The sequence below is a fragment of the Desulfosporosinus sp. FKB genome, assembly GCF_002196705.1.
Classification (GTDB): domain Bacteria; phylum Bacillota; class Desulfitobacteriia; order Desulfitobacteriales; family Desulfitobacteriaceae; genus Desulfosporosinus.
Map to the genome: position 1 here is coordinate 1 of NZ_NADJ01000034.1, position 57,671 is coordinate 57,671.

General features: G+C 39.9%; 54 protein-coding genes and 1 pseudogene (1 of these 55 running past the window's edge). 47 read left to right on the forward strand and 8 right to left on the reverse strand.

The annotated features are described in order from the left end of the window. The first annotated feature begins 134 nt into the window (after window positions 1-134). The 6 genes from B5Y67_RS12560 (at window position 135) to B5Y67_RS12585 (ending at window position 6,904) form a co-directional block, all read left to right on the forward strand. Window positions 135-1,064: an ABC transporter ATP-binding protein gene (locus B5Y67_RS12560; protein WP_088226780.1), complete on the forward strand. Its 930-nt coding sequence runs from the start codon at window positions 135-137 to the stop codon at window positions 1,062-1,064. Between the two features lie 13 nt (window positions 1,065-1,077). Then, window positions 1,078-2,199, forward strand: coding sequence for an ABC transporter permease (locus tag B5Y67_RS12565; RefSeq protein WP_088226781.1), 1,122 nt, complete (start codon window positions 1,078-1,080; stop codon window positions 2,197-2,199). Next, complete coding sequence (locus B5Y67_RS12570) at window positions 2,196-3,296, forward strand: ABC transporter permease (RefSeq protein ID WP_088226782.1); 1,101 nt, start codon at window positions 2,196-2,198, stop codon at window positions 3,294-3,296. The genes B5Y67_RS12565 and B5Y67_RS12570 overlap by 4 nt, the downstream gene beginning before the upstream one ends. A 66-nt stretch (window positions 3,297-3,362) precedes the next feature. Beyond that, window positions 3,363-5,021 (forward strand): alpha/beta fold hydrolase, encoded by a 1,659-nt coding sequence (locus B5Y67_RS12575; protein WP_088226783.1) that lies wholly within the window; start codon window positions 3,363-3,365, stop codon window positions 5,019-5,021. Between the two features lie 175 nt (window positions 5,022-5,196). Beyond that, window positions 5,197-6,300 (forward strand): sensor histidine kinase, encoded by a 1,104-nt coding sequence (locus tag B5Y67_RS12580; RefSeq protein ID WP_242975955.1) that lies wholly within the window; start codon window positions 5,197-5,199, stop codon window positions 6,298-6,300. Beyond that, window positions 6,278-6,904: a response regulator transcription factor gene (locus tag B5Y67_RS12585; RefSeq protein ID WP_088226785.1), complete on the forward strand. Its 627-nt coding sequence runs from the start codon at window positions 6,278-6,280 to the stop codon at window positions 6,902-6,904. Before B5Y67_RS12580 ends, B5Y67_RS12585 begins: the two co-directional genes overlap by 23 nt. Window positions 6,905-7,352: 448 nt before the next feature. Here B5Y67_RS12585 and B5Y67_RS12590 read toward each other — a convergent pair whose 3' ends face one another. Next, entirely contained in the window at window positions 7,353-8,777 is a 1,425-nt protein-coding gene (locus B5Y67_RS12590) for a PLP-dependent aminotransferase family protein (RefSeq protein WP_088226786.1), read from the reverse strand. A 115-nt stretch (window positions 8,778-8,892) separates the two neighbouring features. Here B5Y67_RS12590 and B5Y67_RS12595 point away from each other — a divergent pair, with 115 nt between their 5' ends. The 12 genes from B5Y67_RS12595 (at window position 8,893) to B5Y67_RS12655 (ending at window position 18,933) form a co-directional block, all read left to right on the forward strand. Further along, window positions 8,893-9,507 (forward strand): LysE family translocator, encoded by a 615-nt coding sequence (locus B5Y67_RS12595; RefSeq protein ID WP_088226787.1) that lies wholly within the window; start codon window positions 8,893-8,895, stop codon window positions 9,505-9,507. Between the two features lie 45 nt (window positions 9,508-9,552). Beyond that, window positions 9,553-9,750 carry a sigma factor-like helix-turn-helix DNA-binding protein gene (locus B5Y67_RS12600; protein ID WP_088226788.1) on the forward strand — a complete coding sequence of 66 codons (198 nt, stop codon included), beginning with the start codon at window positions 9,553-9,555 and terminating at the stop codon, window positions 9,748-9,750. Window positions 9,751-9,860: 110 nt separating this feature from the next. Continuing rightward, complete coding sequence (locus B5Y67_RS12605) at window positions 9,861-10,319, forward strand: immunoglobulin-like domain-containing protein (RefSeq protein WP_088226789.1); 459 nt, start codon at window positions 9,861-9,863, stop codon at window positions 10,317-10,319. A gap of 620 nt (window positions 10,320-10,939) precedes the next feature. Next, window positions 10,940-11,674: an ABC transporter ATP-binding protein gene (locus tag B5Y67_RS12615; protein ID WP_088226898.1), complete on the forward strand. Its 735-nt coding sequence runs from the start codon at window positions 10,940-10,942 to the stop codon at window positions 11,672-11,674. Then, window positions 11,667-12,518 (forward strand): ABC transporter permease, encoded by an 852-nt coding sequence (locus B5Y67_RS12620; protein ID WP_088226790.1) that lies wholly within the window; start codon window positions 11,667-11,669, stop codon window positions 12,516-12,518. Before B5Y67_RS12615 ends, B5Y67_RS12620 begins: the two co-directional genes overlap by 8 nt. 132 nt (window positions 12,519-12,650) lie before the next feature. Beyond that, entirely contained in the window at window positions 12,651-13,652 is a 1,002-nt protein-coding gene (locus tag B5Y67_RS12625) for an ABC transporter substrate-binding protein (RefSeq protein ID WP_088226791.1), read from the forward strand. A 244-nt stretch (window positions 13,653-13,896) separates the two neighbouring features. Beyond that, window positions 13,897-14,733: an EFR1 family ferrodoxin gene (locus B5Y67_RS12630; RefSeq protein WP_088226792.1), complete on the forward strand. Its 837-nt coding sequence runs from the start codon at window positions 13,897-13,899 to the stop codon at window positions 14,731-14,733. 51 nt (window positions 14,734-14,784) lie between these two features. Further along, window positions 14,785-14,982 carry a hypothetical protein gene (locus B5Y67_RS12635; RefSeq protein ID WP_088226793.1) on the forward strand — a complete coding sequence of 66 codons (198 nt, stop codon included), beginning with the start codon at window positions 14,785-14,787 and terminating at the stop codon, window positions 14,980-14,982. A gap of 46 nt (window positions 14,983-15,028) precedes the next feature. Next, window positions 15,029-15,283, forward strand: coding sequence for a hypothetical protein (locus tag B5Y67_RS12640; RefSeq protein ID WP_088226794.1), 255 nt, complete (start codon window positions 15,029-15,031; stop codon window positions 15,281-15,283). 319 nt (window positions 15,284-15,602) lie between these two features. Next, a complete protein-coding gene (locus B5Y67_RS12645) occupies window positions 15,603-17,228 on the forward strand; it encodes a HAMP domain-containing methyl-accepting chemotaxis protein (protein ID WP_088226795.1) in 1,626 nt (541 codons plus the stop codon). Window positions 17,229-17,648: 420 nt separating this feature from the next. After that, window positions 17,649-18,233: a helix-turn-helix domain-containing protein gene (locus tag B5Y67_RS12650; RefSeq protein WP_088226796.1), complete on the forward strand. Its 585-nt coding sequence runs from the start codon at window positions 17,649-17,651 to the stop codon at window positions 18,231-18,233. 13 nt (window positions 18,234-18,246) lie between these two features. Further along, a complete protein-coding gene (locus B5Y67_RS12655) occupies window positions 18,247-18,933 on the forward strand; it encodes a flavodoxin family protein (protein ID WP_088226797.1) in 687 nt (228 codons plus the stop codon). Between the two features lie 159 nt (window positions 18,934-19,092). Here B5Y67_RS12655 and B5Y67_RS12660 read toward each other — a convergent pair whose 3' ends face one another. Further along, on the reverse strand, window positions 19,093-19,650 hold the full coding sequence (locus B5Y67_RS12660; protein WP_088226798.1) for a DoxX family membrane protein: 558 nt from the start codon (window positions 19,648-19,650) through the stop codon (window positions 19,093-19,095). A gap of 447 nt (window positions 19,651-20,097) precedes the next feature. On the opposite strand from B5Y67_RS12660, the gene B5Y67_RS12665 reads away from it, so the two are divergent. After that, window positions 20,098-20,721, forward strand: a complete 624-nt coding sequence (locus B5Y67_RS12665; protein ID WP_088226799.1) for an HAD family hydrolase — start codon at window positions 20,098-20,100, stop codon at window positions 20,719-20,721. A gap of 364 nt (window positions 20,722-21,085) precedes the next feature. On the opposite strand, the pseudogene B5Y67_RS12670 reads toward B5Y67_RS12665, so the two are convergent. Next, window positions 21,086-21,223, reverse strand: a pseudogene (locus B5Y67_RS12670) (DUF255 domain-containing protein); the annotation flags it as partial. 201 nt (window positions 21,224-21,424) lie between these two features. Between B5Y67_RS12670 and B5Y67_RS12675 the strand changes: the two are divergent. From B5Y67_RS12675 to B5Y67_RS12705, 8 genes are all read left to right on the forward strand, one after another. Continuing rightward, window positions 21,425-22,117, forward strand: a complete 693-nt coding sequence (locus tag B5Y67_RS12675) for a GTP-binding protein (RefSeq protein WP_088226801.1) — start codon at window positions 21,425-21,427, stop codon at window positions 22,115-22,117. Further along, complete coding sequence (locus B5Y67_RS12680; protein WP_088226802.1) at window positions 22,114-23,145, forward strand: ABC transporter ATP-binding protein; 1,032 nt, start codon at window positions 22,114-22,116, stop codon at window positions 23,143-23,145. Before B5Y67_RS12675 ends, B5Y67_RS12680 begins: the two co-directional genes overlap by 4 nt. Window positions 23,146-23,200: 55 nt before the next feature. Then, window positions 23,201-23,980 carry a DUF364 domain-containing protein gene (locus B5Y67_RS12685; protein ID WP_088226803.1) on the forward strand — a complete coding sequence of 260 codons (780 nt, stop codon included), beginning with the start codon at window positions 23,201-23,203 and terminating at the stop codon, window positions 23,978-23,980. A 39-nt stretch (window positions 23,981-24,019) separates the two neighbouring features. Then, window positions 24,020-24,544 (forward strand): nucleoside-triphosphatase, encoded by a 525-nt coding sequence (locus tag B5Y67_RS12690; RefSeq protein ID WP_088226804.1) that lies wholly within the window; start codon window positions 24,020-24,022, stop codon window positions 24,542-24,544. Between the two features lie 332 nt (window positions 24,545-24,876). After that, window positions 24,877-25,008 (forward strand): hypothetical protein, encoded by a 132-nt coding sequence (locus tag B5Y67_RS26215; protein ID WP_282432775.1) that lies wholly within the window; start codon window positions 24,877-24,879, stop codon window positions 25,006-25,008. Between the two features lie 97 nt (window positions 25,009-25,105). After that, window positions 25,106-26,209 (forward strand): ABC transporter substrate-binding protein, encoded by a 1,104-nt coding sequence (locus B5Y67_RS12695; RefSeq protein ID WP_088226805.1) that lies wholly within the window; start codon window positions 25,106-25,108, stop codon window positions 26,207-26,209. A 9-nt stretch (window positions 26,210-26,218) separates the two neighbouring features. Next, the gene (locus tag B5Y67_RS12700) at window positions 26,219-27,268 is read left to right on the forward strand and encodes an iron ABC transporter permease (RefSeq protein ID WP_242975957.1); all 1,050 of its coding nucleotides are present in this window, start codon (window positions 26,219-26,221) and stop codon (window positions 27,266-27,268) included. Then, on the forward strand, window positions 27,265-28,038 hold the full coding sequence (locus tag B5Y67_RS12705) for an ABC transporter ATP-binding protein (RefSeq protein ID WP_088226807.1): 774 nt from the start codon (window positions 27,265-27,267) through the stop codon (window positions 28,036-28,038). Before B5Y67_RS12700 ends, B5Y67_RS12705 begins: the two co-directional genes overlap by 4 nt. A gap of 47 nt (window positions 28,039-28,085) precedes the next feature. Here B5Y67_RS12705 and B5Y67_RS12710 read toward each other — a convergent pair whose 3' ends face one another. After that, on the reverse strand, window positions 28,086-29,693 hold the full coding sequence (locus B5Y67_RS12710) for a gamma-glutamyltransferase family protein (protein ID WP_088226808.1): 1,608 nt from the start codon (window positions 29,691-29,693) through the stop codon (window positions 28,086-28,088). Window positions 29,694-29,842: 149 nt separating this feature from the next. Here B5Y67_RS12710 and B5Y67_RS12715 point away from each other — a divergent pair, with 149 nt between their 5' ends. From B5Y67_RS12715 to ppsA, 9 genes are all read left to right on the forward strand, one after another. Continuing rightward, window positions 29,843-30,727, forward strand: coding sequence for an AraC family transcriptional regulator (locus B5Y67_RS12715; protein WP_088226809.1), 885 nt, complete (start codon window positions 29,843-29,845; stop codon window positions 30,725-30,727). A gap of 305 nt (window positions 30,728-31,032) precedes the next feature. Beyond that, window positions 31,033-31,239, forward strand: a complete 207-nt coding sequence (locus B5Y67_RS25920) for a hypothetical protein (RefSeq protein ID WP_242975958.1) — start codon at window positions 31,033-31,035, stop codon at window positions 31,237-31,239. Beyond that, window positions 31,230-31,982 carry a hypothetical protein gene (locus B5Y67_RS12720; protein WP_242975959.1) on the forward strand — a complete coding sequence of 251 codons (753 nt, stop codon included), beginning with the start codon at window positions 31,230-31,232 and terminating at the stop codon, window positions 31,980-31,982. Before B5Y67_RS25920 ends, B5Y67_RS12720 begins: the two co-directional genes overlap by 10 nt. A gap of 497 nt (window positions 31,983-32,479) precedes the next feature. Beyond that, window positions 32,480-34,405 carry an oligopeptide transporter, OPT family gene (locus B5Y67_RS12725; RefSeq protein ID WP_088226810.1) on the forward strand — a complete coding sequence of 642 codons (1,926 nt, stop codon included), beginning with the start codon at window positions 32,480-32,482 and terminating at the stop codon, window positions 34,403-34,405. A 10-nt stretch (window positions 34,406-34,415) separates the two neighbouring features. Further along, window positions 34,416-34,781 (forward strand): PqqD family protein, encoded by a 366-nt coding sequence (locus B5Y67_RS12730; protein WP_242975960.1) that lies wholly within the window; start codon window positions 34,416-34,418, stop codon window positions 34,779-34,781. Window positions 34,782-34,783: 2 nt separating this feature from the next. Continuing rightward, window positions 34,784-36,175: a dipeptidase PepV gene (gene pepV / locus B5Y67_RS12735; protein ID WP_088226812.1), complete on the forward strand. Its 1,392-nt coding sequence runs from the start codon at window positions 34,784-34,786 to the stop codon at window positions 36,173-36,175. A gap of 366 nt (window positions 36,176-36,541) precedes the next feature. Continuing rightward, window positions 36,542-37,174: a CatB-related O-acetyltransferase gene (locus tag B5Y67_RS12740; protein WP_088226813.1), complete on the forward strand. Its 633-nt coding sequence runs from the start codon at window positions 36,542-36,544 to the stop codon at window positions 37,172-37,174. Window positions 37,175-37,411: 237 nt separating this feature from the next. Then, window positions 37,412-38,035 (forward strand): helix-turn-helix domain-containing protein, encoded by a 624-nt coding sequence (locus tag B5Y67_RS12745; RefSeq protein ID WP_088226814.1) that lies wholly within the window; start codon window positions 37,412-37,414, stop codon window positions 38,033-38,035. A gap of 68 nt (window positions 38,036-38,103) precedes the next feature. Further along, a complete protein-coding gene (ppsA, locus tag B5Y67_RS12750) occupies window positions 38,104-40,740 on the forward strand; it encodes a phosphoenolpyruvate synthase (RefSeq protein WP_088226815.1) in 2,637 nt (878 codons plus the stop codon). 180 nt (window positions 40,741-40,920) lie between these two features. Here the strand turns inward: ppsA and B5Y67_RS12755 are convergent, their stop codons facing one another. Beyond that, window positions 40,921-41,331 (reverse strand): molybdenum cofactor biosynthesis protein MoaE, encoded by a 411-nt coding sequence (locus tag B5Y67_RS12755; protein WP_088226816.1) that lies wholly within the window; start codon window positions 41,329-41,331, stop codon window positions 40,921-40,923. 178 nt (window positions 41,332-41,509) lie between these two features. Here B5Y67_RS12755 and B5Y67_RS12765 point away from each other — a divergent pair, with 178 nt between their 5' ends. Then, a complete protein-coding gene (locus B5Y67_RS12765; protein WP_207652419.1) occupies window positions 41,510-42,055 on the forward strand; it encodes a peroxiredoxin in 546 nt (181 codons plus the stop codon). A 178-nt stretch (window positions 42,056-42,233) separates the two neighbouring features. Here the strand turns inward: B5Y67_RS12765 and B5Y67_RS12770 are convergent, their stop codons facing one another. Continuing rightward, complete coding sequence (locus tag B5Y67_RS12770; protein WP_088226819.1) at window positions 42,234-42,431, reverse strand: YjfB family protein; 198 nt, start codon at window positions 42,429-42,431, stop codon at window positions 42,234-42,236. A 197-nt stretch (window positions 42,432-42,628) separates the two neighbouring features. Continuing rightward, window positions 42,629-43,603 carry a sigma 54-interacting transcriptional regulator gene (locus tag B5Y67_RS12775; RefSeq protein WP_088226820.1) on the reverse strand — a complete coding sequence of 325 codons (975 nt, stop codon included), beginning with the start codon at window positions 43,601-43,603 and terminating at the stop codon, window positions 42,629-42,631. A 429-nt stretch (window positions 43,604-44,032) separates the two neighbouring features. Between B5Y67_RS12775 and B5Y67_RS12780 the strand changes: the two genes are divergently transcribed. The 9 genes from B5Y67_RS12780 (at window position 44,033) to B5Y67_RS12820 (ending at window position 53,733) form a co-directional block, all read left to right on the forward strand. After that, on the forward strand, window positions 44,033-45,385 hold the full coding sequence (locus tag B5Y67_RS12780; RefSeq protein ID WP_242975961.1) for a glutamine synthetase family protein: 1,353 nt from the start codon (window positions 44,033-44,035) through the stop codon (window positions 45,383-45,385). 155 nt (window positions 45,386-45,540) lie between these two features. Continuing rightward, window positions 45,541-46,443 carry an acetamidase/formamidase family protein gene (locus tag B5Y67_RS12785; RefSeq protein ID WP_088226821.1) on the forward strand — a complete coding sequence of 301 codons (903 nt, stop codon included), beginning with the start codon at window positions 45,541-45,543 and terminating at the stop codon, window positions 46,441-46,443. 126 nt (window positions 46,444-46,569) lie between these two features. After that, a complete protein-coding gene (locus B5Y67_RS12790) occupies window positions 46,570-47,922 on the forward strand; it encodes an APC family permease (RefSeq protein WP_088226822.1) in 1,353 nt (450 codons plus the stop codon). A 373-nt stretch (window positions 47,923-48,295) separates the two neighbouring features. Continuing rightward, window positions 48,296-48,550, forward strand: coding sequence for a hypothetical protein (locus tag B5Y67_RS25000; RefSeq protein WP_170932688.1), 255 nt, complete (start codon window positions 48,296-48,298; stop codon window positions 48,548-48,550). Window positions 48,551-48,648: 98 nt separating this feature from the next. Beyond that, the gene (locus B5Y67_RS12800; protein ID WP_088226824.1) at window positions 48,649-49,341 is read left to right on the forward strand and encodes a class I SAM-dependent methyltransferase; all 693 of its coding nucleotides are present in this window, start codon (window positions 48,649-48,651) and stop codon (window positions 49,339-49,341) included. A gap of 92 nt (window positions 49,342-49,433) precedes the next feature. Further along, window positions 49,434-50,237, forward strand: coding sequence for a hypothetical protein (locus B5Y67_RS12805; RefSeq protein ID WP_088226825.1), 804 nt, complete (start codon window positions 49,434-49,436; stop codon window positions 50,235-50,237). Between the two features lie 12 nt (window positions 50,238-50,249). Next, the gene (locus B5Y67_RS12810) at window positions 50,250-51,368 is read left to right on the forward strand and encodes an ATP-binding protein (protein WP_088226826.1); all 1,119 of its coding nucleotides are present in this window, start codon (window positions 50,250-50,252) and stop codon (window positions 51,366-51,368) included. Between the two features lie 5 nt (window positions 51,369-51,373). Next, the gene (locus B5Y67_RS12815; RefSeq protein ID WP_088226827.1) at window positions 51,374-52,789 is read left to right on the forward strand and encodes a VWA-like domain-containing protein; all 1,416 of its coding nucleotides are present in this window, start codon (window positions 51,374-51,376) and stop codon (window positions 52,787-52,789) included. A 32-nt stretch (window positions 52,790-52,821) separates the two neighbouring features. Continuing rightward, window positions 52,822-53,733, forward strand: coding sequence for a hypothetical protein (locus B5Y67_RS12820; RefSeq protein WP_242975962.1), 912 nt, complete (start codon window positions 52,822-52,824; stop codon window positions 53,731-53,733). 408 nt (window positions 53,734-54,141) lie between these two features. On the opposite strand, the gene panB is transcribed toward B5Y67_RS12820, so the two are convergent. Then, window positions 54,142-54,978, reverse strand: a complete 837-nt coding sequence (gene panB, locus B5Y67_RS12825; protein ID WP_088226828.1) for a 3-methyl-2-oxobutanoate hydroxymethyltransferase — start codon at window positions 54,976-54,978, stop codon at window positions 54,142-54,144. A gap of 546 nt (window positions 54,979-55,524) precedes the next feature. On the opposite strand from panB, the gene B5Y67_RS12830 reads away from it, so the two are divergent. Then, window positions 55,525-57,671: the 5' portion of a pyruvate carboxylase gene (locus B5Y67_RS12830; protein WP_088226829.1), read on the forward strand. The gene runs 1,306 nt beyond the window's last position; the window shows 2,147 of its 3,453 coding nt (coding positions 1-2,147); it begins with the start codon at window positions 55,525-55,527; its stop codon lies beyond the right edge, outside the window.

A 57,671-nucleotide genomic window follows, 5' to 3' on the forward strand; every position in this document is an offset into this window, starting at 1 on the left:
TGCCATACTCAATTTCTCTGAATTAAGCATTCAATGCAAGTTCTATCCTTGATAAGTTCTTTTGGTGAATTAGCAATTCTATGAAAACAAGAGGAAAACCAAGAAAAATCAAATTTATATAGGGAGGGTTAGTAATGTTAGTTGAAGCAAAAAATCTGGTTAAACGCTACAAAGATGTGCTAGCTGTTGATAATGTCAGCTTTACCATCGAAGAGGGTGAGATCTTTGGCCTCTTAGGTCCAAACGGGGCGGGGAAAACCACTGCCATCAATGCTTTGATTGGGATAAAAAGGTTGGACAGTGGTGAAATAACAATTTTTGGCAAAAATCCCAAGGACCATGAGTTGGAAATCAAGAGAGATTTAGGTGTTGTACCTCAGGATTTGGCCATATTTGAAGACCTCACCGCCTATGAAAACCTTTGCTATTTTGGAAAGCTTTATGGCTTAAAAGGATCACTTCTAAAGGAGCGGGTGGAGGAAGCGCTGAAGTTGACCGGTCTGATGGAGAAAAAGAAAGAATATCCCAGAAAGTATTCCAATGGGATGAAAAGACGGCTAAACATAGCCTGCGCCATTGTCCATCATCCCAAGCTGATCATTATGGATGAACCGACGGTTGGAATAGACCCTCAGTCCAGAAGGCACATTCTTCAATCAGTTCAACAATTAAACAAAAAAGGTGCCACCATCATTTATATCTCTCATTATATGGAGGAGGTGGAAGAGATCTGTACGAGAGTCGTCATCATGGATCAAGGGCGGGTTATCGCTAAGGGAAGCAAAGATGAACTTAAGGCCCTGATGACAAGTGATCAAAGGGTAGTCATAGTGCTTTCCACTCTGAACTATACCTTGGTTGACAATATTAAGAAACTTGCTGGAGTGAAAGAGGTCTACGTTAATGGCAATGAGTTGACGGTTATCTCCCGGAAGAACAGCAAGAACCTTAACGGGATTATTAACTATGTAGCCGAAAGCAGTGAAATTTTAGCACTCAATGTAGAACAACCAAGCCTGGAAACAGTGTTTTTGACCTTAACAGGCAGGTCATTGAAGGATTAAGGGAGTGAATTTAGTGAGTGTTTTCCCAATCGCCTATTATACACTTCTCAGAAATATCAAGAACTGGAAATTGATCCTTTTGCTTATCGGGGTGCCCTTACTGGCCTACATAACTACTGCAAATGTCATAACGAATGTGAATTACGGCCCAAAGGTTGAAAAGACTAAGGTCGCTTATTTTGATGATGATGGTGGGGCAATCGCCGAACGGCTTAATCAGTTTCTCCATACAAAGGAGATATTGACTTCTTTTGAAGTTCAGAAGGTAACCTCTGTGGATGAAGGAACCCGGCTAATTACAACTGGGATAACAGATGATTTTATTTATTTTAAAAATGATTTTTCCCCAAGCTACAAAGAGGGCAAAAAATTCAGCATCGCGATATTGAGTAATAGAGACAATTCACCAACCCGACTGATTGTCGAAAGTTTTATCAATTCGGTTAACGCTTTTACTGCTATTCATAGCAACGGCTTGGATAGCAAAGTATGGGAAGTTTCCAGTGGCATCAAGCAAATTGCGGTTTCGCCAAGCGGGAAAATATTAAGAGATGCTGACAAATATTCGTTTCTCGGCATGCTGGAGATGCTCTCTTATGGAGCTTTATTGGGTTGCTTTTCTGTCGTCAACAGTATTAAAAAGAATACCCTGATCAGATTTGAAATCTCTCCGATCAATAGCTTGGCCTATGTCAGTGGAAAATTTATGGGGAACTTTTTAACGTTGTGCCCCACGATCGCCTTGTTCATTGTCTACTTGTATCAGCAATGGGGATTATCTATGCAAAAAAATATCTTAACAATCATTATGGCATTTTTGTTGTTTACGGTTATTATTACAGCTTTAGGTATGATTGTCGGTTATCTAACGAAAAAAACAGGCTTGGGTGTCTTGATTACCGTATGTTTAGTTGGCTTCCTTTCAGCTGCGGCCTTTGTCCAGGCGCTCGGTACAGCTCAGGGATTCTTGAAATGGATTCTCTTCCTTAGCCCGCAAAATCACATCTATACAATTTTTACGGATACGCTATTTGAAGGTTTGTCCAGGATACATGGATCCTTAATTTCTCTGGCCATACTTGCTACAGTTTTAACAACGCTGACACTTCTCTTGGGCGGGAGGAAAGCAGTATGACAATATTTTTCAGTAATCTAAGGAGGATATTCAAAAGAAAGCTCAGGGTTTTTGTTATTGTATTTTTACCTGCAATTATGTTATTGCTTTTTAGTTCGTCCGTTATTGACAAGAGTCAAACCTTAAATATTGGCATTATAGATCTGGACAAAACAGATTACACGACATTGCTCGAGAACAATCTTGCTTTACAAGTTAAAATCGCAACTATTTCTCAAGACCAAATTAATAATGAATTAATCAATTCCAAGGTTGACTACGTTGTCGTTATTGAAAAGGGCTTTACTGCGAGATTGCTTAAAGGTGAAGACATGGAGGCTACAGGCTATTATCTCAAGAACTCTATTCAATCCCTGCCTGTTCAGAATTATGTAGAAAGTTATATCAGTTCTGGAGAGAGAATCGCCAAGGCAACCGGTGGCAATGACCAAAAGTTTTATGAATTCTTGAAGAATAGCAATCATGCGAACATTCAATTGGATTACAGAGTGCTTACGGAAATTGAAAGGCATAAATCCTATGCTTTAGTCGGAATATTTGTTGAAATTATGCTGTTGACATCTGTAATGTTCATAATGGTGATCCTGACAGACAAAGAAAATAAGACCTTTTATAGAACCCTTACTGCGCCGATCTCGTTAAAAAATTACATGTACCAGAACATATTAAGTTTTTTACTTGTTTCCATTATTCAGGTGATTTTGGGATTTATTGTGCTTAAGAGCTTATTTGGAATCTATATGGGAGATTCCATCTTAAGCATGTTTTTGCTTCTCCTTACAGTATCAGTTTTAGCTGTTTCCATAGGAGTAGCAGTATGTTCGATTTCCAAAAGTGTTCTCCAAGCATCTTTTCTAGGCTTATTTAGCACCTTTTTCATGGGAATGTTAGGCGGTTGCCTATGGGAACATGACATGGCAACAAATCTATTGAGAACGATTGGTAAGTTTACACCCGTCTATTGGGTAATGGATGGGGTTAGCAAAGTACTGCAGGAACAGGGTGTATTGGCCATAAGCGGGGATATTTTGCTTACGCTCCTGTTTGCGATGGTGTTCTTTTTCTTAGGGACGTGGCGAAAAGAAGATATCAAGTAGCAACTGGTCGTTTATTTAGCAGAACTAAAAATCCATATTCCAATTACAACGATTGGAGGGTTTATTTTGGCTAAAATATCGTCAATTTACGTTAATCCAGAGAACAGGGAAAAGATATTGTCTATTTACGACAAACACCTTTCTCAGTGGCCCGTACCATACGAGTCTCTCGATGTGCCAACGAGATACGGGAGTACACATTTCATTGTAAGCGGTCCTAAAGATGCTCCTCCGATTGTGTTGATGCACGGTAGGGGTGGCACTGCCACAATGTGGCTGCCGAATGTTTTTGCCCTAAGCCGTGATTATAGGGTTTATGCAATTGACACGATAGGTGATTTTGGCAAGAGCGAATTAGATGATATAGATAATTATCCGAAAAATGGTCAGGCCTGCAGCGATTGGCTTGTAGATGTATTCAATGAACTTGGTCTTAACCAGGCTTTTGTTATCGGGGAATCAATGGGAGGTTGGATAACAATGAACCTCTCTATATATGCTCCAGAAAGAGTAAAGGGAATCGCCCTTTTAGCTCCCGTTGGAATTTCTTCCGCTGTCCTAGGTATGGTATTTCGAATACTTTTAGTATCATTTCATCCAACAGAGTCAAACAGGAAAAAATTTTTCCGCTCATATGTGGGAAACAGCCCTTTAGTCTCGGATACAATGGTCGAATTAATGACGGCAAACTGGGATTGCCGTACTAAATCTGCTTGGCCTTCAAAGTTTTCAAATGACAAACTTAAACAGATCAAGGTCCCAACATTGTTATTTATCGGGGGAAAAGACCCTACATTTAACAAGCAAAGAGACATCGACCGGGCTGTTAAAATGATTCCGAATATCCAATTAGAGGTTATGACTGAGATAGGACATGCGATGAGTATAGAGAATGCCGATTTTGTAAACAACCGCATACTTGATTTTCTGAAAGGAATTGAATGGGCCAGAGGAAAATTTCAGGTGATGAAAAGCAACCAAAGTGCAGGAACTAATCTGGAAAGGAATGTGAAGTTTTCAATTATCATACCAGCCTATAACGAAGAAAAATTCATAGGGAGATGTCTGGATTCCATCGTAGCCGCGTCTCCACCTTATCCAGATCAGGTGGAGGTTATCGTAGTCTTGAACCGTTGTACAGATCGAAGCGAAGAAATAGCCAGATCCTACAATTGCGTTATCGTAAAGGAAGACAGAAAGAATATGTCCATTATCAGGAATGCCGGCGCTAAAGTTTCAAGGGGAGAGATCATCGCAACCATCGATGCGGATAGTCGGATGACAGATAACATGCTTACTGAGATCGAAGAAAAACTACTGACAGGGATGTATATTGGCGGTGGAGTTAAAATGAAATTCGAGAGGTTGCCGTTGGGAGTGCTTTTACAAGGACTAATCCTTATTCCTTCGATAATTAAGTATAAAGGTGTAACCGCAGGTATCCTATGGTGTTACAAGAAGGACTTTGATGCCATAAACGGTTTTAATGAAAACCAACGGATGCTGGAAGATGTTGATTTTGGTCTGCGTTTAAAAAATTGGGGACGAAAATGTGGTAAAAAATATGGGACGATAACAAAAGCACAGATGATAGTTTCCTTAAGGAAAGCGGATAAATGTGGAAATTGGATTTTATTTAAACATCCAAAATGGCTATTGGCCTATTTAAAAGGAAATGTAGAGAAATATGCGGACGAATCATTTTATGACTTTGATAAAAGGTAGATTAAATACTTCTCGAGATATATTGGTTACTACCGGAGCATTTCTTTTGATGCTCTGGCCTTTTTGTTAAAGATTTCGCTAATATTCTCCAATGGGAGGAATATTTGGGAAAGACGTGGAATGTAAGATGATAAGCAGTTTGGGTTTGTATTACCCTAAATTAGATGAGGTGGCAGTGAAACAGATAATCAAACTTCTTTTTCTTATCTACATAATTGTTTTATTCGCTATACATGGTGATGTGCCGGATAGGGCAGTGCTGGTTTTTACTCTCATAATAGGTATTAATGTATTTAAAGAAAGATTTTATGATACTGTCTATACCACGGTAGCTTCGTTTATCCTGATCTGTATAGCTATCTGGTTGGACAGAAATTTTACTTTCCTGCTCTGTATTCCTATATTTGATTTCGTATACCAAAAGAGATATCTTGGTGTTTTTCCGGTGGCTATTTTGGGCCTATATTTCACCCTGAAATCTAGAATTCCCTCATTGATACTGATCATGAGTCTATGTGGAATCCTGGCCTTGGTAATGGAAAAAGCAAAAGCTAAGGAATCGGATTATAAGAATAAGTATGATGAGGAAAGACGCTTAAGGTACGAGCTTGAGCTGACAAAAATTAAACTGCTTAATTCGGCAAAAGATATTGCCCATCTTACTGAAGTCAGTGAAAGAAATCGGATCGCTAGGGAAATCCATGACAATGTTGGTCATGGTATCGCCGGTATTCTTATTCAATTACAGGCAGCTGATAAGCTCTTTGACCGGAATGAGAAAAAGTCTCAAGAAATCCTGAAAAAATCCATTGAAAACCTTTCTGATGCTTTGACCCTGCTGCGAAATACAGTGCACAATATTAAACCCCAAGAAACCCTAGGGGTAGAATATATTAAAAGCGTTATTAATAACTTTGGTTTTTGCCCAATTGAGCTTAAGTTTTATGGAGATTTTGGTCTTCTTGCTTCAAGTCAATTAGAAATCTTAGGATTGATTGTTAAAGAGGCTCTAACCAACGCCGCTAAGCACTCTAAGGCAACTAAAGTAGATATCACAATTGATATCAATGAAAAATACACAAGGTTATATATTAAAGACAATGGGGTTGGCTGTGTCAAATTAGAGGAGGGGTTAGGTATAAGCGGGATGAGGGAAAGAGTCCTGAATTTAGGGGGGACTATTTCTATTAGTTCGAATGATGGCTTCTTGATAGTATGCCTTTTACCGCTGGCTAATCAGGAAGGGTGTGATGTAGTTGAAAGTTCTCATTGTAGATGATGATGCTTTAATCAGGGAAGGATTAAAGATACTCTTGGAGATTGAAGATGATTTCCAAGTCGTAGGCACAGCAAGTAACGGGCAGGAAGCATTGGAAATGTGCCGTTGGGAAAAACCTGAGCTTGTTCTAATGGACATCAGGATGCCAGTAATGGATGGGGTTTTAGGGACCAAGCTAATTAAAAGTCAATTGCGGGAAATCAAAATTGTGATTCTTACAACCTTTAAGGATGATGAATATATAAAAGAAGCCTTAAAAAGCGGAGCGGAAGGATACATCCTTAAAAATCAACCGGCAGACAGTATAATCGAAAGCCTACGGGCTGTTAGTAAAGGCAATATTGTTTTAGAGCGAGAAGTAGCCAATACTCTTTCTTCCATGCTTAAGGAAAATAAAAGGGCTACTCCCGAACGCCTTAATATTTCGCAACGTGAATTTGAGATATTAAAACTGGTGGGAGAGGGCCTATCAAATAGGGAAATTGCTGAAAGCCTTAACTTAAGTGAAGGCACAACGAGAAATTATGTCACGGGTTTGCTGGAGAAACTTGGTTTTAGGGACAGAACCCAGCTTGCAATTTTCTTTATCAGAAATTGTGAATAGTATTTTCGGTTTAAGCAGTTTATGGTATAGATTCCAGATCAGGTTAAACAATTATAGAATATTTAACTTATAAACTTATAGATAGATGGACTCCTTGTCCCAGCAGGAACAGTACTGTTCCTGAATTAGAAAGCTAAACTATAGATACCAACAATAACTAAATTAAACAACGCACCTGTTTCAGCTGGTGCGTTGTTTAATTAAAGTTCTTTACTATTATCTACGATTTTAGGGTTTCTGTTCCCGTTAGTATATACTTATACAGCCTGCTTTTTGAAGGCTAGGAAGTCGTCCTCGATTCGGGGATGAATTGTTTGTTCCAGCGGAAACAGTACTGTGGGGCAGATGCATGCTAAGACAAGATCAATCCAGGCCTATAGCGGTAAAAAAATAAAAACAAAGTAAATTATGTAGTGTGTTAAGCTGAGGTTTGGGAGCGGTTTTTAATTTAACTGGTTAAATAAGACGATAACACTGTATATAGTCGCTTTATGCCAGCATCAATTGATAAAATATTTGTATTTCCATAGCCAAAAATCAGAGAATCATTATAAGGATGTTTAAGCACCTTATTAGTTTCATCAAGCAGATAATGTTTACTGATCGGGACAATTTGAATATCACTGTCTTCAATTTTATGCATTGCTATAGTATCAAAATTTATGGTTTTAAAAGTTGCTACTAAGTGCATTCCTGCTTCTGCTCCAGAAATTGAAACTGTATCTCCGAACGTATTTTTAAGGCATTTGATTAAATGATTTCTTCTTTTTAAATAAATACTTCTCATCTTTTTGATATGCAAATCTAAAAAACCTGCTTCAATAAATTTGGCCATAGTAAGCTGTTCAAGGATGGGTGAATGTAAATCGGCTACATACTTAGTTTCTTCCATTTGAGCACACAAAGCATCAGGCAATACCAAGTATCCCATGCGCAATGACGGCATAAGTGTTTTGGAAAATGTTCCTACATAAATAACGCATGTTGGGTCAAGTGATTGCATGGACTGTATTGGACTTCCATCAAATCGAAATTCACTATCATAGTCATCCTCAACAATGTAGGAGTTATGTTTTCTTGCGTACTGGATCATTTGAATCCTGCGTTTGATTGGCAGAATTACTCCAGTTGGAAACTGATGACTTGGAGTTGTAAATATTAATACAGGTGGAATATTAGGCAGTTTTGCTGTCACCATTCCAAATTCATCAACGGGAATCGTTTGCATTTTTACCTTTTTACTTTCCAAAGTATGAAGAATGCCATAACTAAGTGGATTTTCCACCAATGCGTATCCATCGTCTGAGACAAGCTGACACAATAAGCTAAACGCTTGAGCGGCCCCATTTGTTATGAGAATGTTCTCTGGATGGGTATTTACTCCGCGTACTCGCCTTAAATAAATTGAAAGCTGACGTCTTAGCTCGTACTCACCCTTCGAGCTTTGATAATCCATGTGCAGCGGTGATACTGACAGGGTAATGGATTTATATAGCTGCCCCCATTTTTTTATAGGAATAGAAGCCAAATCGGGAATTCCTGTGCGAAAACTAATAGCATTTTTATTAGACCGGTTATCTATTGCCTTTCGATTATTTAAGGAAGAAATGGTGGCTGTTCGTTCAAAATAGATACCATCGCTTACATATGTTCCTGCCCCATTTTTAGTGTATATATAGCCTTCAGCGGTAAGCTGTTCATAGCTTTCAATAACAACATTTCTTGCCACATTAAAATACTTGGCCATTTCTCGTGTCGATGGAAGTTTCTCATATTGCTGCAGTGTTCCGTTCAAGATGGCCTCTCGTATATGATTATAGATTTGTCTAGTGAGGGAAATAGTGCTGCTTCGATCTAAATTAATGTACATCATATTTTTTCCTCAGAGTGGTTCCATAAAAAATGATATTAAGTGGTACTTTTATGAACCGCTTTTTTAGATTACAGTATATCATAAAATGGAATTAAGCTCACGGAGGAGGAAATAAATGAGCATATACACATTCATAGTAACGTCATTAATCATAATTCTGCTTCCTGGAACCGGGGTTATTTATACAATCTCCACCGGCATAACAAAAGGAAAAAAAGCAAGTTCCATTGCTGCTCTAGGATGTACAGCTGGTATACTTCCCCATCTAATTATAAGTATAGGATTTTCATCACTATTGCTAAGGATGAGTGAGCAGGCCTTCTTTGTAGTTAAGACGGCTGGTGTCTTGTATCTACTTTATCTTGGAGGCGGGATGCTCCTGTCAAAAACTAAATTAGATTTTGGTGAAACAATTAAAGAAGATAACGCAGTGACCATTGTACGTAAAGCAGTTCTAATTAACCTATTAAATCCAAAACTTACGCTGTTCTTTTTCTCGTTTTTGCCCCAATACCTTAGCAGCAACGGCCAGAGCTATATAAGAGAGAGTTTTCTGTTTGGCGTAGTATTTATGCTGTTGACCTTTATTGTTTTTGTGGGCTACGGAATTCTGGCAGGATCAATGAAAACATTTGTTGCAAAGTCTCCCAAACGACTGCAAGGTATTAATCAGCTCTTTGGAATAATTTTTATTGTCTTTGCAATTAAACTGGCAGCTAGCTCTCTATAAATCTCACGATATAGGAAGTGTTATATTTAATATTAGGAATTATCAATGCTTTCAAAAGACAAGGTTATTGAAGCCATGCCGAAATGCCTTAATGAGAAAGAAAAGGAGATTCTTTCAGAAAGATGGGGCTTAAACAATGGTATCCCTAAAAGAATAGAAGAACTGAAAGAGATTTACGGAATAACTATAGAGCAATTGAGAAATATCGAGAGAAAGATTATTTTGTACATGAAGGAAACTTGAATTTTTTTATATAGGGTCTCTAATAGAACCGTTGATTCGAATTAATAAGAATCTGTCTGTGTGTACCGCGGGTAGGCTACGATACTCACAATTATCCTTGGAGGGATGAAATGAGGAAAAGAATAATAGTAGCTCTTATTCTCAGCGTTATAGTCTTAGCTGTTGGAACTGTTGGATGTAATAATAAACCAAGTTCAAACGAAGGAACATCGGAACTTTTGAGGGTTTCCATGTTTGCCGAAAAAAGCCAGTATCCTTCTAATGTCAGTGAGATAAATGTAGTTTGGAAAAATGACACAGATGAAATCCTGACTTTTGGTAATCCTTTCACCATTCAGAAGTTGGTCGGCAATGAATGGAAGGCAATCGGAAACAAAGGAGCAGCATTTACTACTATTGGATATAGGGTAGCCCCTCATTCTGAGATGAAACACAGTTACAACATCCGACTATATAGTGATCATAAGTTGGAGAAAGGGACATATCGAATCATAACGGATTTTTTAAATGTTCTGAGTTCTGGTAATTACAATAATTATCAGTTGACCGCAAATTTTACAGTGAAATAACCCTTAACCCTATAAAGTTAATACATATCATTTCGGAGAAGTTAAAGGAAAGTGGAATCTAGTTTCATAATTGACTAATCTAGTACAAAGAGCAAAAGTTGTGTGTCTCTGGTAATTTGTTTTTGCGCCCAATACTGGTTTCAGGGTAAACCAATTAATTTTACTATTGAGTTAGAAAAAGATGTTGATAATTTACATTTACTGCTTCTGTCATACCAATCAACTCCAAATTTTCCTCAAGTGACTGGACTAGCAGTATTAAACGTCTGCCAGATAATAAATACAAATATGATATCTTTTTTCAAGGGTCTACTTTGAGTCAAAGTTCCCAAACGGTATTTAGCTACAAGTCCCCAAGGTGGGATTGGGCATACAGAAATTATATTGATCTATAAAAGCACAAGTAAACAATCCGAATGAACGGGTTGGTTGCTTGTGCTTATTTATTGAAGAGTGATGAAATCAATTGATGCCTTCCTTCTGTTATTCATTCAAAAGCAGGAGAAGGCTTATCTTTATTTTGGAATCATTCACAGCTTTCTATCTTCCCCAATACACTATTAAAGAAGTTAAGACTGGGGGGAGTGACATTGAAGGCCGTCGAGGTACATAACATCAGCATGAAATATCAATCCCTGAACGGGGAAATTACGGCTCTTAAAGACATCGGATTTTCTGTTCAGGATGGGGAATTTGTGAGCATTGTCGGCCCTAGCGGGTGTGGAAAATCTACACTTTTATCGATTATATCCGGCTTGCTTTCTCCTAGCTCAGGGACAGTGTGGCTTAGTGGAGAAAAGGTCACGGGGACCTCGGGAAAAATCGGTTATATGCTGCAAAAGGATCATCTTTTTAATTGGCGAACTATTTGGCAAAATGTCATGCTCGGACTGGAAATCCGCAAGGCTGTGACCCAGGAGGCCAAAGAGCGGGCCCGGATTCTTCTTAAAACCTACGGGCTCTATGAATTCAAAAATAGATACCCGGATCAGCTTTCCGGTGGGATGAGGCAGCGGGCGGCGCTGATCAGAACTCTAGTAACGGATCCGCAGATTCTGTTATTGGATGAAGCGTTTTCCGCCCTGGATTATCAGACTCGGCTCGCCGTCAATGATGATATTTATTCAATTATCAAAAAGGAAAATAGAACCGCTATTTTGGTTACCCATGATATTTCTGAAAGTATCAGCATGGCCGATCGGATTATTGTTCTCTCAAAAAGACCTGGAATGGTTAAGAATATCCATGAGATTAAGTTAAGCTGCAGCAACAGAACTCCATTAAATTGCCGGGAAGCCCCTGAATTTCGGCACTATTTTCAGGAGATATGGAAGGAGCTGGATGTTCATGTTTGAAGATGAAGAAGAAAACATTCCTGCCATTTCCCAAGCCCTGAACATTTCTTTGGAACGTCAGGAATACTTACGTAGGGAGAGGTTTGGTAAAATCTCTGTTCGCATGACTCAGATTCTCCTTTTAGTTTTAGCTCTTGTCCTATGGGAAATTATGGCGGATGCTAAAATTATTGATCCTTTTATCACCAGCCAACCTTCAAGGATTGTAAAAACAATTGTCCAGTTATATAAGGAGGGGGTGCTTTTTTATCATATCGGAATTACCTGTCTGGAAACTATAGTCGGTTTTACTTTAGGCACACTCCTGGGAACATTTCTAGCTGTCATTTTGTGGTGGTCAAAATTTATATCCAAAGTAGCTGAACCGTATCTGGTTATCCTTAACAGTTTACCTAAGATTGCTCTTGGTCCGGTATTCCTCGTCTGGATCGGAGCGGGCCCGGCTTCCATTATTGTCATGACTCTGGCGATTTCCCTTATTGTAACAATTTTAGAGGTTCTAAACGGTTTTTGGGGGATTGATCAGGAAAAGATCAAACTGGTTCAAACCTTTGGCGGGAACAAATTTCAAGTCCTGACAAAAGTAGTGCTCCCTGCTTCCTTCCCCACCATAATTAATGCTTTAAAGATTAACGTCGGGTTGTCATGGGTCGGGGTGATAGTGGGAGAATTCCTGGTTTCCAAAGCTGGATTAGGTTACCTTATCATTTACGGCGGACAGGTTTTTAAGTTAGACCTGGTAATGACCAGTGTAATAATTCTGGGAGTAGCAGCAGCTATCATGTATCAGGGGGTGGTTTATCTTGAAAGACTGCTTGTAAAAAATAATGATCTCAAATATTAGTCCCTGTTGGGATCTAATTCTATGTTTACCTCTGACAGGAATGTCATCATTTTAACCAAGCTTAAATAACAAGTTCTACTATGAGAATAGATATTGGTACATAAGTTTCTTTATAAAAAGGGAGGAGCCATTATGAAACGATTAATTACAGTATTTAGTGTATTGCTTTTAGGACTTTCTTTAGTGATCTCCGGCTGTGGCACTCAAACGGGGCTTACAAAGGTCAAACTTTCTGAGGTGACCCATTCTGTTTTCTATGCTCCCCAATATGTTGCTATAACTCAGGGCTTTTTTAAGGAAGAAGGGTTGGATGTCGAACTGTCAAACGGTCAGGGAGCAGATAAGGTTATGACAGGGGTTCTATCTGGGGAAGAGGACATCGGTTTTGCCGGACCTGAGGCTAGTGTATATGTTTATAACGAAGGCAAAGAAGATAATAGTGTTGTGTTTGCTCAACTTACCAATGGAGATGGGACGTTCCTGATGGGCAGAAAGCCTGATCCCGGTTTCAAATGGAGTGATCTGAAAGGAAAAACCATTATCGGCGGACGTAAGGGCGGAATGCCAGCCATTGTTCTCCAGTATGTTTTGGGTAAAACCGGTCTTACCACAGGTCGAGATGTGACAATTGATACAACTATACAATTTGCGGCTATGCCAGGGGCCTTTCTGGGAGGTAAAGGGGATTATGTGATTATTTTTGAGCCCACAGCATCAGTAATGGAGAAAGAAGGCAAATCCTTTATTGTAGCTTCTTTAGGCAAGGAGAGTGGCGAAGTTCCGTATACAGCCTATTTTTCCAGGAAGAGTTATATTGAGAAAAATCCGAATGTCATTCAAAAATTCACAAACGCGATCTATAAGGGCCAGATCTGGGTTGAAAACCATTCTCCCGAAGAGATCGCCAAGGCAATTAAGCCCCAATTCCCGGATGAGAATGAGGAGATTTTGACCAGTTCTATTAAACGATATAAAGAACAGAACACCTATAAGACAAATCCTGTTCTTCAGGAAAAAGATTTTTACCTCCTTCAGCAGATTATTAAGGATGCGGGAGAGCTTAAGCAGATTGCCCCTTATGAAAAGGTGGTCAACACAAAATTCGCCGAGACTGCAATCAAGAATATCAAGTAAGTTTACCAGTATGTATGAATAATCTCTTGATTATAGCTATAATTAAGATTCCAATTTGTTTTGGATCTTTACATTGAAATATAAATGGTTCAGTATTAATTAGCTGAACCATTTATATTGTAGAAATGGATGCCGCCAGTTTTTAAATATCCAGCTCATTTCTCAAAGTTTTTCAAGTTAAAGACTGGTATGTCACCTATGGCATTTAGAAAATGAATGAAATATCGAAAGCGAGGTGATCTTATTGATAAAATTAGATACGAGTTGCAACGAGAATGATCAATTCACACGGACAACCATTTTTTACTTTACCGGTACCGGAAATTCCTTGTGGTTAGCGCGTACTCTTGCATGCAAGATAGGCAATACCGAGCTAATCTCCATGGTTGACTGGAATATACAAAAACAAGCCATCAATTCATCGGCAATAGGTTTGATTTTTCCAGTACATATTTGGGGTGTGCCCCGACGGGTTTTATCCTTTTTGGATAAGTTGAAGGCTATTTCACCTGACTATATTTTTGCTATTGCTAATAATGCCGGTCAAGTCTCTAATACGTTGGTACAGTTAAAAAAGGTAATGGAATCTAAGGATTTAACATTATCCAGCGGATGGTCCATCATCATGCCTTCAAATTACATACCTTGGGGAGGCCCAGGTCCCCTGGATAAACAAAATGAGCGTTTTCAAGCAGCTCAATTAAAGTTATCCTCAATTGCAGAGAAAGTTCAGAGCAGAGTCAATATGCCGGTTGAAAAAGGTCCTTTGTGGCAACGAATTGTATTTACTGGTTTATACAAATTAACCTTTCCATACGTTCATAAAATGGACGTAAAGTTCTGGGCCGACAACCGCTGTAATCAATGCTCTGTTTGCATTAATATTTGTCCAGCTCAAAACATTGATATTCGTAACGAGAAACTAACTTGGCATCATCATTGTGAGCAGTGTTTAGCATGTATACAGTGGTGTCCGAAAGAATCGCTGCAGTATGGCAAAAAGACATCTGCTTATCCGAGGTATCATAACCCTGAAGTTAAGTTGAAAGATTTAATGAATGGACGTATTTTGCAAACTTGATGAATATTCTGTGAAAAATTATTGATAGTATCGAATAAAGGAGTTTATATTTTGAGAAAATTCAAAGCGATAAAGGAAAATTATGAATTTTGGAGTATTCTTGATATTTGTAAAAACAATTGCCTTTATTTCACTTTAACCGAAATAGATCAACTTGATTACAAAAAAGAGAATCCAGTTTATAATCAGTTTTTAAAAGAACTGTCGCCAAATTTTATTAAGCAGGTTTATAACATCGATTTGGTTTGATGGTTATTCCGACCCTAGGAACCCAAAGAAGATTTCTATATTCAAATTGAACGAAAAGACAAAAGCAATTTTATCTTCTTACATAGATTGTTTGTTTTTTTTAGATAATAATGGCCGAGTGTTAGATTTACCTGAAGATATCTGTTTTTTTCGAGAGGATGATACGCTTTTCCTTGGAACAAATACACATTGCAGATTTGCTGTATTTTACCTTACTGATCAGGAAACTCAAACTATAACTTTACCAAATGGCTTTGAAGAAAAGCCCGAGATACATTTTACTGCAATTTTACCTATTTAATATTTTTTACAGTAACCGCTCAACAAGCAATTTTCCAAGAAGGGCTTGCCCTTCCTTATCGGCCTGCCACTTGCGCTTAGCTAAGGTTAAGCAGAAACAGCCGTTATAATTGATTGTTATTTGAATTAGTGCTGGGGGGCTGCCATAGATGGCGGCCCCTTGAAAATGCACCCAATTTACAAGCTATTAAATCCCTGCTTCATATTGAAATAAATGCAAGTTCGTGTTAGACTCATAATTAGTAATATTTTGTCGATTTACTAAGATTTTCTGGTTTGTGAATTATTTAATTAATTCCGATTCTATAAAAAGGTGGTAGATGAATATAGCTAGTGACGTAAAAGTTAGTCTAATGCAAAAAAAACAAGGCTTAGCGACTATTGAACGCATTGCCAAAGAAATTGAAGGTATTTTAGACCAATATGATGATTGGAAAAGTGCTGTCAAGCCGCTAAGAGAAGCGATCGATCGAAACCTTGGCGACAACGAATTTCTTAGTCTATTTGATTTAGACGGGTTGGCTCTGGTTCACTCAAATCGTTTGAGAGAGGGTATTTACTTTAACAACGAGACGGAACTTCGGGGCGCGCGATGTACAGAACCGATTACTCAGATTTATCATCGTAACACTGGCGAAGTCCTGTTTGAAGTTGCAAGTCCAATCTTTGTTAAAGGCAAACATGCCTATGCTGTTCGCTTGGACATCCCTCTCAATAAGGGACAACTCACGAAACAAGTGTATATCGGCATGATTCCCTCACTTTTTCTTGCAATTGCCTGGATAATTTACAGTTCCTTTTCACCAGTATCCATTATTTTTTCTCTAATCGCTTTAGGGATTCACGCTTTTTACAGTTTTTGGTTCAAAAACAAACTGGCAACTGCTCTTCAAGAAACATTCAAGGTAACAAAAGCGATTGCCAAAGGAAATTTGAAATCCAGAGCTAAAGCCCATTCGAATGATGAATTAGGAAACTTATCTTACGAGGTAAACAAAGTTTCTATTGGGATGACATCTATCATTACAGACCTCGCTTCTATTACCGAGAAAGCTCAGGCTATGAGTCAAACTCAAGCAACTCATGTTAACGCGCTAGTTGAAAACCAAGAAACGTTTGCTGCCACATTAGAAGAGTTTAGCGCAGGAGCTACTGAACAAATTCAGAGTATAAAGAAGTCTCAAGATGAAGTCGATGAAATTGAAGCTGCTGCCCAAAGTATCTTGGAGAGCACTCAGAAGGTTCTATCTTTAACGACCTCTGCCAAAGCTACAAGCCAACAAGGAACCTTAGCTGTTAAAGAAGCCGTTCAGGAGATGGAAGCTATTTATCAAGTCACTGAGCAAGCTAATGAATCGATCTTGAGTTTAGCTGATCAGGCGCAAAAGATCGGGGATATTATCTCAGTAATCAACGGGATCACAGCTCAGACAAATTTATTAGCTCTTAATGCTGCCATCGAAGCAGCCAGAGCTGGGGAACATGGTCGAGGTTTTGCCGTTGTCGCTGAGGAAGTCAGAAAACTCGCGGATAGTTCGGCTCAGTCTTCGCAACAGATTATGCAGCTTATTTCCAATGTTCAGGAAATGGTCAACACAACGGTGACGAATATTAATCAAGGAATGGAGGTCGTGAATCACGGCAAAACTGTGATTGAACAAGCAGGAGATGCGATCGACTCACTTGATGAAGTGATTAACTCCACCTCTATAAAGGTAGAAGAAAATCTTTCAAATGCCGATCATTTATTAAATCGAAGTCAACTGTTAGCAGAAGCCCAGAGGTTGGCTACCTCAATCGCCTCTCAATTTGCTGAGGGAGCAACTCAATCAGCGACTTCAGCTGAGCAGCAGATGATTTCAACACAAGAACTAGTTGCGATTGCTGCAGAATTGGCCAAAACCTCAGAACATTTATATCAAGTAATTCAAAGGTTTGAAATTTAGATTTTCAGAAACACTTCTGTACCTGCTTCCTTCATATAAATTTACCATTCAGGCGTCGAAATGTTCACCCAAACAAGATGGTTCTTTTACCAAATAGCCCATTAGCATAATATGGAGACAATACAGTTGATTCTGTACATTTTCAGGTCGAACTAACGAAAAAAGATGACGGCTGACCCTTATCCTTAAGGATAAGTTGGTTAGTCCGTCTTTTTTGTTACAGAAATAGGATTGCAATTAATGGCATGCATCCTTTATTTTATAATTTAAACATCTTTACAATAATTTCAGGCTTGCTTTTATATACTAGTTAAAGTATTTGATTTTTGAAGATAAATCATGATTTATTCCGAACTCTACGGAGCGTTGATTTAAATAATCACATTTATTGTTTACAATTGAGACATGGAGGTAGTCGTTATGCAAAACGTTAAGGTCGGCAGCATCATTCGTACGCTGCGAATAGAAAAAGGAATGAGCCAAAAGCAGCTTGCAGACAAAATGAATATCAGTGACAAAACAATTTCTAAATGGGAACGTGGCCTTGGTTGCCCAGATATTTCACTGCTTGCAGAACTGTCTGACCTACTTGAGGTTGACATTGGAACGTTATTAAGTGGCGATTTAGTTGCGAATAATTTCGTTGGAGGCAATATGAAAAAATCAAAGTATTACATCTGCCCTGTGTGTAACAATATTTCGCTTTGTACAGGCAATGCTGAGTTATCTTGCTGTGGCAGGAAATTGGAAGAACAAATCATGCACAAGGCTGATGAAAGCGACAAACTTTCTATCGAAGTCATTGAAGACAATTGGTTCATCACAAGTAATCACCCAATGAAAAAAGAGCATTACATTTCGTTTGTTGCCTTTGCAACAGGCGACCGTGTGCAAATTATCAAACAATATCCCGAATGGGATATGCAACTACGAGTTCCCAAACTAGGGCACGGAATGTTTATTTGGTATTGTATACAGCATGGATTATTTTATCAGTTGGTATAAAGGAGATTTGAGCATGAAAGTAGTTGTTTTTAATGGTAGCCCTGCGGCGGCAGGGAGTAATACAAATGTAATTGCCGAAGTTTTTTTAAACGGCGCAAGACGGGCAGGTGCCGATACTGAAAATATATTTTTGATAGAGAAAAATATAGGGCATTGTCAAGGTTGTTTTTCCTGCTGGTTTAAAACACCAGGAAAATGTGTCTTGCAAGATGATATGCAGGAATTGCTTGACTTATATAACTCTGCCGATCTTGTATGTTTTGCTTCACCTGTTTACACATGGAATATGACAGCTGCTCAAAAGAATTTTGTTGACCGCTTAGCGCCTTTAAAATGCCCTGTAATTGTAAGTAAACATGATAACTTTGATTTAGCTGACTCTGCCGCTAAAACTCAGCGGTTTATGGTCATCTCAAACTGCGGTTTTCCGGGCAACAATAATTTTGAAACAATGAAGGTTGTATTTGCATCGTGTAATCCTGTTTTGGAGATTTATAGAAACTGCGGAAAGCTACTGAAAAGTAAGGATGAGAAAATTAGAAGTGTAGTAGATAATTATTTAAAATTTGTCGAACAAGCCGGCTATGAAATGGTAAAGTATAATAACGTCTTAGAAGATACAAAAGCAGGACTTAAAAAAGAGCTGATGTCTATTCCGGAATATGTGAAGTATATAGGAATGTTAGGCAACCGAATATAAACGGTTGCTTTCTTTTGTTTTACCGTTGCATAATGAATATTTATAGTTTTTATAAAAATAAAACCCTGCATATAAGTGGATGATTTGAACCACTATTTATGCAGGGTTTCATTTAATGAGGAGCGCTTATGCAGTTTGAGACAGGCACTTCAGTATTGCTTATGCTTCGGCTGGGGTTTCTTTAGCTACAATTTGTTGATTATTTTGATGGTATTTAAAATATCCGCTGATACCAATTAGCTCAAAGTAATTAGATAAATTCATAACAATGATGTTTGTCCAAATATAACCGAAGTTATTAGCGGAACCTGCAGTAATAAACTGTATATTAAGGAAGAGTCCCAGTATGGCAACCCAAAAAAGTCTGAAGCCGATAATCATTCCTATACCAACGACAATTTCGCAAATAGGTACTAAGAAATCCGTTAGACCGGGCATTCCGTTAAAAATATGAACGGCAACCCATGCCCATAATTTGTTCAGATAGAGAGGGTCATAACCATGGGCTTTCGGTGGAAGCATATTAACTGCCATTCCTGCTATCAGTCCTTTAGCGTGACCTCCAGCAAAGTTAAGCCAACCTGAAGTTGCTTTTTCCCAACCAGCTTGAACCCAAGCATAACCATAAACAATTCTTGCTATGGTGAAAACAGTTACTAAAAGAGCCTTTTTCCAATCCTTTAATTCAGCTTTAACACCATTAATATAAGAATTCATTTTTCAAAACCTCCTTGTATGTTTTAGTTAGGCCTTAAAAAGCCCATGTGAAAGTGTTGTTCTATGTTATGGATATTTTAACATAATGCTATAAAATAAATAACACTAAATAGTAATGATTTTAATTAAAACGCAAGAATTTGATGTCTTCAGCTTCAAGTCTGCTGAAGTACTCATTAATAAGATCGAAGACATGGATAGTATTCAGGAAGAACAACTGAAAAAACGCAGTTGGATGCTATAGATTATATCTTATTCATGGTATCATTGATCAAGATGTTTGGGATAGCTAACTATTCCTCTTATCATGTATCATAGTAAATTCCATTTGCATAGTTGAGTAAAATGAGCAGAGCCTAAAGCTAAGTTGATTCGAATTCTTTTGATCTGACGTATCAGTAGAAGTTATGCTTTAAGATTATATTTAAAGGAGATGGGTAACAAAAAATGAGTATCGATAGTATCATTTTTGATTTGGATGGCACTCTTTGGAATGCAATAGAAGGAATTTGTGAAGCATGGAAAACAGTATTAGCAAACTACCCAAACATTACAAAGGTCATAACTCCTGAAGATATGGAGGGATGCATGGGGCTTCCAATGGATGAAATAAGCAAAAGGTTATTTCCAGATTTAGATAGGGATTTTCAAATCAAATTATTGGAAGAATTTTGTGAAACAGAACAAGCTTATTTAGGTGAACATGGTGGAATTTTATTTCCTAACTTAGAAGAAACACTTAAAAAGTTATCAAAAAAATACAAGTTATTCATAGTTAGTAATTGTCAGGATGGCTACATACAATGTTTCTTTAAGGCACATAACTTAAGTAAATATTTCGATGATTTTGAGTGTTGGGGGGTAACAGGACTATCAAAAGGAGAAAGTAATAAAATTATAATGAAAAGAAATATGCTGAAAAAACCAATTTATGTAGGAGATACTAATGGAGATGCAGAGTCAGCAAAAGTAGCAGAAATTCCATTTGTATATGCAAGATACGGCTTTGGTAATGTTGAAGAATATGATTATGCTATTGATAGTTTTGAAGAGTTATTAACTTTATTCTAATTTTACAGCATAGAAATTGGTTCCAATTAACGCGATAATTGGAATGGATTTTAATTAAACTACCGGTCTGGGTTGTGGAGACTTCGAACGGTAGTTTTGCTAAATGGATGCACGTAGCATCTGCTTTTTTTATCTTAGCACCAATTATAAAAAATCTTACGTTTGTTTAATATAAGTGTAGTGGTATAGCGGTTAATGATATACCATGACAGTCGTAGTAATGCGGCGTATATTGTTTTTACGTAAAACAGCATGAGACATTATTCTACCTATAACGGGTTCGGCCATAAAAAGCTGAATCCGTTTTCTTCAATTTGGTCTAAGTAACAGACATAACACCATGGCAAGTCGATAAACTACACTACGAATATCCAATAGATAAGAAGACCGGCTTATTCTCTGTTTTCGCCTTTGGAAAAGCCTCTTCACCCCAAGGGAACCAATCTACAGGTCTGAAATTGAATAGATTACTGATATGCCGGTTGAGGCGGAGAGTCCCCATGGACGGTGTTTTTGTTTGGATTAAAAGGGTCTATGCTTCCTATCGGCCAAGCATAAAGGAACGTAACTATAAATAAACGAATAAAAACAGATATAAATGAACTGGACACAGACTCAATTAACGTATAAATTTAATATATGTAACAAACTGACACTACAAGATCAGACATAACTAATCGATAGAAACGGGTAGGAGGTTGTTATGAAGCTGATAACAGTTGCCGGTCCGCCATCTTCAGGCAAGACATCCGTCATACTTAAGCTGATCGAATGTATGAATTGTGCCAAAGGCAGCATCGGTGTTGTGAAATTTGACTGCTTGACTTCTTTTGATAATCTCAGCTATGAAGAGGCCGGAATTCCCGTGCAAACCGGATTTTCCGGAAAAATATGCCCGGACCATTATTTTGTGAGCAATATTGAGGATGCAGTACAATGGGGAGTTGAGTCCGGTTTTGAGCTGCTCATCACCGAAAGCGCCGGCCTTTGTAACCGCTGTTCCCCTTATATCCGGGGGATTTTGGCAGTTTGTGTGATAGACAATCTGTCCGGAGTCAATACCCCCCGCAAAATAGGACCCATGCTCAAATTTGCGGATATTGTGGTTGTGACTAAAGGGGATATAGTTTCTCAGGCTGAGCGGGAAGTATTTGCTTTTAATATACGGCAAGTGAATTCAGCGGCCAAGGTGATATTTGTCAATGGGATAACCGGGCAAGGAGCTTTCATTCTGGCTAAATATTTGCAGCAGGCCGTGGAGATTCAGAGCCTCACAGATACGAAGCTGCGCTTTACTACACCTGCTGCTGTCTGCTCTTACTGCACCGGGGAAACTAAAATAGGAGCGCCTTATCAGATGGGAATGATGAAGAAAATGGAGTTTAAGAACCTATGACAGTAAATGAATTTATGATGATCTTGGACAGCAAACCTCTGGCCGAGGTTTTGAAGGAATATCCAATTGGCTGGGATTTCTTGGCTAATTTTCGTTTAAACAATTTAGCAAATGAACTCCCTTTCTCCCAGGCCCTGCTGAAGGTGGATGACGAAGCTCTTGCCGAATTCGGTTTAGACCGGTTCGGAGCTTTAAAGAGTTTTGGTGCGTTTCTTGAGCAATTCACCCCCAAGGAGAATCCTCTGGAAGAGGTTAAGTCGATTACGATTAGCGGTGGTTGGAATAAATCCAGGACGCCGGAAAATATCAGCCTGACCATTTCCGCCGGGGAAATCATCAGCATTGTCGGTCCGACAGGCTCAGGGAAAAGCAGGCTTCTCAATGATATTGAGTGCTTGGCTCAGGGAGACACTCTCACCGGTAGGAGAATCCTGGTCAATGGGGCTGAGTTGGACGATCTTCAGCGCTTCGAGATGGAAGGGAAATTGGTTGCCCAGCTTTCCCAGAATATGAATTTTGTCATGGACCTGACAGTTCGTGAATTCCTGGAGATGCATGCCAAATGCCGGCTTACTCCCAATGTCGGCGAAGTGGTGGCCATCTGTTTTCAACGTGCCAATCAGCTGGCCGGGGAGAAATTCTCCGAAGACACGCTGGTAACTCAGCTCAGCGGCGGGCAGTCTCGGGCTCTGATGATCGCCGACACCGCTTATATGAGTGACTCTCCTATCATCTTGATTGATGAAATCGAAAATGCCGGGATTAACCGGCGCCAGGCTATTGGGCTGCTGGCCAAAAGAGAAAAGATTATTTTTGTTTCCACTCATGATCCTCTTTTGGCACTGAGCGCCCATAAGCGGATCATTATTAAAAACGGGGGGATTGCCAAAGTCATCAGCATTTCCGAGGAAGAAAAGGAAAGTCTGGGGGTGATTGAAAATCTCGATAATACCATGCAAAGGCTGCGCACTGCCCTGCGGGCCGGGGAGTTAATTCATATGAAGGATTTGAGTGAGCCAAGCTCATAACTTTTGAATGTTATATTAAATAAGGATTACAGACACCATTAAGGGAGGGACTAAAATGTGGGAATTGTATGATGCTTTAATCGAAGGGATACCTGAAGATTATCTGATTGACGAGCTGGTTTGTGGCTATCACTATGCCTATGTCCGCAGCGGAGAGGGTTCCGGGGTGGCTGTGGGGCGGCTTTATGATCAGCGAATGCCCATGTTCAGTAAAAACCTCTTGGGTGCGCCTCTGCGCGAGGTGGCAGCCTGTGTAAAATCATGGAACTTAATAGAGGCGGCCTTAGGTGCCGCAGCCCTGAACGCTTACTATAACAATCCTCAAGTGGCCAGAGACAATGGGGTGGAATTCTCCGATGCCCAGCGCGTGGAAGACCGGCGCTATGACCCATTTATCATGTCCCAGAATGTTGTGAAAGGGAAAAGGGTTGTGGTAGTCGGACATTTTCCTTACCTGGAGAATCTGCTGGAACCAGTTTGCGACTTTTCTATCATTGAATGGGACCCCTTAGAAGGTGACTACCCTATGCCGGCATGTGAGTATCTGCTTCCCGAAGCAGATTACGCCTACCTTACCTGCACAGCCCTAGTGGATAAAACCCTGCCCCGGCTTTTAGAATTGACCGAAAACGCTGTTCGGGTCAGCCTGGTGGGACCTGCTACCCCTTTAGCTCCTGTGCTTTTTGATTACGGAGTTGATGAATTGTCCGGTTTTCTCATTAAAGACAATCAGCGGGCGTTCCGGGTTGCTGCCGGAGCAGAACATGTCAAGATCTTCGCCACAGGGCAAAAAGTCGCGTTTAAGGCTGAAAGACAGCAGAATCATGAATTTTGAATGGAATGGGGTATTCGAGATTAAAGGCGGTTGTGAGCAGTGCATATCTTTTTGAGCGGCGAAATCCAAATAGGCAAAAGCACAGTCATTAACAAAACCCTGAATTTATTAAAGATAACTCCTCAGGGCTTCCGGACTTACTTCGGACCTGACCGGGCCATGGAGGACAGGCTGCTTTATCTGAATTCGGCAGCGTTGCCCCAGGTTTGCCGTGAAGAAAAGGCTATTGTGCGTTTTAGGGCAGGGCGGCCGCCGGAGGTTCTGACCGAAAGGTTCGATAGCTATGGTGCTCAGCTGATTCGTTCAGCCAGGGCTGATTCGGATTCGGCCCTGATTTTAATGGACGAATGCGGCAGCCTGGAGAGCGGGGCTCTGGTATTTCAGCAGGCGATTTTAGCTGCCCTCGCAGGCCCCAAGCCTATACTCGGGGTCATCAAACTGGTCAGCACCGGCTGGACGGACCAAATCAGAGAGCACGCCATGGTGACTCTGCTTACTGTAACCCGGGAAAACAGAGACCGGCTGCCGCAGCTGCTGGCTTATTTACTCAGCGGTGTTCTTTAATTTTCAGATCGGGATTATGTTTAGCCGTCACAGGTGTGGCGGCTTATTTAATTTAGCAGGAGTAGTAATTTTGTTTGTCCTGATATTTGCATTATAGATTTAATTGTATCCGAATTCCAAAAAGAGTAATTTTCTTTGATAAACACAGCAAAACATAACTAAACTGTATTAAAACAAATATAAACAAACATGAAAGAACTGGACATACCGCTAATTAATGTATAAATTGAATATAACAGATAATACAACACAATAAAAACAAGCATAAGCAAATTGAATTTTTAACAACTTCAGAGGAAGGCCCTACAAATCCCTGCCAATGGGGGCGCCTCATGGCTATTAGCCGCTTTTATGCCAGTGAGCAAACTGAGCTTGTGGCATCAGAAAATAGCGGTGTCTATAGCAACTTTTTCAGTTTGAGCGGAGCAAATGCTTTCTTTAACTTTGGCCAAAAGCCAAGCTGAAGCTTTTTAGCTATTTAGACTTTTGGCTAAAGTTAAATATAATTGCGGGCTAACCGCTCGTGTAGATAAAAAAATAAAGATTGAGGAGAGTCGAGAAATGAAAAATAAACGGTTTAAATTTGTCGCCTGGGCTATATGTGCTGTTATTCTGACCTTTTCTATTGCAGGTTGTTCAACTACTTCCGCCACACAGCCTGCCTCGCAGTCAGTTTCAGCCGCAGCGTCGGATAAGCGGGAAATAACCGACATGCTGGGCAATAAAGTTAAGATCCCGGCTAAAGTCAACAAAGTATTTTGCACGAGCCCGATAGGGACCTACATTGTCTATACTTTAGCCCCGGACAAGCTGCTGGGCTGGAACTCCAAGATGTCCTATGACGAGCTTAAATACATAAGCCCTAAATACAAAAACCTTCAGGTTCTGGGCGGAACAATGGGCGGTCAAAACACGTTCAATACGGAAGCAATCACCGCTCTTTCTCCCGACATCATTTTGGACTTTGCTTACAATGGTCAAACCAGCGACATGGTAACTGAGCTTGGCAAGCAAACCGGAATCCCTGTTGTACTAATGGACAGTGCCTTGAAATCGACCGCTGCTTCTTACCGCTTGCTGGGGAAAATACTTGGCGTGGAAGACAGAGGAAACATGCTGGCCGATTATGTCCAGAAATCCCTTGACCAAACTGCCGCTATGGTCGCCAAAATCCCTGCCAATAAAAAGGTCAAGATTTATTACGCTGAAAGCGCGGACGGTCTCAAAACGGATGGTAACGATTCAATGCATACCGAGGTCATTAATTTCGTCAATGCAACCAATGTCGTCACTATGGATACATCAACGTCAGGCAAAGGTGCTTCCGTTTCCATGGAGCAGGTCTTGAAATGGAACCCTGATGTTATTCTGGTCAACTCTCAGATGGGCGGGAGCAATTTCCTTAAAACTGTCTATACGGACAAAACCTGGGCCGACGTTAAAGCCGTTCAGGCCAAGAGAATTTATGTACCCGCTTCGCTGCCTTTCGGTTGGTTTGACCGTCCTCCCTGCATTGCGAGAGTTATAGGCGTAGAATGGCTGGCAGCCAAATTGTATCCGGATTATGTCAAAGTAGATTTGAAGAGTGATGTTAAAAATTTCTATAAGACCTTCTACGGAGTGGAGATCACGGATGCCCAGGCAGATTCTCTGATCAATGGTTAAATGGGCAGCATGAAAAAATTAGAGAACAAATTAAAAACTTCCCCACAGCTCCCGCTGATTTCAGTGATGACCGCTTTAGCCCTTTTACCCCTTGCTGCTTTTTTAGTATCCCTTAGCTTTGGAAGATACGGTATTCCGCTGCTGCAGCTTATGCAGATTCTTTTCGGCAAACTATTCGGACTGACCCCGACCTGGCCGGATACGCTGGAGAAGGTTTTATTCAACGTACGGATTCCCCGCATCCTGTGCGCCATGATGGTAGGGGCGGCTTTGGCAGGCTCCGGCGCTGCTTATCAGGGAGTTTTCAAGAACCCTATGGTTTCTCCGGATATCCTGGGAGCATCGGCCGGAGCGGGCTTCGGAGCAGCCTTCGCCATCCTGAATAATTACAACATTATAGGCATTGAACTAACCGCTTTCCTCTTCGGAATAGCGGCCGTTGCTGCAACTTATTTTCTAGGACAGGCTATAGGACGAAATATGAATACTGTGCTTATTCTCGTACTTACGGGCATGGTAGTACAAAGCCTTTTCGCCGCTTTCACCTCGGTAATCAAGTATGAGGCTGACCCGAACAACAAACTGCCCGAAATCACTTTCTGGTTAATGGGCGGACTTACATCGTCGACACAGAAACAGGTTTGGATGATGATTTTCCCCTTTCTGGCCGGATTAGCGATACTTTTTCTGCTGCGCTGGAAAATAAACATTCTCTCTTTCGGTGATGAGGAAGCCAAGGCCTTGGGAATAGATACTCTGAAAATCCGGGTTATTATAATAATGGCCTCAACTCTGCTTACCTCAGCATCAATAGCCATCTCCGGTATGATAGGCTGGGTGGGCCTGATCATCCCTCACTTAGCGCGTCTTATCGTCGGACCGAACTATAAGGTTTTGCTGCCCGCTTCCGTCTTGATGGGAGCAGCATTTCTTCTGCTTGTTGACGACGTGGCCCGGACGGTGCTTGTAACAGAAATACCCTTGAGCATCTTAACGGCAATTATCGGTGCCCCATTTTTCATTTATTTATTGTTTAAAGGAAGGAGCTCCTGGGAATGAAGCTGGAGGTGTGTTCCGCTGTTTGCGGATACGGCAGGAGAGATGTGATAAAGGGAATTTCTTTCAGCGTTTCATCCAAGGAAATTTTTTGCCTGCTCGGTCCTAATGGGGTGGGCAAGACCACATTGTTTAAGACAGTGCTCGGTTTTTTGAAGCTGCGGGGAGGCTCAATTAACGTGGACGGAGAAGATATCAGCCAATGGTCAAGGAAAAAATATGCTCAGGTCATAGGTTATGTTCCCCAAACCCATACTCCTCCCTTTCCTTTCGCTGTTTCAGATGTGGTTATTATGGGACGGACGGCTCACCTGGGTTCTTTCTCAACTCCTGCCCTGGAGGACAGGATCATTGTCAGGGACGTAATGGAAGAGTTGGGTATAATGCATCTCAAAGACAGGATATATACGGAGATAAGCGGTGGTGAACGGCAGATGGTCTTAATAGCCAGAGCCCTTGCTCAGCAGCCTCAGTTTCTTGTCATGGACGAACCGACTTCCAATCTTGATTTTGGCAACCAAATGCTGGTGCTTCGGCAGATCAGAAAGCTAAGCGCTAGGGGAATAGGAGTCATAATGACATCTCATTTCCCGGATCACGCCTTTTTATGCTCCTCAAAGGTAGCCCTGCTCCGTAAAGAAGGTTTTGAAATAGGCAGGCCCGACGAAATAGTGACGGAAGAAAACCTTCAGGAAGTATATGGCGTACGCGTAAAAATAACCAGCACGCCGGTGGCCGGTGGTTTGGTCAAGGCCTGCGTTCCACTGATTTAAGGGAGGAAGATTTGGAATCACCCAGGGGTAAATGCTCTTGGGTTTTCTTACCAGGCTGCGACGCAACCGTCCGTACGCGGCTCTGTGGCACCGGCTAAAACGCCATGTTCATCACGCCATATTATCTCTCCGCGGCCAAAGCCACCTGAACCCAAAGCCCATTTAATATCGTGACCTCTCCGAGCAAGGTCTTGAGCAATATGCTCAGGCAATTGATGCTCAATTTCTACTGTTTTTCCTTCGACCCATTGCCAGCGCGGAGCATCTAAAGCCGCTTGGGGGTTTAAAGCAAAATCCAGGCAATTCATGATAACCTGCACATGGCCTTGGGGTTGCATAAAGCCTCCCATCACTCCGAAAGGCCCTACAGCCTGTGAATCCTTGGTAAGAAAGCCGGGAATTATTGTGTGATATGGCTTTTTTCCTGGCCCCAGACAATTTGGATGTAAAGGATCAAGGGAGAAATTATGGCCTCGGTTATGTAAGGCGATACCCGTTCCGGGAACAACCAATCCGGACCCAAATCCCATATAGTTACTTTGTATATAGGAGACCATATTTCCTTTTGAATCAGCTGTTGCCAGATAAACAGTACCACCTCGATCAGGTGAACCTGGGGAGGGTAAAGCGGCTTTCTGGCTTATGAGTTGACGTCGTTTCGCCGCATAGGGTTCGGATAGCAGGTCTTCAACCCGCAAAGTCATATTTTTGGGGTCAGCGATAAATTTCTTTCCATCTGCAAAAGCAAGTTTAATTGCTTCAATTTGTGTATGATAGGCTTCATTTCGATCCATTGTTGAAAAATCAAAGCCTTTAAGGATATTAAGAGCTAATAAAGCTACCAAGCCATGTCCATTTGGCGGCATCTCCCAAACATCATAACCGCGATAATTAACTTTAATTGGCTCGACCCATTCCGGTTGGAAAGAGGAGAGATCTTCCTGACGTAAAAAACCACCGGTTGTTCGTGAAAATTGGTCAATTTTTCTGGCCAGATCACCTTGATAGAAGGCTTGGGCCTTTGTATCGGCGATTATCTGCAGTGTCTGAGCATGGTCAGGTGATTGCCACATTTCGCCTATCTCAGGGGCTCTTCCTCGTGGGGCAAACGTTTCAAACCAATAACGGAATTTCTCACCCTTTAGTTCGTTGCTATATTCTTTAAACGCCGAATTCCAATAATACCCTAAAGTAGGAGAGATCGGATAACCACGTTCAGCATATTCTATCGCCGGACGTAAGACTTTGGTCAATGGCAACTCACCGAAGCGCTCGGAAAGTGCAGCCCATGCAGCAGGTATGCCTGGAACGACAACAGGAAGCCAGCCATATTTAGGAATTTCATGATGGCCTGCTTTGGATAGTTCTGATAGGGTTAAACTTTGAGGAGAGGGTCCGCTGGAATTGAGACCATAAATTTGATTGTTTACCCAAACCAGTGCAAAGGCGTCACCGCCAATGCCATTTGAGGTTGGCTCGACGACTGTAAGGCAGGCAGCTGTGGCTATTGCAGCATCTATAGCGTTACCGCCGCGTTTTAATATTTCCAAACCTGCTTGAGCTGCTAAAGGCTGCGAGGTAGCTACCATACCGTTACGAGCATAGACGGTCTGGCGTTTTGACGAGAAGGGATGGTATAACGGATCGTATTGCATTGTGTATTCCTCCATTCAAAGTTTGCAATTAGGACATGGTGAAAGAAGGCTTCACTGGGTTGATAGTAATCCTACATTAATTATACAGGAAAAGTCGGATAGATAATTATAACTCCTGATATTCTATTGATAAGAGAGGAGGTCATTACGTGGATTCTTTAAAAACGATGAATGACGCATTAAATTATATTGAGGAGAACCTTACCAATGATATTGATTTTAATGAAGTTTCGAGATTAGCTTTCTGCTCGGCGTATCATTTTCAAAGAATGTTTTCTTTCCTTGCTGGTATCACGCTTACAGAGTACATTCGCCGCAGGCGACTTACCATTGCAGCCTTTGAACTTAATAATAGCAATATTAAAGTAATTGATGTGGCGATTAAATACGGATACAACTCCGCCGATTCATTTACAAGAGCATTTCAAAACTTGCATGGGATAACTCCATCAGAAGCAAGGTTTAATGGTCAATTACTAAAAGCATATCCAAGAATGACCTTTCAATTAGCAATAAAAGGAGGAAATGAATTGAACTATCGAATAGTAGAAAAAGAAGCATTTAGAATCATTGGTATCAAGAAAAGAGTTCCGATAATCTTTAATGGGGTTAATCCAGAGATTGCCTCTATGTGGAAAGGTCTAAATAAGGACATGATTTATAAACTTAATGAGCTTTCTAATGAGGAGCCATTGGGGATAATAAGTGCATCTATAAACTTTTCAGATGAACGCATGGAGGAAAAGGGAGAACTTGACCATTATATTGGCGTGGCGACAACAAGAGAATGCCCAGATAACCTTACAAAACTTGAAGTTTCTGCTTCAACATGGGCTGTTTTTCAATCTGAAGGGCTATTTCCAGATACTTTGCAAAATGTTTGGGGCCGTATTTATGCTGAATGGTTTCCGTCTTCAAATTATGAGCGTGCAGAGGGACCATCAATCTTATGGACCGAGCAAAAAAGAGATATGACATCATCAGCTTTCAGAAGTGAAATATGGATACCGATTAGGAAAAACAATACTATTTAGTCTCATTATTCGTATTTGCTGCCCTAGTATGCGTCAATTACAAAATCAATCGATCGGGCGTTCGCCTCTTTGCCGAAAACCAGCCGGTAGGCAATGGAATTATGGATCGCTCTTGCATAGTGCTAATACAAATGCCGTCCACTTTATGTAGTTGGACGGCATTTCCTTTTAGAATTGAAAACTTTTTTGTATTGTCCATAACTATGAAGGTAACCGATTGTAGTATAGAGAATCTCTAAATATTGGTATGTCATCGAGTATGTTTTAATTTCATACAGATATTCTGAGGAATGGAGGACTGAAAGATGGAAAAATACCCTTTACCCGAGGCTGATACCTGCAAGACATGGCAGAAACGACTTAAAGTAATATGTTTCATAGGGCTCGTTCTAATCATTTTTACCAGCCTTGGAATTAGTCTTGTATGCAATAGAGCAGGAAGTGCGGTTGAAAAAGATATTCTCTCAGTAGCAGAAGTTAGGCGCACCGTTGTGAATCCGGTTTGTCATTAACTTCAAATTCAATGGTGAACCCAGCTGACTACAAAATGGGTCAAGTTGAACCCCAAATTTATGAAATCAAGAATTTTGATGGAATGCTATTTATCTATAAGTTTACTTCTATCGGGGAGCGGGACACAATCTATGATCAATGGCAAGACAATAATAAGAAAATCAGTAATAGTTTATACTTAAATATGTTTTCGTCAAAATGGCAATATAATCGAGCCTACGCCGCCAAAAATACAATCATAGTTGTTTCTTTGAGTCAGTTTCCCGGCGAAGAGTATGCGCAGAAAATTTCACCGAGACTAAGGAACTTAGGTAAGGCAATTTTTTATAATTTAAATGAAGGACAACAAATCGTGTATCAAGGAGAAGGAAATAATTGGCGTGGAAAAGTCATAATAAATTACTACAATCACTTTTGGACAGATGATAAAGGGGTTCTCCGAGATGATTGCTGGAATCATAGGCAACCCGTAATAGAGTTTAAAGGGGACCCAGGTAATATTCAGGGAGATTTTAGTTATGAATTTAAGTCTGCCATAGATGAATTTGGGGGAACGGACTCTAAGGGGTTTGATGCAAGCCGATTCACTAAAAATGATAGTGCTGCGAACTATGGTGGTGTAATACTTGGTTTTGGAGGGATAGGTGGGAGCGGGGCGATGCCTCCAAAAGATAATGTTTATAGGCTTACGGTTAAATGGAATAACAAGCAGGAGACTTTTGATTTAAAGGATTCTGAATAAGTAAGACAATATGTGTTTATCTTTAGCTGAGCGAGTTCGCTTACCATGTGATTCACTGTTATTTACACTAGAACCTGACTGCAAAGAAACCCTCATCATTCGTGATGGGGGTTTCTTTTACGTAAACGATCAGTATGTACATTATTTCAACGGTGGTTATTGTAGTAGACTTGGTGAACGCGGATAGAAAAATGACATTAACCTGTAGCAGAAATGCCAATCCATAAAGTTAGTTTTTAGTATTAAAATTCTTATTCTGTTCTAATACTATTAAACGTTCTTTGATAGTGGACAACAACACAAAAAGTCCGCCATAGAGAGACAATGCTGTTTTTGTCTATTTTGAAACAATATGTATTAAGTTCTTAAAAGCTTTAAATCATTAAAGACTTGTATAAAAACGGTGTTGCATAATTATTTTGATATTTGAATGCAAAATGCAGAATACTATAGAATGATGTCGAAATATTTAAATTTAAATTCAGGAGGTAAATTTAATGGAAAAGAGAGGTCTGGATCATTCGGCTTACGGTGGAGTCAATGGAGAAGATTATATTCCATACATACCTGCCAGCGAAGCCATGCCTGAAGTCACAGTAGTTTCGTTAGTCATGGGGGTTTTATTTGCCGCACTATTTGCTGCCGCCAATACATATCTCGGACTTAAGGTAGGAATGACAATTGCCGCTGGGATTCCATCGGCGGTCCTGGCTACCGGAATACTTAAAGGACTTTTCAAACACAACAATGTCTTAGAAGCTAACATGATTCAATCCATTGCCGCTATGGGTGAAGCTTTGGCGGGCGGGATAATTTTTACGTTACCGGCTATTATTATTTGGGGGTTAGAGTTAAAATTATCAACGATCATAGTCGCTACATTGCTCGGGGGATTGATAGGTATTTTCTTCGTCGTTCCCTTGCGTAAATATCTGACGGTTGAAGAACACGGGAAACTTATTTTTCCTGAAAGTATGGCAGCTGCCGAAATCCTGGCTACCGGCAGTTCCGGCGGCACCGGATTTAAGACGGTACTTACAGGTTTGTTGTATGGCGGCGGTTATAAACTGTTATCCGGTGGTTTTGCACTCTGGATGGAGGAACCGGAATGGACAATCAAACCCTTGCAGAGTACTGTCTTTGGTGTTGATACATTGGCATCGCTTGCCGGAGTCGGTTTTATCATCGGTATCGAAGCTGCTCTATACATGTTTGCCGGTGCACTGGTGGCCTGGTTCGGGTTAATCCCTTTAATTAAATACGTAGGTGCAGGGCTTACTACACCATTGTTCCCTTCCACGACCTTAATCTCGAAAATGAGTGCTTCAGCGATCTGGAGCAGTTATATACGGTACGTGGGAGCAGGAGCTGTGGCTGCAGGTGGATTTATCAGTTTAGGCAGATCATTGCCCACGATTGGCCGCTCATTCAAATCAGCGATGGGGGGACTGGGAAAAGGAACTGTCAGCGATAAACGTACAGATATAGATGCGCCGATAATTTGGGTTATTGGGGCGGCAGTTTTTGTATTCCTTCTTGCTTGGTTATTGCCTATGATTTCTATCGGACCGATTGGGTCGCTTCTGGTGGTTATTTTTGCCTTCTTCTTTGCCGTGGTTTCTGCTCGGATGTGCGGAATTGTCGGGGCTTCCAATAATCCGGTGTCGGGAATGACCATCGCTTCCTTGCTGTTTATCACGGCTGTGTTAAAAGCTACAGGGTTAACTGGTCAGCAGGGGATGGTCGCTGCTATCCTGGCAGGTTCTATTGTCTGTATTGCCATTGCGGTGTCCGGTGATGCAGCCCAAGCTCTTAAGACTACCCATATCATTGGGGGCACGCCGAAACGAGTGGAATTCAGCATGTATGCAGGTGTAGCTTTCGCCTCTGTTTTTTCCGGTTTGGTTTTGCTCATGCTAAATCATACTTACGGGATTGGTTCCGATGCTGTTGCTGCACCTCAGGCGACTTTGATGTCCATGGTTGTTAAAGGTGTTATGACAGGTCAGATACCCTGGATTCTTGTTATTATCGGTGTTACGTTCGGAGTGATGTGCGCCTTAATGAGATTACCGGTTTTGCCGGTGGCACTTGGTCTCTATTTGCCGATTCATCTCAGTGCTGGTATCTTAGTAGGAGGTTTGATCAGAGTTTTTGTTGACCGGAAATTCCGTAACAATAGTGATCAATTAAAGGAAAAGGTGGAAAAAGGAATTCTGCTGGCCTCCGGGCTTGTCGCCGGGGATGCGATTATGGGCATCGTGATTGCGGTATTTGCTACGTTGAGTATTAATATCGGCTTTGGAGCTAATATTTTACCGGGAATTACCGGCAGCCCATATACGGCAATGCTTCTTTATATTCTGTTAGCTGTCTGGATGTACCGGGTTACTGTCAAGAAAGATACGAAACAGAATGGGTGAGAATATATCTATGATTAAGAAGAAAAACAGAGAAGATAATTATCTATGTTACATCCCATGGAAACAACACCAAAAATGGGAATCAAGAAACGGAAAAGTGTTTCTCTTCTTTGAACATGATAAACTGATTGAGAAGTTTGCTCGTTGGTTAGTGAAAAAGCCGAACATTAGTGATGTTGAATTGGATGAAGTAGGCTCGCAGGTTTGGTCCTATATTGATGGCAAGTGTACGGTGTTCGAGATCGGACAAAAACTGCAGAAACTCTTTGGGACTGAGTTTGATCCCAAGTATCAAAGACTAATTTCCTATTTGAACTATCTTAACAAAAAAGGCTGGATCTTGTTTAGGAGAGGTCCGCAGCTACAGGGGGATTAAAGATGGAACTAAACAAACAAATAGAACAAGATAAAAATGATCTGATTCAATCTGTTCAGGAACTTGTTCGAATCAGAAGTATCCAGGGTGAGGCACAGGAAGGTAAACCCTTCGGTGCTGACGTAGACGAAGCTCTTAATAAGGCGCTGGCAATTGCTGAGAAAATGGGATTCAGAACCGTTAATTTGGATGGCTTCATTGGATATGCCGAGTACGGTGAAGGGGAAGATTATGTAGGTATTCTCGGGCATCTTGATGTGGTGCCTGAAGGCGATGGCTGGCTTTATCCTCCTTATGCCGCGGAGATTCATGACGGGAAAATTTATGGACGAGGAACTATGGATGATAAAGCGCCGATTATAGCTGCCCTTTATGGCCTTAAAGCTATCAAGGATCTCCAGCTTCCACTGAAGCATAGGGTTAGAGTAATATTTGGCACGAATGAAGAAAGCGGTTGTCAGGAAATGGAGTATTATCTCTCCAAGGAAAAAGCACCGGTCTCCGGTTTTACCCCTGATGCTGAATATCCAATAATCTATGCCGAAAAAGGGATTACTTTTTTTGATTTGGTGAGAAAGCTGGAGGCAAACCACGAGGGTGACATTGTAATCAAGACTATTAAGGGCGGACAACGAGCGAATATGGTGCCTGATTATTGTGAGGCACAAGTTGTGGCGAAGGATTCAGCAAAACTTATTAAAACCATTGAAGAATTTGCAGGCAGTACTGGTTATGCTGTCTTTGCAGAACCACAAGATAGGGGAGTAGTTATTAAGTCGAAGGGTGTTTCGGCTCATGGCAGCCTGCCTCATCTGGGCAAAAACGCCATCATGCAAATGATGCAATTGTTAGAGCAATTGCCGCTGGGTGACGATGACACAGCCAAATTTATTGCCTTCTTAAATAAGTATGTCGGGATGGAGACGGACGGAAAATCATTTGGGGTTGACCTTGAGGACAAGGAGTCCGGAAAGCTGTCTTTCAATGTTGGGATTATTTCTTTAGAGGATAAAGAAGTGCGTTTGGGTTTAAATTTGCGTTATCCGGTGACCTTTTGCTTAGAGGATATGATGGATCTAATCTATAAACGCCTTGAGGGGACAGGGATCCAGGTTGAACTAAATCTGCATCAAAAGCCTTTGTATTTTTCAGTTGATCACCCCTTAATTAAATCTTTGCAAAAAGTTTATACAGAACAGACCGGAAAGGAGGCCACGTTATTAGCCATTGGCGGCGGTACTTATGCCAAAGAAATGCCTAATATTGTTGCCTTTGGGCCAATAATGCCTGGTGAGGAAGATCTTGACCATCAAGCTAATGAATATATTAAGATAGAACATTTAGTACTTAATGCCAAGATCTACGCTCACGCCATATATGAATTAGCTAAGTAACATAAGACAATAATGTAATAATGCCTTGCAAACTGATCCCGGTTTAACTTAAAGAAAGTTGAACCGGGATTTGATATGCTTTTTTACCCGAATTTCAAACTATAAAAGAGATGAACGAGTGGGAATGCCACGGCGGAAGGTGAAGAACAAAAAGGAATTAACATTAAAAAAGTAAATGATTTTAACGGGATGCTTTTTGATAAATTGTAGAGTAGTATGTTATGGAAGGTGTATCTCTGATGAAAGATATCATAAATGCTAATTTGATATTTAATCTTAATATATCTTGAAAGTTGGTGATAAAGTGAAGGATTGTATTGTGATTACTGGAATAGTTAAATAAAGATCAAGGCTAAGGAGGATTTTATGACTATTCCAGATGAAAAAATATACCCGCGGACTAATGACTTTAAAACAGTTTATTTAAAAAGTGTAATCACAAATCCCAATATCATCGTTGGCGATTATACAATGTATAATGATTTTGCTTCTGCCCCCACGCAATTTGAAAGAAATAATGTGCTATATCACTATCCTATTAATACAGACAGATTGATTATTGGCAAATTTTGTTCTATAGCTTGTGGAGCAAAGTTTCTTTTTACCAGTGCCAATCACACTCTTAAATCACTTTCCACGTATCCATTTCCATTATTCTTTGAAGAATGGAATCTGGATAAAAAACATGTTACATCTGCATGGGATAATAAGGGTGATATTGTAATTGGTAATGATGTTTGGATAGGATACGAAGCAGTCATCTTATCCGGGGTTCATATAGGTGATGGTGCAATCATCGGAACAAGAGCGGTTGTAACAAAGGATATACCTCCATATACAATTGTCGGCGGTATTCCCGCAAAAGAAATCAAAAAACGTTTTGATATAGAAACAATTAAAAAACTGCAGCAGATAAAATGGTGGAATTGGTCTTTTGAAAAGATACAGAAATTTTTGCCTTATATTATGGATGGAGAAGTTGATAAGTTAACTCATTGAAATTTCCCATCCCATAATGGCATGATGTGTGATGATTTGTGTAATAGTCATTTCATCTTTTATAGGGTATGCGTTAAATAACAAAAAGCTGGTTTCTTCAAAGTGGAGGAACTGGCTTTTTGTATTTTTGCGAGGGTATTTATTTTTAAGCTCAATAGGGAATGCTCTTGACCGAATCGGTTTAGAGAGGTATACTTGCATCAACCGATTCGGTCGAAAAACTTTGGAGGTGAGATTTTGGAGAAATTTTTAAGTTTACCTCGAGAGAAACAAAATGTCATCATTGATGCAGCTCTTAGAATGTTTGGCTCAAATGGCTATAAAAAAGCCTCTGTTAGTGATATTGCTGTTGCAGCTGGAATTTCCAAGGCTATGGTATTTCATTACTTTGGCACCAAAAAAGCGTTATATCTCTATCTGATTAATTTGTGCGGCTCCATCATGATGAATGAAATTAATGAAAAGTTCGATAATAGCATTACTGATTTTTTTGACAGAATTAAAATGTCATCACAAATTGAAATTTCCGTTATGAAAAAGCACGCTGCGATACCCTCTTTTTTAACGAGTATGTACTTTGAAAATGATGAAGAAGTTAAAGATGATATAAAAGCTATTTTAGCTGGCGGAGACGATTTTAGAAATAAAATAGCTTTTGAAGGTGTGGATACTTCTAAGTTTAAAGACGAGGTTGATCTTAAACTTGTAATGAAAATGCTTTCCTGGATAGCTGATGGATATACCAAACAACTATCCAATCAGTCAGAGTTTGATTTTGATGTTATGTTGAATGAATTTAATGAATGCTTAGACATGCTTAAAAACAACTTATATAAAGAGGACTACGTGCAAAATCGGTAAGTGAAAATTGTCTGTTGGTCAGTTTTTGGATAGTTATTTCTAAAAGTAGTAAATGGGAGGGAATAGCTATGAATTCATGGTTACTAAGTTTTGAGGAGATCGATAAAACACAGATTACGATAGTTGGAGGCAAAGGGGCAAATCTGGGAGAACTGTCAAGAATTGAAGGAATTCAGGTTCCTGAGGGTTTTTGTCTTACAACGGAAGCCTATAGAAGAATCGTGGAGAATAATGCGGAGTTTATCAGCCTAGTTGAAGAATTATCTGTTCTTAAAGCGGAGGATCGGGGAAAGGTGAGCGAAATCAGTGGGAAAATCCGCAATTTAATTGAAGGAATAATAATTCCCCAGGATATAGACGAAGAGATTATGGTTTACCTTAAAAGGTTGGGGGAAAAGAATGCTTATGCCGTTCGCTCAAGTGCGACTGCCGAAGATTTACCGCTGGCTTCTTTTGCGGGACAGCAGGATACCTATTTAAATATCATAGGAAAAGATGCCATTCTTCGCCACGTAAGCAAGTGCTGGGCCTCGCTTTTTACGGACAGAGCGGTTATTTACCGACTGCAAAACCACTTTGACCATCGCAAGGTCTATCTTTCTGTGGTTATTCAAAAGATGGTTTTTCCACAGGCTTCAGGGGTTATGTTTACGGCAGACCCTGTAACCGCCAATCGAAGAATCACTTCCATTGACGCCAGTTTCGGCCTAGGTGAGGCACTAGTGTCAGGGTTAGTGAATGCTGATATTTACAAAATTAAAGAAGGCGTGATCATTGATAAGAAGATTTCAAGCAAGAAATTAGCCATCTATGGGTTAGAACAAGGGGGAACTGAAAAGAGGGAAATTGATATTGGCCGACAGAATACGCCAACACTGACAGAAGGGCAGATATTACAGCTGGAACAAATGGGCAGGAAAATTGAAAAGCATTTTGGCCGTCCTCAGGATATTGAATGGTGTATAAATGAAGATAAGATCTATATTGTCCAAAGCCGTCCGATTACAACGTTGTATCCTGTGCCGGAAGTGAATAATGATAAGAACCATGTCTTCTTTTCTTTTGGTCACCGACAGATGATGACAGAGGCCATGTCTCCCCTAAGCATAACGTTTTTTCAGGTATTATTTAAACTGATGACTGACTCACCAATGTATGAAGCCGGCGGAAGAATATATGTCGATGTCTCTAACGAAATGAGATCACCGTTTATGAGAAAGTCTTTTGTTAAAGGGCTCTCAGCCATCGATGTGCTTATGCAGAAAGCCTTTTACAATGTGATCAAACGAGAAGATTTTATGAAACATCTCGCTAAAAGTAAGAAGCCAATGGTGGGAGGCAAAGTGATTGCCCGCTGGCTTTTTAAGACAATAGAATGCTATAGAAAAAATGATCCTGCTATAGTGGAAGGTTTTATGGCCCGTAATAGAGCAGCCTTAATGGACTTGGAGCAGCAGGCTCAGACGATTTCCGGAAAGGAACTTTTTGATTTCATTGATAAGAGCATGGTTCAATTAAAGGATATAATCTTTGACACTTATGGAGTTGTTTTTGCCGGAGCCTATGCAACGAACTGGCTAAATAAGCATATGGAGAAATGGTTAGGAGAAAAGAATGCCGCGGATACTCTTGCCCAATCTGTAGCCAATAATGTTACCTCAGAAATGGGCCTTGAACTTTTGGATGTCTCCGATGTCGTTAGAAAGTACCCGGACGTCATGAGCTATTTGGAAAACCCGAGTGATGAAAGCCTATTTGAGGATCTAGCAAATTTAGAGGGAGGGTCTGAGGTTAGTGAGGCCATAAGAGCGTATCTGAAAAAATATGGTATGCGCTGCTCTGCGGAAATAGATATTAGCAGAATTCGCTGGAATGAGAAGCCTACTATATTGGCTCCTCTGATCCTTGGCAATATTAAAGTTTATCCGCCGAATGAGCATATTGCCAAATTCGAGCAAGGCTTGAAGGAAGCTAAGCAGAAAGAGCAGGATATTATTGACAGGCTTCAGCAGCTGCCAGGTGGCAGCTGGAAAGTTAAAAGGACCAAGAAAGCAATCAGCGTTCTTCGCAATTATGCCGGATATCGTGAGTTCAATAAATATGTCCTAGTTTGGTATGAATGGATTGTGAAGCAAGTTCTTATGAAAGAGGCGGAAGCTTTAGTTCGGCGGGGGCGCTTAGAAGAAACTGAGGATATCTATTATCTTAGATATGAGGAATTGAAACAAGTCATAGAAACGAACGAAATAGATTATCAAATGATCAAGAACAGAAAAGAAGACTATAAGATCTATAAGAAGCTTACCCCTCCACGTGTTATTACTTCTGATGGAGAAGTTATTTCCGGTGAATATGATACAAGTAATATCCCAGAAGGTGCTTTGGCTGGGGTGCCTGTTTCGGCGGGAATTATTGAGGGAAGGGCAAGAGTAATACTCAGAATAGAGGATGCCCAAATCGAGGAAGGAGATATTCTAGTTACTATTTTCACCGATCCCAGCTGGACGCCGGTATTTGTTTCAATCAAAGGATTGGTTACGGAGGTTGGAGGGATGATGACTCATGGAGCAGTCGTTGCCAGGGAGTATGGCCTTCCGGCAGTGGTAAGTGTTGAAAATGCAACTACGCTGATAAAGGACGGACAGAAGATTCGGGTAAACGGTAGTGAAGGATATGTGGAAATACTCTCGGAGAAGGAGTGCTAGAGTAGTATTTCTTGTAATTTTAGAAAGCTATAGCAGAGGAAAATAATTTCTTTGCAAATGACCAAAGGCGTTCTCGCTTCAGTTTAGTGGAGTGAGAACGCCTTTATTTAATGTCAGAGCTCATTGAGTCATTGCGCCATTTGTATACTATAAGGAAAAATGACTTGCAATTAAAGCGAATTAATCTTTTTGTTCGATTTCAGTAACACATTCGCATTTAATCTTTTCAACGAGGGATTGCAGGGCGTCAACGACATGTGGTCTGATGTCACCGCCAATCAGCACATACATTATGTCGTCGCCAAGTTCTAGCAGCCCTTCGTTAAGCCAAACCCTGACATGGAAGATGCCGTCCATTTTATAGGTTTCGGCAATCGCTGCATCAACCTTTGCTGCATCATAACTAAAGATCATTCCCGTCACCATTGAACCATCGTCAATTCCATGGCGTACCTTGGCTTTGGGAGTTTGGCGCACAACGCCATTATGAACTAAAAACATTCCTTCCTGTGAAGACGCTCGATCAGCTTTTGCCTCTTTTAGCCATTCATCAATTGATGGCGAGAGCTTTTTAATTTTTCCTTTAATCATAATTTAAAAACCCCTAATTTTTTCAGAAGATTAAATACCAATACATGCTATCAAAAATAGAGCAAAGTTTCAATCTATAGGATTCAAAACTTTCAGATCTAATGTCAAAGTCATACCTTTTTGCGTAATGTAATTTTAGTAAAATGATTAGGGAGGCATAATTATGATTAAACCTACAATGCTTGCCCCCGATTTTTCAGCCGATGCCTATTTCCTAGGTAATAGAACTACAGTTACATTAAGCAGTTATAGAAAAGATTGGGTTGTTTTGTTCTTTTATTCCAGCGATTTTACCTTTGTTTGACCGACAGAGTTGGGAGCCGTGGCTGCCCATCACCACTTCTTTGAGCAATTAGGAGTTAAGGTGCTCGCAATTAGTACTGATAGTGTATTTTCTCATAAAGTTTTTGCTGAAGTTTCTCCGTCTGCCAGAACTATACAGTATCCATTACTCTCTGATAGAACCCACCGCATCTCTCTTGAGTATGGAGTTCTGAGAGAAGAATTAGGATTTACATTTAGAGCAACATTCATTATAGCTCCTGGTGGGGAAGTGAAATATTCCTGTCTGTATCCCCCGGAAGTTGGGCGCAATGTATTAGAAATAATCCGAGTAATTCAGGGACTACAGTACGAGGAAGCGACTGGGTTAGGTGTTCAGGCCGGCTGGCGTCCAGGACAACAAGGGCTGAGGAAAGATTTTAACTTGGTAGGTAAAATATAGCACTTATCCTCATGCTCCCATTTTAAAGAGAATTTTTCCAATTTCCGTTAAAAGGCGTTCTCATTTCACTACGAGTGAAGCGAGAACGCCTTTGGCTATTAATCCGCTTTGTTTTTTTAGAGTTAAGTTTTTAAGCACTCCCATTGATGCCCGTTTCTAATTTGACTTTAATGATTTCTTAGGCTTGAAGGTCAATCTTAGCTCCTAAATTTGGTTGAACGGACAACTCCATGGATTTGGTTGCCTCACTTAACATAGAAACAAGGGAATTGCCATTAGAAGCTGCAACGCCCATAGCCATTTTCAGGACTGATATTCCTGCCTGTTGCTGCACATTGCTTTGACTCAGCATTGATGATATTGCTGCAATATCCAATGTATCTCCTCCTTTGTTTTAGATATCGACAGAAATTAAATATAACTTTAGAAGTGCAGCAACAATTCACATGCAATCAGAACTTATTTGTGGATATTTTTCTATGAATGAGAGAATGGCTAAATGACGTAGAATTCACAAATCCCTATGGATGCAGAAAGCTCTCTTTGGGCACAGACTTAACCAATAAGTAGAGATTAGTCAATTGATAATCTGTTTGGCTTTATATCGTATTTCTGCATACGACGTAAAAGTGTAGCGTGGCTGATTCCTAAGAATTTAGCCGCTGAACGAATACTTGAACTTGTCTCTAAAGCTTCTCTAATAATTTTTTTTTCACTAGCTTCCAATTTGGACTGGAGGTTACCACTCTCGCTCTTATATATAGGCGAGCTTTCAGGCGAGCTTAAACCCTGCTGCAAGCGATTTAGAACTTCATCTTTTGAAATGAGCTCTAATTCTGAAGCTACACAAAGCCCTTCAACTAAGTTACGCAGTTCGCGTACATTGCCAGGATAATTGTGGTACAAAAGTAAACCGAGTGCTTCATTACAGAACCGCCTGCTAATCCTGAATTCTTCAGTAATTTCATGAAGATAGTGGTTCAATAGCGGTAGAATGTCTTCTTTTCTCTCGCGTAATGGGGGAACATATAAATATACAACATTTAGGCGATAGTAAAGATCCTCACGAAACAATCGTTGATCAACCATTGATCTTAGATTTTTATTTGTGCTTGCGATCACTCGAACATCAATTGTACGAGACCAACTCCCGCCGACACGACGAATTTCCCGATCATGCAAAACTCTCAGCAATTTGACTTGCATCGCCAGAGATAGCTCACCAATCTCATCAAGGAGAAGAGTACCTTTATCGGCTAACTCAAATAGACCGGGATTTCCATCGGTTTTCGCTCCGGTGAAAGCACCTTTCTCATAGCCAAAAAGCTCTGATTCCAAGAGAGTTTCGGGAATCGCCCCACAGTTAATTTTTATAAATGGAAATGAGGCACGTTCGCTATTGCGGTGAATCCAATTGGCAACAACTTCTTTGCCTACTCCGGTTTCCCCCTCTAACAGGACTGTGGAAGGAAACAGAGCAATTCTCTTTGCACGAGCAAGAAGGGCAACGAAATTTGGACTCTGAGCAATCAATTCCTGGTTCAACATTAAGCATCACCCGGTTCTATTTTAAACCGTAATTATAGAATTGTCTACGAGACACATACATCTGTTGTATAATTCCACTGTTTTGTTCACCTGGTATGTACTATTACTGTGGCATCAATTTTGCATATTACTATAACACATATCCAAAAATTTCTTTGCCATGAATTTATCCAATTTTTTAGATCCTCACTTCTGTAAGTGGGGGAGGGTCCTTCGTAATCTTCAGGTGGGGTAGAGTCCTCCTTCGCCGCTAAGTATTCCTATTGGGAAGGCGGCTCGGCAATAATGCCCACTGGACATTATTGTATCTGGAGTCCCGATGTTCAGCTTTAGCTGAACGGGTTCACTTAAAGTTGTTTAAATGCTAGACTAAATTCCTAAATGTTCTATATAGAATTACCTTAAATTCTTGTGAAAGACGGTGAAATCTTGACTACTTCTGATTTAAGCAACCATATCACCCAACTTATGCGGGAAAAGCAAATTCATACAGTACGAGTTACTTTACATGATCCTGCCAATATACAACGTGCCCGTTATGTTCCTATAAGGTATTTTATGGAACATGTTATGAACGGCTCTTTATCTTATCCTTCTGCGCTATTTTCCATGGACACCTCAGCCAAACTCCTGCCGGAAGCAGGAGAAGGCTTCAATGGTGGATATCCTAGTTGGTTACTGAAACCTGATTTAGCTACGTTTGGAATTATTCCCTCTTCACCTGGCATGGCACACGTTATTTCCGATATTTTTTTGCCGGACGGACAACCCGTCCCTACTTCGCCCCGACATGTTTTGCGGAGGGTTTTAGACGATTTTGCACAAGAAGGGTATCGGATATACGGGGCTTTTGAATACGAATTTTATGTTTTTCTATCCGATGAAGGACGAACAAATTTACCCTTAGAGCCGGCTTGGAGAGGATTACAGTGTTTTTCGGAGATAACTCAAGCCAAAGTGGAAGATATTATTACGTCTGTGATGTTTGCATTGACGGAAATGGGGGCAGGACCCGAAGTTGCTAATACAGAATACGGATCAGGTCAATTCGAAGTAACCAATTCGCCGTTTTGGGGATTAGAGATTGCTGATATGGCTTTTTATTATAGGACGGTTATTAAAGAACTCTTGCAACGAAAGGGTTATACGGCAACATTTATGAGTAAACCTGTTACCTCTTCAAGTGGAAGTGGAGCACATACCCACCTTTCTTTGTTTAATAAAGATGGCCAAAATCTGTTTTCTGATCCTACTATGCCGGATGGTTTATCACAATTTTGTCGATGGTTCATTGGCGGATTGATAAAACATGCGCGAGCGTTATGTGCTTTGTGCAATCCGACTATTAATAGTTACAAACGCCTTCAGCCGTATACCTTTGCTCCTACTACCGTTACATGGGGCTATGAGCATCGCGGTGCAATGATCCGAATACCCAATCATCGAGGAGAAAACACTCGTTTAGAAAACCGCCTGCCGGGAGCGGACACTAATCCATACATTGCTTTAGCGGCAATGCTGGCAGCTGGGATGGATGGTATTAGACTGAAGCTTGACCCGCCGCCAGCGTTAGATAAACAGGATGCTTATGGGCAAGATTTTATTCAGTTACCCCGTTCACAAGCTGAAGCAATAAACGCGTTAAAGGAAGATGATTTTTTTCGTAAAGCACTGGGAGAAGAGTACTACAGTCATTATATTCTCATGCGAACTTCTGAATGGAAACGATATGAAACGACAGTGACCGACTGGGAGTATAGAGAATATCTGGATCTTTATTAATATTAAATAGTTACTGATAATTTTTGGCATTTGGTTTCCCTGGAGTTAGGCGCCAGCTCTAAGCGGAGAATCAGACAGCCAATTTGGTTATTTGTTCTTTACCACGATTTAGACTAAAAAACCACTTAATATAGAGTTTAGTGGAGGAGATTATTATGTATCGAATTAAACGCGATCAAATTGTTTATGAAATGTCTGCATTAAACAAACCTGTATTACATGTCGAAGAAGGAGCGACTGTGATCTTTGAAACGTGTGACTGCTTTGAAGATCAGATTAAATCAGCTGATACGCAATTTGAAGCCCTTGACTGGAATAGGATTAATCCGGCTACCGGCCCTGTCTATGTAGAAAATGCCGAACCAGGCGACGTTTTAGAGGTTAACATCAAACAAATTAAAATTGCCGAGCAAGGCGTTATGTTGACCGGGCCGCAGCTCGGAATGCTTGGAGACAGACTAACGCAAAATGTTATTCGACAAATACCTATTCGAAACAATAAAGCTGTTTATAACGATAGAGTTGAAATCCCTCTGAAACCAATGATTGGAGTTATTGGGACTGCTCCGATGGGTGATGCCGTTGCCTGTGGTACCCCGGGGGAACACGGCGGAAACATGGATTGCACTATCATCGGTGAAGGTACAATTCTTTATTTACCAGTTAACGTTCCAGGTGCTTTGTTGGCGATGGGTGATTTACATGCAGTCATGGGGGATGGCGAAGTTTCTGTTTGTGGTTTGGAGGTCTCCGGAGAAGTTACAGTTACAATTTCTGTAATTAAAGATCGTCAATTGCCGGTACCTTTTGCCAAAACTGCATCTTCTGTGTATGTAATTTCGTCCGCAAAAACGTTGGATGAAGCAGTTTTGAATGCTACTCGTAAACTTGTGGGTCTATTGACAACTTTGACGAATCATAGGGTAAACGATTACGATGCGGTTAATCTTCTCAGCCTTACTGGCAATTTGCAAATTTGTCAGGTCGTCGATCCCTTAAAGACAGTTCGTTTTGAATTAAAATCAGCTTATTTGGATCAATTAGGGATTACTATTTGATAGTTTTTCTGTAGTTAAGTTTAGATCATGCAAGTAATTAATAACTAATTACAGACGAGACTTTGCGAAATAGTGTCTTTCCACACGAAATGAGCTCAATTTAGCTTATATAGGGAGGTAGAAGGTATGTCCATTGAACAATTTGGTTATAAGCAAGAACTTAAGAGAGCCTTAAGTTTTTGGGATTTAGTTATTTATGGAATGATATTTATGGTACCGATTGCTCCATTTGGGGTTTATGGTTATGTTTCCGATGGTTCTAAGGGAATGGTTGCCCTTGCTTACATGATCGGAATGTTTGGCATGATTTTTACGGCTTTTAGTTATGCGCGAATGTCAGAGGCTTTTCCTATCGCAGGATCTGTATATGCTTATGCTCAAAGAGGAATAAATGAATATATTGGTTTTATGGCAGGATGGTCAATCCTACTCGATTATATTTTGATTCCATCGCTGCTTTACCTGGTTAGCGCAGCCGCCTTGGGGGCTTTAGTTCCTTCGGTTCCCATATGGGTATGGTTGATTCTCTTTATTGGGTTTAATACAATTATTAATGTTAGAGGAATTGAATTTACTGCGGGAGCTAACCGCATAATTTTAATTGCAGAATTTATCGTTTTGGCTATTTTTATTGTTGTTGGTCTTATCGCTTTGAAGAATGGTGTGGGTGATGGTGGTTTAACTCTAAAACCCATCTATGACCCGGCGAGTTTCAGTATGAGTACAGTAATGAGTGCAGTTTCAATTGCTGTACTTTCTTTCCTGGGGTTTGACGGGATCTCTACCCTTTCTGAAGAGGTTAAAGGCGGAGAAAAAGCAGGAAATAAGTTAGTTGGAAAAGCAACGGTTTTGGCCCTTTTAACTGTCGGATTTCTGTTTATTATCCAAACATGGGTTGCTAGTGATCTAGGCAGGGGTATGAAACTTGATAATCTCGATACAGCGTTCTATCAAATTGCTGGAGCCGCCGGGGGGGCGTGGCTGAAGAATCTAACGATTATTGCTACCGCCTTTTCATGGGGAATTGCTAATGCTCTTGCAGCTCAAGCTGCCATATCACGTGTCCTTTTTTCCATGGCCAGAGACAAAAAATTGCCGCAGATTCTCTCGAAGGTTCATCCGAAATACCAAACGCCTTATGTTAGCACTGTTTTGGTGGCAGTAATTTCTCTGGGTGTTGGCCTTTTCTTCCAAAGTCAGATCGCCAATCTAACTGTTTTAGTTAACTTTGGGGCATTGATATCTTTCTTGCTTCTGCATATCTCCGTTATTAACCACTACATTATTCGTGGTAAGTCAAAAAATTATTTTAAACATCTGGTTTTACCAATCATTGGTTTTATTGTTATCGCTTATGTGTTATACGGCATGGACATAGCCGCTATCAAGCTTGGAGGCATTTGGATTATTCTTGGTATTATATATCTGGCGGTTCTTTCTATGGTACTAAAACAAAAACCAACTTCAATTGAACTTTAATAATTGCATCGAAATCTTTTTGAAGAACCCTCATCGTTCGCGATGAGGGTTTCTGTTACTACTGCCCGTTAGTAACTAAGCTTTAACATTAATATCTCCAGACAAAAGGAAAATTTTCATCTTTTAACATAACTTTTATTTAGAGGGTTCTGTTTTCTACATTTATGTTGAATTATAATAAAGTGAGTCCTTAAATTTAGGAAGGGGGGGTTCATGGAAGAGGAGACTAGGTGATTACCTTTTAAAGGAAGAACTAAGTGTCCTTAGTAGAAAGTAGTTGATTGATTTGAAGGCTAGTAAGAGTATCCTGAGATTCGTACATTCATTTGATAAAGATTTTATAAAGTATTGGGAACGACAACGTCAAAGGGGAATGTTTAATTTCACCGTTAAATACGGAATCTTAATGGCTTTGTTCACCCTGGCCATAAATATTGTTTTCCCTGTGGCATATGAACATAGAATAGCAATAGATTTAGGCACTTTAATTCCTGGTCTTATCTCATCAATTATCCTTCCATTTCTTCTCTGGTTTTCAAATAATCAAAGATATTTTAATTTAAGAGAGAAGGGAAGGGGAAAAATTAATTGTAAAAGTGGTAAGAAGGAATTTACAAGTAAAAAGTAGAAATTTACAAATTGAAATGAAACCGGAGAAGGAGAATAGGACAAAGCAATACGCAGAGTATTAATATAGTTGTATAAATAAAATAAGGGTGATTGTGAATGAACGAAGCACTATTTGATCATGTTGCTGCACATTATGATTCCTGGTATGATACTGAGTTAGGATCAGTCTCTGATCAAGCCGAACGTAATCTGGCCCAATCTATGTTTAAGGCGCCTGGCCCGAAGGTTCTGGAGATTGGCTGTGGCACTGGACAATATACGAGTTGGCTTGTACAAGAGGGTTATGAGGTTACTGCCGTTGATGTTTCCGGTGAAATGATGGCTTTGGCCCAAAAGAAAATAGCGATGCTTGAGGAGAGTACCTCAAAAGCTGATCGTGTTCACTGGTGGCATGCTGATGTTACAGAAATTCTTGATCAACTTGAAACCTACGATGGGATTTTCTCCATGACTGCTTTTGAGTTTGTTCCTGAACCGGAAAACGTCTTAAAAAAACTATTTAGTCATTTAAACCCCGGGGGCTGTTTAATGATCGGAGTTATCGCCGGTATGAGTGCCTGGAGTGAATACTATGCAGAGGCTGCTCGTAAAAAACCAACGTCTGTCTTCAACCGTGCAGCTCTTTATACCCAAGGGGAAATACGTTCCTGGCAGATCGGTGTATCCGCCGAAATCGGAGAATGTCTATTCTTCCCACCGAATGTCAAAACTAAATCTGAGGCCCTTTCTCTTGAGGCCAAAAGGGAAGGAAATCCTGGATTTGTGGTGGTAAAGTGGGTAAAACGCTAAGATATGCAGAACAGTCCAGTAAGCACTGGGCTGTTTGTTATTTTGAAAAGATGTACTAATAAGAAAATAATGACAGAAGGAAACCGAACATTATGGAAGAAACAAAGCTATTTGAGTTGCTGCAGAATAATCCCAATGCCATAGCCTATATAAATAATCCTACAGATGAGATGAAGCTCTTGGCTGTTAAAAGGAATGGGCTTATCTTAGAATATATCGACAATCCCTCTAGAGAGATGCAAGAATTAGCAATAGATAATAATCCGCGAGCAATTCAATTTATAAATAACCCTACAGAAGATATGATGATAAAAGCTATCGATGATGGCTGGGTTAACTTAGAATATATTGAAAATCCAACCGCTAAACTCATAAAACTAGCTTTAAAGCAAGCCGGATGGGCTATTAAATATGTCCATAATCCAAGCGAGGCATTGCAGTTATTAGCTGTTAGGAAAAATTACGATGCCATAAAGTTTATTAAAGAGCCTTATGAAAGTGTACAAGAGGAAGCTGTTAAAATAAGTTATGATGCCTTACGCTATATTAATTCACCGACACACAATGTAGAGCTGATAGCTATTAAAAATAATGAAAAGGCTATTACATTTGTAAATGATTTGGATAAAAATAAACTGCTCGAGTTTTTAAAAGTAAATATCTTAGTGATTAAATATGTTACGATAGAAATTACTAGTGATGAAGTAGAACAAGTGTTAAAAGAAGCATTAGCAAATGAAGATGTAGAAGAAAAATATGTTAGGGATTATTTGAATTGTAGTACCTTAGGTAAAAATAGCGCTATTTTGCCCATGGACAAGCTCATGTTTATTTATAAATATGGCAGCAAAAAGGCGAAAAAAATAACTGTAGATGAAAAATTGAAGCTGATATAGGTGGGAGACATAATGAATTTTTCAGACACGCTAAAAAGTGTTTACTTAGTCTTATCTATTGGAGAAGTACCTCTGATAGTGGGTGAAAGCGGAATAGGAAAAACAGCGTTAGCCAAGGAAATTGCGAAAGAAAATAATTGGAGTTTAATTGTTATTAATGGAAATCTTCTTAAAGAGGGCGAAATAGGTGGCCTTCCCACAATAGAATCTTATACAGGTGTTAAAGATGATCATGAAAAGAAAACTACAGTCTATGCCGTCCACCATAAGCTAAGAGAAATTGATGAAGAAATAGCTCAAGGGAAAACTGTTCTTTTATTTATCGATGAGATAAATCGTTGTGAACATACTGTGCAGCAGGAACTTATGAATTTGATTTTAAATCGAGAAATTAATGGCTATGAATTACCTGAAGGCGTAAAAATATTGGCTGCCATGAATCCTTCAAGTAAATATGGTTCGGATTTTGATTATCAAGTCGTCGATATGGATGCCGCACAAGAAAATAGATTTGTCTGGTTGAATATGGAACCTGATTATAACCAATGGATCGATTGGGCATTAGAAGCTGGAATTGAGCAAAAGGTTATAGAGTTTATTTCAACCTTCCCCGATTATCTGCATAAGGTAAACGAAGATGATATACGGGCAACTCCGAGAAGTTATGAAAGAATTTCAGGTATTTTTAAAATTTACAAGGAGAGTAAAGATTCAATACCCAGATCTGTGTTTTTAAATGTCATAAGAGGGAATGTGGGCAAGTTAATTGCTGAAGAGTTTGTGACCTTTATTGAATCGGATTATAGTTCATTGATATCTTTTAAGGATGTTTTTTCAGGAGATTCTCTTTCTGAAATAATTATCGAAAAAATCAAAAAGGAAAGCCATATAAGACTTTATCTTACTGCTAAGAATATTCTTAAAACCTTAGAATCCAATATGAAAAGTCATGATTCTAATTCGACTTATTATATTGAAAGATTTATTGAGTTTTTAAAAGCTTATCCAGTTGATTTAATGATTGGAATTATGAAGGATATTAAAAATAGCTATCATGAAGTTTACAAATATGCCATAGATGATGAAGCCTTTGTTAATTTATATTTTGAATCTTATAGTTTAATTAGGTGATGACTGTGGGAACTAATTTTGATAATCAAGTAAACGAGCTGGATGAAAAAGCTAAAGAAATTGTCGATATATATTTAAACGCAAAACGTATAGATAATAAAGTAAAAATCTATATCCCGAAAGATTTCAAAGAGAAATTTTTCGGACTTGTAGATAATGTTAATTTAAGTCTTATGGAAAACAAAGACAACTTTTATGGATATTTTTTACTGCAAATGGGAAGAGAGATAAGATTTGATATAAGTAGTCCTACTGCTCTCAATTTTAGGGGAGCTAACTATGTCATATCTTTTAATCCTTTAATATTTTTAAATCTGAGTATAAAACAAATGGAAAGTACTATTAAACATGAAATACTTCATATAATATCTCTTCATTTAATAAGGGCAAAGAAACTTAAAGCTGGTTATAGCAAATTAGCGATTAATATGGCAATGAATATAGTGGTGAATACATTTTTAGATAATTTGCCGCCATATGCTATTACTTTAGAATGGGTAAATTTAAATTATTCCTTAGAACTCTTACCCTTTAAACCATTTGAGTATTATGCGGAAAAGCTCCAAGCTGCGATAGAACTATTAGAAGCAGATGAGGACGATGAAGATGAGTCTGCGGATGAAAGTAATCAAGATGATAAAATCGAAACAGACTATAATCCGGAAAAGGCCCATGATGTATGGGAAGAATCTAGTGATATCGATGAAAAAACGCTTAAAGAATTTACTGAGAAGATCATTAATGATTCTCTAAAAGGTAATCTGCCCAATTATTTGGAAGGCATGATATCATTACATAGAAATAACAAAGGCGAATTGCCTTGGAATTTATATCTCAAGAGGTTAATGGGAACTGTTGAAAGTAATAAAAAGAAGACTATAACCAGAAGAAATAGAAGACAGCCTAATAGACTGGACTTAAGAGGTGAACTCAGAAGTCATAAAGCAAAAATTGTTGTTGCCCTGGACATAAGCGGAAGTATTAGTGATGGAGAATTTTATCAAGCAATTAAAGAAGTACTGGATATCGTAAAAAATTATAACCATGAAATAACCATTATCGAATGTGATAATGAAATTAGACGTGTTTATAATGTCAAATCTATTAAGGATGTAAGAGATAGGATTAATATCAGAGGAGGTACAAAATTTAGCCCGGTTTTTGAATATGCTAATCATAATAAGGCTAATTTGTTAGTTTATTTTACTGATGGAAAAGGTGAAGATAAGCTTCTCACGATACCTAGGGGATATAAAACGTTATGGGTTATTTCTGGAAGAGGAGATAAGCTTTCTCTAAAAGAAGCTTATGGACCTATTAAAAAACTTAAAACGATTGAAGAAAAAGATAACTCAGTTAATATGAGTGATGTTAAAAGAGATGGGTTTTCAATGAACGACCAAGAAGAAATGCATATTTAAGTTAATCTTGGAAAGGGGTATCGGTCACAAATATGGCTATCAAAATCAATATTACTAAAAGAATTCTTTTAGTTTTTATCACACTTTCTTTTCTTTTAACAGGATGTGGAAATACAGAAAAATCATCTACTGCGTCTCTAAGTGATGCCTCAGCGAAATCTTCAGCAGCAACTGTAACAAGTGATTCCGTTGACTATAATCAGTATGTTAAAAAGGTATGGAAGCTAAAAAATGATAGTGATATATCATTCGTGATTTCAAGAATTGAAGATAGTAAGGCGATGGGCAAATTAACTGTCCTAAACTTTACTGCTACAGATAAAAATTTGCTAAGTTTTGAGGCCGATTTTGAGGGGGGAATTAACAAAGATACTGCTGCCTGTCAGTATAATGACTCCAAAGGTAATAAGGGATCCTTGAAATTAGTCTTCAAATCTAATCATGAAATTGAAGCAACTATTACTATTGCAGATAAATCAAAGACAACAGTTCAACCGTCACAAGGAACTTTTAATTTTGTCCCGGAAAATATTAACGATATAAAGGGTTTTAGCTCGATTGAAAAACAATCGTTTATGGTCAACCTAAATTCTTGGGGCAACGTAAAATTTGTATCAGGTAAACTTACGGGCGGCAGTCACGTACCTGTGGAATTTTATTTAACGGACAAAGAGGGAGACATCTTTTATGATTTTGCTGCAACACTCCCCTATAGAGTCGATGTCAAAGCCGTTTCCTTTGAGGATGTAAACAAAGATGGGCTAAAAGATATAATCATTATTGTTAATGATGAAGATGATACAAGTAATTGTTTGGCTACAGTCTATTTTCAAAAGGCAGATGGTTCCTTCGCAAATGATCTGAAGTTGGATCAAGAAATAAATGAATCAGGAAATAATAAAGAAGTTAAAATCGTACGGACCTTTTTAGCACCAAAATTCTAATGTTTAGTAATGCCCTCGTGACTTATGTGCAATTGCGATAAACTGCTGCATCTTTGATTAACAATGCTTATCGGGGTTTAATAGGGCAATTAATGAGAAAATGCTGATTCCCTTCCACTAAGAACAGCGAATCAGCATTTTCTTCAAGTATATCCAATCGTAAGACTTCCACTTCTACAAGTGGGAGTGGTTCTCATACCATTCTTCGGTGGGGGTAGAGTCCATCCTTCAGCGCGATAGCATTTGTTATGGGCTAGGCGCCTTCGGTGAAAGTGTCCACAGGACACTTTCGTCACCGCAGCCCCGACGTTCAGCTTTAGCTGAACGAGTTCACTGATTAAAAATTCTAACATTTTAATTGTCATATGACGTTATTCTTATCCCTGCAATTGGGAAAAAGAGATAGCGTTATCCCCTGCCGCCGTAAAGTGTTTTTAATTGCTCATCGTTCATCGTAAAACTATGTTGATCATCGGGGAAAAGTTCACTTCGTACTTCTTTTACGTATGTCTGTATGCCGTCAACAATTTGTTTATTTATAGCTGCATAGGGTTTAACAAACTTGGAGACGCGTTCTACACCATAGGTGAGAAGGTCATGGTAGACAAGGACTTGTCCGTCTGTATGCACTCCTGCACCAATCCCGATAGTGGGAATCGCCACAGATGATGAAATTTCCTCGGCAAGCTGTTTGGGAACGCATTCGAGGACGATAGCGAATGCTCCTGCATCCTGACATCGTTTTGCATCATCGAGTAGTTTCCTGGCGCTTTCAACATCTTTCCCTTGTACTTTAAATCCGCCAAGGACTCCTACTGATTGCGGAGTAAGTCCCAGATGAGCAACAACAGGAATACCGGCTTTAACAAGTGCTTCGATGTGTAAAAGTACTCCATCAGCACCTTCCACTTTCACCGCCTGGGCACCGGTTTCCTGAATAAGCCTTGCTCCATTTATAAGTGTATCCCTAACAGATAGATGATAGCTCATAAACGGCATATCCACGACTATGAACGTGTTACAAGCACCGCGTTTAACGGCTTTTGCATGATGGGTCATATCCTCCATGGTCACATAAACTGTTGAATCATAACCAAGAACAACATTGCCCAGGGAATCACCAACAAGAATCATGTCCACATCTGCCAGCTCAGCTTGTTTAGCAGATGGATAATCGTAGGCCGTTATCATGACAATTTTTTTTCGTTGCCTTTTCATTTCCAAGAAGTCTGTTGTTGATTTCATAATTCTTCCTCCTTTTTTCAGGAGAGGCGAGAAAACAAGTTAACATAAAAAAGTTCCTAAGCCAGAAGGAACTTTTTACATAACAGTTTTATCCCTCTGTCCTTGCCTGTAGCAGGTCTAGGCAGAACCATTTAAATTGTTTAAGATCCATAATAGGTGCAGCTCAAATGATACCGCCCAAAATGAGTATATCAGGTTATATTTCTCTTGACTATGTTAATTGGCTATTTTTTTTAAGGTTTCTCAACCCATTATGTTGATCCTAGTATATAATAGGGCTTATCACATTTAATTTGAAAAGAGAATCATCCATGTAAAGGGAAACTAATAATTTCAAAGCATTAATACATCGAAATTAATTTTGTGTTACTATAGATCATAGTGTTGCTGATTTGCTCTGTTCAAGAGCAGTAAATAATGTTAGCGAGTGAAAAATAACGTATAATAATTAAGTGCTTGTTAATAAAGATAAATGCACTGCATAAACTCGCTGTGAACTGCTTCGATAAGGTCTAATATAACTAACATAGATGGAGGAAAACATTCATGGGTAATTTTAAAAGAGTGATGGTCGCCAATAGGGGTGAAATTGCCATTAGGGTATTTAGGGCTTGCAATGAACTGGGAATAAGAACTGTAGCAATTTACTCCAACGAAGATAAATATTCTCTCTTCAGAAGCAAAGCCGATGAGGCTTATCTCATTGGCGAAGGCAGAAGCCCTGTTGATGCTTATTTGAATATTGAGGAGATTATCAGTTTGGCAATTAAGAAGGGTGTGGATGCTATCCATCCAGGATACGGCTTCTTGTCGGAAAACCCTGAATTTGCCAAACGATGTGAGCAGGAAGGTATTGAATTCATTGGACCAACTGCGGAGATGATGGAGCAGTTAGGGGACAAGATTACGTCAAAGATTGTTGCCAAGAAAGTCGGTGTCCCGATCATTCCCGGTTATGAGAAAGACATTAAAACTGTGAATGAGGCAAGAGTTCATACGGCAGAATGTGGTTACCCCTTGATGCTTAAGGCAGCTGCCGGAGGCGGCGGAAGGGGAATGCGTATTGTCAGAAATGAGAGCGAGTTGGAGTCTGCCTTCTTAAGTGCCAAAAGTGAAGCCAAAAAAGCCTTTGGTATTGATCATATCTTTATGGAAAAATTCATCGAGAAACCGAAGCATGTCGAAGTGCAGGTTCTTGGCGATAAATACGGTAACATAGTTCATATGTTTGAACGGGATTGTTCAATCCAGAGAAGGCATCAGAAGGTCGTGGAATTCACGCCTGCTTTTTCTATCCCTCAGGAAATCCGAAATAATATTTACCAGGATGCCTTGAAGATTGCCAGATCTGTAAATTATAGGAGCGCAGGAACCTTGGAATTTCTGGTAGATAATCAGGGGAATTATTATTTCATTGAAATGAATCCGCGGATTCAGGTTGAACACACGGTTACGGAGATGGTCACGGGGATAGATATTGTTCAAGCTCAGATCAAAATCGCCCAAGGATATGCTCTGAATTCTCCAGAGATCGGGATAAATGCCCAGGAGGATATAAAACTTAACGGGTATTCCATTCAATGCAGAATCACAACTGAAGACCCTACGAATAATTTCGCTCCCGATACAGGGAAGATCGAATCGTACAGAACCGGTTCGGGATTTGGGATCAGGCTGGATGGCGGCAACGGATTTACCGGGGCTGAAATCAGCCCTTATTATGATAGTCTTCTCGTTAAGAATATCTCTTGGTCCAGGAGCTTTCAGGATGCCATTAAGAAATCCATTCGTTCTATTACTGAGACCCAGATTACAGGCGTTAAGACGAATATCGGCTTTCTGATTAACGTACTTAACCACCCGCAGTTTTTGCATGGTGAGTGCCATACTGGTTTCATCGAGGAAAATCCTGACCTAATCTCTTTCACGCATAAGACTGATGACGAAAGCCGACTCCTGAAATTTCTTGGCAATGTCGTAGTTAATGAGACGATGGGGATAAAGCTGCAATACGATGTCCCTAAGGTACCACAAATTCAAGCTGTCGGTCCGAACGATCTGAGCGGGACCAGACAGATCCTTGATGCTCAAGGCGCTGAAGGACTTGTTAACTGGGTAAACGCACAGAAGAAGGTGCTGCTTACCGACACGACCATGCGGGATGCGCATCAGTCGCTGATGGCGACAAGGGTTAGAACTAAAGATATGATCAAGATTGCCAAGGCAACCTCCGTCTTTGGCAAGGATTTGTTTTCTCTGGAAATGTGGGGAGGAGCGACGTTTGATGTGGCCTACAGGTTCCTCAAGGAATCTCCGTGGGAAAGGCTGGAGCAACTGAGAAAAAGAATTCCAAACGTTCTGTTCCAGATGCTCATAAGAGGTGCGAATGGGGTAGGCTATAAGAATTATCCGGACAATGTTATCAGAGAATTTATTAAAGAGTCTGCACTCGAGGGTATAGATGTTTTTAGGATCTTTGACTCTCTAAACGAATTAAGAGGCATGGAGATTTCCATTGACGAAGTGTTAAAGAATGGGAAGGTTGCTGAAGCCTGTATTTGTTACACAGGTGATATCCTCGATAGCAGGAAAGAAAAATATAACTTGGATTATTATATTAAGCTGGCGAAAGAGATCGAGAAAACCGGTGCCCATATCCTATGCATCAAAGACATGTCAGCTCTTCTGAAGCC

What these genes read in the sequence shown, in the direction of transcription:
- B5Y67_RS12560 (WP_088226780.1), top strand. Translation starts at nt 135, where the DNA reads ATGTTAGTTGAAGCAAAAAATCTGGTTAAACGCTACAAAGATGTGCTA.
- B5Y67_RS12570 (WP_088226782.1), top strand. Translation starts at nt 2,196, where the DNA reads ATGACAATATTTTTCAGTAATCTAAGGAGGATATTCAAAAGAAAGCTC.
- B5Y67_RS12590 (WP_088226786.1), bottom strand. Translation starts at nt 8,777, where the DNA reads ATGATGTACATTAATTTAGATCGAAGCAGCACTATTTCCCTCACTAGA.
- B5Y67_RS12595 (WP_088226787.1), top strand. Translation starts at nt 8,893, where the DNA reads ATGAGCATATACACATTCATAGTAACGTCATTAATCATAATTCTGCTT.
- B5Y67_RS12600 (WP_088226788.1), top strand. Translation starts at nt 9,553, where the DNA reads ATGCTTTCAAAAGACAAGGTTATTGAAGCCATGCCGAAATGCCTTAAT.
- B5Y67_RS12605 (WP_088226789.1), top strand. Translation starts at nt 9,861, where the DNA reads ATGAGGAAAAGAATAATAGTAGCTCTTATTCTCAGCGTTATAGTCTTA.
- B5Y67_RS12615 (WP_088226898.1), top strand. Translation starts at nt 10,940, where the DNA reads ATGAAATATCAATCCCTGAACGGGGAAATTACGGCTCTTAAAGACATC.
- B5Y67_RS12620 (WP_088226790.1), top strand. Translation starts at nt 11,667, where the DNA reads ATGTTTGAAGATGAAGAAGAAAACATTCCTGCCATTTCCCAAGCCCTG.
- B5Y67_RS12625 (WP_088226791.1), top strand. Translation starts at nt 12,651, where the DNA reads ATGAAACGATTAATTACAGTATTTAGTGTATTGCTTTTAGGACTTTCT.
- B5Y67_RS12645 (WP_088226795.1), top strand. Translation starts at nt 15,603, where the DNA reads ATGAATATAGCTAGTGACGTAAAAGTTAGTCTAATGCAAAAAAAACAA.
- B5Y67_RS12650 (WP_088226796.1), top strand. Translation starts at nt 17,649, where the DNA reads ATGCAAAACGTTAAGGTCGGCAGCATCATTCGTACGCTGCGAATAGAA.
- B5Y67_RS12655 (WP_088226797.1), top strand. Translation starts at nt 18,247, where the DNA reads ATGAAAGTAGTTGTTTTTAATGGTAGCCCTGCGGCGGCAGGGAGTAAT.
- B5Y67_RS12660 (WP_088226798.1), bottom strand. Translation starts at nt 19,650, where the DNA reads ATGAATTCTTATATTAATGGTGTTAAAGCTGAATTAAAGGATTGGAAA.
- B5Y67_RS12665 (WP_088226799.1), top strand. Translation starts at nt 20,098, where the DNA reads ATGAGTATCGATAGTATCATTTTTGATTTGGATGGCACTCTTTGGAAT.
- B5Y67_RS12675 (WP_088226801.1), top strand. Translation starts at nt 21,425, where the DNA reads ATGAAGCTGATAACAGTTGCCGGTCCGCCATCTTCAGGCAAGACATCC.
- B5Y67_RS12680 (WP_088226802.1), top strand. Translation starts at nt 22,114, where the DNA reads ATGACAGTAAATGAATTTATGATGATCTTGGACAGCAAACCTCTGGCC.
- B5Y67_RS12685 (WP_088226803.1), top strand. Translation starts at nt 23,201, where the DNA reads ATGTGGGAATTGTATGATGCTTTAATCGAAGGGATACCTGAAGATTAT.
- B5Y67_RS26215 (WP_282432775.1), top strand. Translation starts at nt 24,877, where the DNA reads ATGGCTATTAGCCGCTTTTATGCCAGTGAGCAAACTGAGCTTGTGGCA.
- B5Y67_RS12695 (WP_088226805.1), top strand. Translation starts at nt 25,106, where the DNA reads ATGAAAAATAAACGGTTTAAATTTGTCGCCTGGGCTATATGTGCTGTT.
- B5Y67_RS12700 (WP_242975957.1), top strand. Translation starts at nt 26,219, where the DNA reads ATGAAAAAATTAGAGAACAAATTAAAAACTTCCCCACAGCTCCCGCTG.
- B5Y67_RS12705 (WP_088226807.1), top strand. Translation starts at nt 27,265, where the DNA reads ATGAAGCTGGAGGTGTGTTCCGCTGTTTGCGGATACGGCAGGAGAGAT.
- B5Y67_RS12710 (WP_088226808.1), bottom strand. Translation starts at nt 29,693, where the DNA reads ATGCAATACGATCCGTTATACCATCCCTTCTCGTCAAAACGCCAGACC.
- B5Y67_RS25920 (WP_242975958.1), top strand. Translation starts at nt 31,033, where the DNA reads ATGGAAAAATACCCTTTACCCGAGGCTGATACCTGCAAGACATGGCAG.
- B5Y67_RS12725 (WP_088226810.1), top strand. Translation starts at nt 32,480, where the DNA reads ATGGAAAAGAGAGGTCTGGATCATTCGGCTTACGGTGGAGTCAATGGA.
- B5Y67_RS12730 (WP_242975960.1), top strand. Translation starts at nt 34,416, where the DNA reads ATGATTAAGAAGAAAAACAGAGAAGATAATTATCTATGTTACATCCCA.
- pepV (WP_088226812.1), top strand. Translation starts at nt 34,784, where the DNA reads ATGGAACTAAACAAACAAATAGAACAAGATAAAAATGATCTGATTCAA.
- B5Y67_RS12740 (WP_088226813.1), top strand. Translation starts at nt 36,542, where the DNA reads ATGACTATTCCAGATGAAAAAATATACCCGCGGACTAATGACTTTAAA.
- ppsA (WP_088226815.1), top strand. Translation starts at nt 38,104, where the DNA reads ATGAATTCATGGTTACTAAGTTTTGAGGAGATCGATAAAACACAGATT.
- B5Y67_RS12755 (WP_088226816.1), bottom strand. Translation starts at nt 41,331, where the DNA reads ATGATTAAAGGAAAAATTAAAAAGCTCTCGCCATCAATTGATGAATGG.
- B5Y67_RS12775 (WP_088226820.1), bottom strand. Translation starts at nt 43,603, where the DNA reads ATGTTGAACCAGGAATTGATTGCTCAGAGTCCAAATTTCGTTGCCCTT.
- B5Y67_RS12785 (WP_088226821.1), top strand. Translation starts at nt 45,541, where the DNA reads ATGTATCGAATTAAACGCGATCAAATTGTTTATGAAATGTCTGCATTA.
- B5Y67_RS12790 (WP_088226822.1), top strand. Translation starts at nt 46,570, where the DNA reads ATGTCCATTGAACAATTTGGTTATAAGCAAGAACTTAAGAGAGCCTTA.
- B5Y67_RS25000 (WP_170932688.1), top strand. Translation starts at nt 48,296, where the DNA reads ATGTTTAATTTCACCGTTAAATACGGAATCTTAATGGCTTTGTTCACC.
- B5Y67_RS12800 (WP_088226824.1), top strand. Translation starts at nt 48,649, where the DNA reads ATGAACGAAGCACTATTTGATCATGTTGCTGCACATTATGATTCCTGG.
- B5Y67_RS12805 (WP_088226825.1), top strand. Translation starts at nt 49,434, where the DNA reads ATGGAAGAAACAAAGCTATTTGAGTTGCTGCAGAATAATCCCAATGCC.
- B5Y67_RS12810 (WP_088226826.1), top strand. Translation starts at nt 50,250, where the DNA reads ATGAATTTTTCAGACACGCTAAAAAGTGTTTACTTAGTCTTATCTATT.
- B5Y67_RS12820 (WP_242975962.1), top strand. Translation starts at nt 52,822, where the DNA reads ATGGCTATCAAAATCAATATTACTAAAAGAATTCTTTTAGTTTTTATC.
- panB (WP_088226828.1), bottom strand. Translation starts at nt 54,978, where the DNA reads ATGAAATCAACAACAGACTTCTTGGAAATGAAAAGGCAACGAAAAAAA.